This window comes from Myxococcus sp. AM010 (assembly GCF_013372585.1).
Taxonomy (GTDB): Bacteria; Myxococcota; Myxococcia; order Myxococcales; family Myxococcaceae; genus Myxococcus; species Myxococcus vastator.
The window spans coordinates 1-43329 of sequence record NZ_JABXEO010000078.1; the positions used below are offsets into that span (position 1 = coordinate 1).

A 43329-nucleotide genomic window follows, 5' to 3' on the forward strand; every position below is an offset into this window, starting at 1 on the left:
GGGCCGGGGCCGTCCCCACGCCCGCCCGGAGAAGCCCGCCCCGGACCGCAGCTCGCCCGAGCTGGGCCCGGACGGCCTCCCCCAGGTGTCGCTGCTGCGCCGCGGCGTGGAGCGCTGGCAGGCCGGCCACCCGTGGATCTACCGCGCGGACCTCAATGGAGACCCCGGGCTGCCCGGCGGCGAGGTGGTGCGCGTGACGGACACCCGGGGGTGGTTCCTGGGCAAGGCCTTCTATTCGAAGCACTCGAAGATTTCCCTGCGCTGGCTCTCCTTCGACGACGTCGCGGTGGACGCGGACTTCTTCCGTGAGCGGCTCCTGGCCGCGGACCGGCTGCGCCAGCTGGCACTCCCGGGGGAGCGGACGTACCGGCTGGTGCATGGCGAGGCGGACGGCCTGCCCGGGCTCGTGGTGGACCGCTACGGCGACTACCTCAGCGCGCAGTTCCTGGTCCCCGCCATGGAGCAGCGCAAGGCGCTCATCGCCGACCTGCTCCAGGCGCAGTTCAACCCGCGCGGCATCATCAACCGCTCCGACGTCGGCGTGCGCAACCTGGAGGGCCTCACCCCGGAGAAGGGCGTGCTGCGCGGCGAACACCCCGGCCCGGTGTCCTTCGACGAGGGCCTGGTGAAGATGCGCGCGGACCTGCTGGAGGGCCAGAAGACGGGCGCCTTCCTGGACCAGCGCGAGAATCACGTCATGGCCGCGCACTACGCCCACGGCGAGGCGCTGGACTGCTTCTCCTACGTCGGCGGCTTCGCGCTCCAGCTCGCCACGCGGGCCCGGCACGTCACGGCGATTGAAATCTCCGAGGCGGCCTCGGCGCAGCTGCGGGAGAACGCGGCGGCCAACAAGCTGAGCAACCTGGACGTGGTGGTGGCCAACGCCTTCGACTACCTCCGCGACGCGGTGGACGACGGCAAGCACTTCGACACCATCGTCCTGGACCCGCCCTCCTTCGCGAAGAACAAGGACGCCATCCCCGCCGCGGTGCGCGGGTACAAGGAAATCAACCTCCGCGCCATCCAGCTGTTGCGGCCCGGCGGCATCCTCATCACCGCCAGCTGCACGTACCACGTGGACGAACAGGCCTTCGAGGACATGCTCGCCTCCGCCGCCGCGGACGCCCGCCGCCGCGTGCAAATCATCGAGCGCCGCGGCGCCAGCCGGGACCACCCCGTGCTGCTCAACCTGCGCGAGACGCGCTACCTGAAGTGCTTCGTGCTCCGGGTGCTTTGAGGCCACGCCCATGCGGACGCGGGACTGGGACGACGAGGAGGACGACGCGCCCCTGGGGGGCACCCGCGAACGGGAGCGCGCGCTGAAGGAAGTGCGCGCCGTCTACCGCCAGGCGGACGCGGCCTACGCCCCCTACTCCTGCCCGGCCAGCGGCGAGTGCTGCCAGTTGGCCGTCACGAAGCGCCAGCCCTGGCTGTGGCAGCCCGAATGGGAGCTGCTGTCCCGAGGCCGCCCGCTGCCCCCGCCCCGCGCGGACGGCGGCTGCCCCTACCTGGACGCCACGGGCCTGCGCTGCTCGGTGTACGCGGACCGGCCCTTCGGCTGCCGGACCTTCTTCTGCCAGCGCATCCAAGGCCCCTCACGCCAACCGGCGGAGACGGTGGCCACCCTGCTGGAGCGGCTGGAGCGTGTGTCCCAGCGCGTGGCCCCTTCGCTGAAGGCTCCGCGCCCCCTGTTGGACTGGCATGCGGAGGCCTGGCGTGCGACCACGAAAGCTTGAATTGCATCTTTTCAATTCAAGCCTAGGCAGGAATTCAAGGCGCGAACGCCCCGTTGATACATAGAAGTGTTGAAACACGCATGACCCCAGGAGTGGGAATGGCGCGGGGAGTGGTATGCCAGGGGTGGGGGCTCTCGCAGGTGAAGGACGCGGTACGGGTCCCCTGGCCTTCTGGAGTTCCCTGGACACCTCGGAAAGCGCCGAACCTTTCATCGTGATTGCTCCTCGCTGGCTCGTCGCACCGCAAGAATTCAAGGGAACGCTGTCCGCCGCGGAGGCGGCCGAAGCCATGGCTCGCGGCCTCCGCGAGTCCTCGCCGGAAGTGGTGCTGGACGTGGCGCCGCTCGCGGATGGCGGGCCGGGCACCGTGGAGGCGCTGCTGGCGGGCCTGCGTGGCGAGCGTCGTCAACAGGTGGTGCGTGGGCCGCTGGGCGCGCCCGTGGAAGCGCACTGGGCCCTGGTGGAGGACGGACGCACCGCGGTGGTGGAGATGGCCGCCGCGTCCGGCCTGTCGCTGCTGGCGCCCGAGGCTCGCGACGCCCTGAAGGCGTCCACCTACGGCACGGGCGAGCTGATGCACGCGGCGCTGGAGTCGGGCTGCGAGCGCCTCATCGTCTGCCTGGGCGGCAGCGCCACCACGGACGCGGGCACGGGGGCCCTCAACGCCCTGGGCTTCCGCTTCCTGGACGCGCGGGGACAGCCGCTTGCCCCGGGAGGCGCGGCGCTGGCCCAGCTCGCCCGCGTGGACGCGAGTGGCCGTCATCCCCGCCTGGGCGCCGTGGAGCTGCTGGGTGCCACGGACGTCACGTCTCCCCTGTTGGGGCCAGTCGGAGCCGCGCGACTCTTCGGTCCGCAGAAGGGCGCGGACGCGGCCGGCGTGGAAGCCCTGGAGACGGCACTGGCACACGCTGCCTCGGTGCTGGGGGAGACGTCCGCGGGCTGGCCCGGCGCGGGCGCGGCGGGCGGCTTCGGCTTTGGCCTGCAGGCGCTCGCGGGCGCGCGACTGGTGCCCGGCTACGAGTTGGTGTCACGCGCGCTGGGCCTGGAGCGGCGCGTGTTGATGGCGGACGTGGTGCTCACCGGCGAGGGCCGCTTCGACCGTCAGACGGCGCTGGGCAAGGGCCCGGGCGGCCTCGCGCGGATGGCCCGCGAGCAAGGCACGCCGGTGGTGCTCTTCGCCGGACAGGTGCGGCGGGATGAGGGCCTGGCGCTGGACCTCTTCCACGAGGTGGTGGAGCTGAGCGCCCACGCCCAGCCGGGCGAAGCGGCCTCGAAGGTGCTGTGCGAGGCCGCCGCACGGTGGGCCGCCCAGCGCCTCAAGGGACGCTGAGCTGGGCCGTCACTTCGAGCCGGGCTTCGCCGGTGCCGCGCCCGCCAGCTTCCAGTGCACCAGCGCGTCCTTCGTCCCGTCATACATGACGAGCGACGGCGCCCCGCCCGTCCACAGCAGCGCCGCGCCCTTCTCCGGGACGGCGCCCAGCGCCAGGGGCGGCTTGAAGGCCGCGCCCACCTGCTGCACGTACAGGTGCGGGTCGCGGCCCGCGCTGTTCAGCACGCGGTAGTAGAGCCAGTCGCCCTCGGGTGACAGCGAGCCCAGCGTCACCGATTCGCCCGACGCATAACGCGCCAGCCGCACCGTCACCGCGGGCGCGCCTTCCCACGACACGCGCCAGATGCCGGGGTCCTCGGGCTTCTCCTTGCCCTCCTCCCGCTTCGGCGCCACGTCACGGCCCAGGGCCACGAGCGCCACCGGCAACGAGGGATGCAGACGCAGCGACTGCACCGTGAGGCCATCCACCGCCAGCTTGCGCAGCGCGAGCGCCAGCGGGTGCTCCGGCTGGGGTTTGGCCAAATCCGGCCCGTAGAGCTCCAGCGGCGCGCCGGGCTTCTGCACCGCCACCAGCCCCGCGCCCGCGTCCCACTTCACCGCGCCGACGACGGAGCCCAGCTCCAGCGAGCCCTGCTGCACGCGCTTGTCGCCGTCCAGCCGCCAGGTGCGCAGCCGGAAGTCGATGCGGTCCTCGGTGACGTAGTGCGTGGTGTCCTCCAGCTCCACCGCCACCACCTGCGGTGTGTGGGAGACCCAGGCGCCGCGGCTGGCCACCTCTTCCAGGCGCCCGGCCATGGACCACGTCTTGGCCAACTGCCACTTGAGGTCGTACAGCACCAGCCGCCGCGTCTGGAGGTACGCCAGGTGCGTGGGTGACGGCGGCAGCATCGCGTGCAGCTCGCCCCCGGACACCTGCTCCAGGTACTCGTCGTCCACCTCGACGCGGCGCACCTCGGGGCCGGACAGCTCCAGCCGCCAGAGCTTGTCATTCAGCGTGAGCACCGCCACCGAATCCGGCACGGGCGCCGGAAACACGAGCGCCACCTCGTTCCAGGGGAACGGCGAGGCCTGACGCACGGGCGCCGCGGGCGCGGGCAGCCCGGGCGTCAGCAGGAAGGGGTCCTTGTTGGGCTCCATGGGCGGGCGCTCCTACTTCGCCTTCGTGGTCGCGGAGAACAGCATGGGGCCGCTGGCCAGCCCGCCCGCCTTGTCAATCTGCTCCAGCGGGTGCTGCAGGCGCATCAGCGTCGTGAAGTTGTCCTCGAGCTTGTCCACCGGAGCGCCCGTCACCTTGAGCTTCTCCTGGAGCGCCTTGAGGCCCTCCTTCATCTTCGGGGCGACCTCCATCATGCGGTAGTAGCGCATGGGATTGACGATGGCGAACTGGGTGAAGAGGTTCACCTGCGTCGGCAGCTCCTTCTGGATGAACTCCAGCCCGCGAATCGTCCGGCTGTACCAGGCCGCGTACTCCACGGGCTCGGCGGTAATCATGTACCAGTCGGTGCCGAACATGACCTTCTTCAGCATCCACGGACTGGACTTGAGGATTTCCGCGAGCAGCTTCCACTTCTGCTTCTCCATCAAGTCCAGATAGGAGATGTCCGTGTAGAAGTTGGGGAACTCGTCGCACAGCTCGACGATGGAGCCAATCCAGCTCTTGTCGTATTGGACCTTCTGGCTGTCCTGCTTGACGGTGAGCCCCTTGCGGAAGTCCCAGAAGGTGCCGTCGCTGGCGAAGTGCGCCAGACACAAGCGCAGCTTCGGGTTGTCATTGAGCACCGGGCGCCACGCCTCCGGGTGCACGTAGTTCTCGTAGAAGTAGCGCATCCGGCCCGGATTCAGCAGCTTCTCCTTGGCCTCGATGGCGTCCTCCACGCCGTTGCGCGCGCGGCGGAGCACCAGCGGGATGTGGCTCCTCCAGCTCGCCTCCAGCTCCGTCACGTAGTCGCGCGCCTTGGTGATGTTCGCGTCCGCGGCGGCGATGGCCTCCTGCGAGGGCCAGTACTTCGGGTCCTTCCGGATGGCCTCGTCCGGCTCATGGTCCAGGTAGAAGCGCCGCTCGTGCGTGTAGAAGCCCGACGGCGTGCAGTGGGTCATCAGCGGGATGTCCTTCGACGCGCACTCCGAGAAGAACCAGCTCAGGATGTCCTTCGCCGGCGCGTGGCGCTCCTTCGGCATGTAGCCCTGCGGGCTGTACATCTTGAAGCCGATGTAGGGCGCGGCCTGGGAGGCCGTCACCACCTTCTTGAAGGGCGCGGCCTTGTCGCCGTTCTTGATGAAGCGGCGCGGCTCGAAGTGATACATCGGCAGCAGCCGGAAGGGGTGCTCCGCCGTCACCTGCTCGGTGTGCCGGAGCTGCCGGCTCCACGTCTCGTGGAGGTCCGCCTCGTCGGACTTCGCGACAATCTTCTCACCCAGGTCGTCGGACTTCGTGCGCCAGCGGTAGGTGATGCCGGGCCCGGACTCCGTCTCCTCCTCGCTGTAGATGGGGTCGCCCTGGTAGCCAGCCAGGTGGCAGTAGTCCATGTCCATGGTGAGGACGATGGACATGCCCATGTAGGAAGCGCTGGCCTCCGCGTGGCCCTGCGTGGACGCATAGGCCCGCAGGGGCGCGGGGATGGTGTACTCCTCCACGTTGCCCATGCCATCCGCGGCGTAGCCCGTCCGGTCCTGGGCGAGGCTGTCATTGGAGCGCACGGCCTCTTCGCCAATGCGGTGCGTGTCGCGGTGGGACACATCCCCGATGTCGGGCGCGAACGGGATTTTCGCCGCCCAGAAGCCCAGGCGGTTGATCTTGGTGCGGCTGGTGCCCGTGCCGATGAGGAAGCCCAGGCCCTTGTCCTTCATCATCTGCACCAGCGCGGGCATGGGCGTGCAGTTGCCGCTCATGATGTGCATGTGCGCGTCGAAGTGGACGGGCGGCAGCGTGAGCGGCGTCCCCGACGTGGCGATGAGGTTCTGCGGCCCGCCGGCGGACACCTGGTTCTCCGGCATGTCCGGGATGATGACCCGGTCCTCCGCCTTCACCTCATTGGCGCCGCGCGTGGCGCGCAGGCCCCCGTTGTCCGGATGCTCGTAGATGAGCTTCCAGTCCTTGAACCCGTACTTCTGCGCGATTGAGTCGGGGGAGTCCCCGTCCTTGACGACGTACGTTTCCATCGCTGGCCTATCCGAAATGGCGCGTGTGCCCGCGCGGGCAGGTACGGCTCAGGAACCCTTGTTGATGCGGCCTGACATCTCTGGGAAGACGATGCGGTAGTCGCCGGGCGGCACCTTCTCCACCACGCCCTTCCCGCTCCCGTCCACGCGGCCCTTCTTGATGCTTCCGTCGGGCATGTGCAGCTCGAAGGGCTGATCCTTGATGGGCTTGCCGTCCACGCCCTTGAGGTTGAACTCGACGTTGACGGGGTCCGGGTCCTTGAGGTGCTCCAGCTCCTTCGCCTCACGCGAGTCGCTCTTGAGCGAACCGGCCGCCTCCATCTTCACCTTGCCACCCTTGATCTTCACTTCCTTGCCGTCGACGGTGAGCGTCTTGAGGGCGAAGGTCACCTTGCCGGACTTCTCCATCTTCAAGATGAGGTTGTCACCGACGAGCAGCGAGAAGGTGTCCGCCTTCAGCTCGAACTTCTTGGCCAGGCCCGCCATGGCCTCGGTGACGTAGATGCCGGTGGTCTTCCCGATGTCCTCTTCCCAGTCCTTGCCGATGGTCAGCGTGAGCTGGCCCTTGGTGCGCAAGTCCCAGTCCTGGCCGACGTCCACCGTCTTGTCCTTGGCGACCGTCTCCTGCCGCGAGCCCAGCACGTGCTCGGTGTGCGCGGCGGCGACCTCCAGACCGCGCGCGCCGCCGGTGGCCTCGTTGTAGGCCAGCGCCACGTTGACGCTGTAGACGCCGCCAATGGTGGTGGCCTTCGCGGCGCCCACGTTCTCCATGGCGCCCTGGAGCACCAGCGCGGTGAGGTTGCCCCCCACCGTCATCGTCTGGTTCCCCTCCACCTCCTCGTCGTGGGACAGCGTCGTCCGGGTGGCGCGGTTGCCCTGCACCAGCAACGTCTGGTTCTGCTCCACGACGCCCACGTCGTCCAACCCCACGCGCAGCTCCTGGTTGCCCTCCACCGTGCGCTCACGGTCCTTCTTCACCAGCAGGTCCTCGAAGCCCGTCACCTGCTGGTCCTTGTCGTTCTCCGTGAGCAGGTCCTCGTCCTTCTGCGCGTGGGTGAAGACCTCCTCCTGGCCCGCCGCGTCCTCGACTCGGACCTCGTTGAAGCCGTCGCTGCCCAGGCTGGACGCGCTCTTGCGCGTGGACTTCGTCTTCTCCCCAGGCAGGCCATACGGCACCGTGTTGGTCCCGTTGTAGACGGCCCCCGCCACCAGCGGCCGGTCCGGGTCGCCTTCCAGGAAGCGCACCACCACCTCCTGGCCAATGCGCGGCAGCCACACGTCACCCCAGGCCGGCCCGCCCCACGGCTGGCCCACCCGCACCCAGCACGAGGACTTCTCGTCCCGCTTGCCCTCGCGGTCCCAGTGGAACTGCACCTTGATGCGCCCGTGCTCGTCGGTGTGAATCTCCTCGCCCGCGGGGCCCACCACCGTGGCCGTCTGCGGGCCCGCCAGCTGCGGCAGGGGCGTCAGGCGCCGGGGCCGGAAGGGCACCGCCTTGGGCAACAACTGGTACTGGTTGCGGTACAGGCCCTGAATCGCCTCGCTGCCCGCGCTGACGTCCGGCTGCGTGCCCGAATGCACCACCTCCGTCACCAGGTACTCGCCCGCGAAGGTGCCGTCCTCCGGCGACTGCACCTCCAGCAGGTACCCGGGCGTCAGGCGCGGCGCCACGCCCTGTCCCATCAGCGTGCGCCCGCCCATGCTGGCAGCCTCCGTGCGCACGTTCGTCGCCGCCTTGCCCACGCCCGGCGCCACGTAGCCCGCCGGGTAGTCGTAGAGCTCCAGCTCCGTGACACCTTCGGGCGCCTGCGCCTTGCCGGAGATGTCCAGGCTGGGCTTCTCGAAGTCGAAGTCCTTCAGGTGCACGGCGCCGGGACGCAGCCGGTGCACCACCTCCAGCGCGGAGAGGTATTCACCTTCCACCACCTCCTTGCCCAGGCTGGGGCGCAGCGGCAGTTGCAGGCCCTGCGGCAGGGGCGCGTGCGCGCTGGGCTTGTCTCCCAGCACCAGCGTGTGCCCGTCCTCGGCGTGCTCGAAGAAGTAGAAGATGCCTTCCCACTCCATGAGGCGGCTGAGGAAGGCGAAGTCGCTCTCCCGGTACTGCACGCAGTACTCGCGGGGGGCGTAGCTGCCGGACAAGGCCAGCCGCGTCTTCACGCCCGCCTCGCCCAGGACGGCATTGAGGATGTCCGGCACGGACTTCTGCTGGAAGATGCGGCTGCGGTGGTGCTGGGTGAGCCGCCACAGCCGGGGCACCACGTGCGCCCGGTAGCGGCGGCGGCCCGTCTTCATTCCCAGCGACTCCACCTCGCGCACCCAGCCATGCACGTAGCGCGGCGCGCTGTCGCGGATGGCCAGCGTCAGCAGCGCGTCCTGCTCCAGCAGCTCGCTGGTGGCGATGGGCTCGCCATCCTTCGCGAAGAAGTCCACCCGGAAGTCGAACAGGTGGCTCAACGCCTCGGTGCCCGAAATGCCCGAGACGCTCAGCGCCTCGGCGCCATGCGCGCCGAGCTGCACCGTGAACGCAGGCGGATTGAACTGAGCGGCCATGACTCCCCCTTCACCGACGCGGAGGTCCCCAGCCTCGCCGGGAACGAACGGGAGATTCTACCACACGCGGGGTACGTGGGCGCACTCGCTCGGAATGCCGCCCCGGCTACCCCTCCAGCGGGTCCGAGGTCCGGACCACCCGCATCCCCGCCGCCTGGAAGTCCCGGAGGGCCTCCTTCGCCAGCCGGGGGAAGTCCAGCGAGGCGGGCAGCGGCGCCAGGGGGGGCGCCGGCACCGGACTCATGGCGTCCTCCAGGATGTGGATGCGGCCCATCTTCGACGGGTCCGTCCGTTCAATGTGACGCCGCAGGTCCAGCAGCGTGTTCAGCACGCAGTGGGAGCTGGCCTGGCCGAACACGTAGACGCGGTCGAAGGACATCAGGTGCTCGAAGAGGCGCGTATTGAAGGCCCCGACCTGCTGCCCCTTCACCTCCGTCACCTCGGGCGACAGCACGGAGTAGTTCTCCGTGAGCGGGTGCTCCCCCTTCAGCTCGAAGTGCGTGGGCACGTCGCGCACCAGGGCGTGGAAGAGGCTCGCCTCGAAGACGGACGGCACCAGCGCGTGGCTCAGGCCGCCCAGCATCGCGTGGAAGGGCCAGACGGTGAGCACGTACCGGCCGCTGGCCTCCAGTTGCTCGCAGTAGGCCAGGCTCTCCTCGTGGGAGCGCGTGGCCCGCCACCGGCCGGAGCGCACGTCTGACGCGGTGATGGCCGTGAGCGGCGGCGGCGGCCGGCCCTCCGCGTCCCGCCACCAGGACGGATGGAACACGTGGAACGCCCGGTGGGTGTCTAGCGAGAACACCAGCTCCGTCACCCGGTCCAGGTTCGCGTAGAGCCAGCGCAGCGTGCGCTGGGTGTCCTCCACCGCGCCGGGCACGAAGAGACTGGCGCCCGGCGTGCAGAAGGCCACCTGCACGTCGATACCGAACGCGGCGATGCGCGTCGCGTCCTCGCGCGCGGGGCGGAGGCGGTGCTCCGCCACGTAGCGGAGGGCCTCCTCCGCCACTTCCGCGCCACGCTCCAGGAAGAGCTGGCTGACGCGGGCGTCCTCGTGGAAGCGGGGAATGGGTAAGGGCATCTCGGCCTCAGCGCTGCTGCTGGGGGAAGTGGCGGCGGTGCAGCGCATCCACCAGCGCCTGCGTCGCGGCGGTGTAGGCCACGCGCGCCTCGGCCGCCGGCTCCCGCGCCCCCACCAGCGACGGAGTCTCCGGCGCGCTCTCCATGAGTGGGATGTAGCCGTCCGGGACGGGCTCGCCCACCTGGCCCACCAGCCCGATGGGCCCCGAGCCATGGCGGCGGCGGAAGAGGACGGGCTCGCCGGGGATGCTCTTCTTGCCCTCGGCCAGCTCGTTGCCGAACTTCATCACCGGCGTGTTGCCCGTGCGCGACAGCTTGTAGATGGCGGCGACCTTGTCCCGGGTGAGCGGGCAGTCCATGGTCCGCGCGACGATGTGACCGCCGTAGCCGTAGAACTGGGCCGACGGCTCCCAGCCCACCTGCCGCCGCAGCTCCTCGAACTCCCGCGTGGCCTCCGCGTCCAGTCCGTCCTCCAGGATGTTGACGGGGCGAATCCCCAGGTCCCGCGCCCGCGTCACCGCGTAGAGGTACTGGAGCTTCTTGTTGCCGGAGTCGAAGCGGATGGAGTCGTTGTTGCCGGGCTCCTCCTGGATGAGCTGGAAGGCCGCGGGGATTCCGGACGTGAGCGTGTCGAAGGTGTCCAGCAGGTAGCTGGAGCGCTGCGGCCGGCGCTCGCGCATGGCCCGGAACGCGGCCTCATCCGAGCCATAGCGCTGGATGTGCTCGTGCCCCATGGTGCCCACTGGGGCCATGCCCAGCTTCGCGGCCCCGTCCACGTTGGAGGTGCGCGTGACGCCAGCGTCCTTGCAGCTTCGCAGCGCCAACTCGTGCTGCTCCAGACAGGTGGCCGCGCGCAGGCCCACCTCGAAGATGCGGGACGGGTCCTCGACGATGTCCACCAACTCCTTGACGGTGGCGAAGACGCGCTTGGCGTAGCCCTCAGCGTCCACGGTGATGGGCACCGCCTTCACGCCCACCGCGTCGAGCGTCTCCAGCGCGATGGCCTTCTGCGCGTCGCACGTCACGGTGGCCAGCGCGCGGGCCAGCGCGTCCCGGTCCGACAGCGCCAGGGTGGCGACCTGGATGCGGAAGTTGAGCTGGAGCAGCAGCGGCTCCACCCAGGACACCAGCGCCGACGGGCCCGTCAGCGTGAGGATGGGCTCGCGCGGGTAGAAGAGCGCGCCCTTGGGGATGGCGCGGATGCTGAGCTTCTCACGGCGGAGGATGGCCGCCTTGAACCCCACGCCCATCTCATAGTCGTACCGGCCCAGGTAGTCGTAGTCCTCCGCCCTGGGCTCCGGGATGAGCGACTGGACGAAGGCCGCCACGTCGAGCGGCATCACCTGGAGCCCCCCCCGCCGGTGCGAGTAGTAGAACGTTTCCCGACGAAGCGGCCAGCCAGCCTCCGCCATGCTGAACTTGTAGCCATCCGTCGCGAGCAGCGAGGTCGACATCCTGGGGTCCTTCCTCCGATGTCGTGAAGAGTAAACGCGTCAGGGTTGCGTTTCCTAATCACCCCTCGTGGATTCCCCGGGCATGACTTGAAAGCGGGGTTAAATGGAGGCGCATGCCCCGTGAGCCCACCAGACGCCTGCTGCCAGCGCTCGTCGCGAGCCTGGGCGTGCATGGGCTCCTGTGGCTGGCCCTGGAGGGCAGGGGGGAGCCCGTCACGCGGCCACCTCCGCCTGACGTGCCACCGGCCCTTGAATGGGTCGACGTGGAGGTGGCGGAGGCACCACCCGCGCGGGCCGCGGAGCCTCCTCCGGAACCCACCTCGCCGCCCAGGGCCACCGGCACTCCGCCGCTGGAGCGCGACCCAGCGCCTGCCCACGAGAGTCCCCAGTTCGCGCACGACACGCCCGTCGCCCAGGCGGACGCGCAGCCTGCACGTGACGCGGAGGTTCCCGACACGGCGCCGGCAAGCCCCCGCTTCGCGGACGCGCCCCTGGCGGGCACACCTCCCACGGACATTCCCCGCGCCAACGCCGCCCCGGGCTCGCGGCTGTTGCTCGCGGCCCGTCAGGTCACCGCGCTTCCAGGAGCGCACCACGGCGTGGCGGCGGAGCTCGACGGCGGCGTCGTGGACCCGCGGGCGCCGCCGTCGGCCCAGGCCCTGGTGGAGGAGCTGGTGTCCGAAAGCGTGGGCCGAGGCCGGGTGGAGCGCGGGCTGGTGCACCCGTACTACGGACAGCTCGGCAAGGCGCTGATGAAGGCGTGGGACGCCGACCGCGCCGTGAAGGAGCACGGCCTCCAGGGCTACTTCGACATGGGCATGGAGCGCGGCCGCGCGTACTCGCGCATCTGGATGGAGCGCGCGTCGGACTACGGCGCGTCGGGCTCGTTCGCCGCGAAGAATGGCCCGGGCGAGGACCGGCGCAGGCCGCTCAGCACGGCCGGAGACCCCACGCTCAATGCCCGCCGCGAGCTGCGCCAGCAGATGCGCCAGGAGTTCCGCACCACGCGCCGTGCCCTCATCCGCGTCATCCAGGACACGAAGGGGAACCTCGTGGACGTGCACCTCCTGGAGCCCAGCCACGAGCCCCAGGTCGACAAGGAGGCCCTCAAGGACGTGCGCGCCATGGCGGAGAAGCTGCCCCCGCCGCCGGACGAGGCCGTGGGCGGCCGCTCGCGGCTCACCAGTGTCTGGGAGTTCGAGCTGCTCATCTCCATCAGCCCGCCCGTCCCCACCTTCAGCTTCGAGTTCGACGAAGCGCTCGGCTTCATCGACGCCCGCCTTCCGCTGGACCGCCGCATCTACAAGCGCGTGCGGCTGGTCGAGGTCCGCTGAGCCGGCTCAGGACGCGCGGGACTTGCGCGCCGCCTTCGCCTTGGGCTTCGCGGGCCTGGCGATCTTCGCCTCCACCGCCGCGCCACGCGCGCGGCCGGAGCGCGCCGTCGTGGTGACCTGCGGGCCATAGAGGCGCGCATAGTCCTTCATGCTGCGCTTGATGACCTCGAGCGCCTCCGGCTGGTCGTAGACCTCGGCGATCTCCACGCTGCGCTTCCCCTCACCGGGAATCTGCTTGTAGGTGAGGAAGTAGTGCTTGAGGCGGTCGAGCAGCGCGCGCGGGAGCTGCGCGATGTGCTGCAGCTCGCCGTACACCAGGTCGGACTCCAGCACCGCGATGATCTTGTCGTCGGCCTCGTCGCCGTCGACCATGCGGAAGCCGCCGATGGGAATCGCGCGCACCAGCAGGTTGCCGCTGGAGATGACCTTCTCCGTCAGCACGCAGATGTCGATGGGGTCCCCGTCGCCCTTGATGTCCTTCAGGCCCGTGCGCTCGGCGCAGCGCTTCGCCACCAGCTCGTCGCAGTACGTCTGCGGGATGAAGCCGTAGAGCGTGGGGCACTGGCTGCTGAAGCGCTGCGGCCGGTCCAGCTTGAGGATGCCGGACTCCTTGTCCAGCTCGTACTTCACCGCGTCCGTGGGGACGATTTCGATGTACGCGGTGACGATTTCGGGGGCGTCCTCACCCGGGGTGATGCCGTGCCACGGGTGCGCCTGGGAGGTGGTCTGGATTGGCTTCTTCATGGCGTGTCTCCCGAGCGCTTGCAGGCCTCGGCATAGAGTTCTGCGACCGCGTCCTCCAACTGGCGCGTGAGCGCGTCGCGGTCCTGCATCGTCAGTCCCTGGGTGGAAATGGGCTTGCCCACCATCAGCGCCACCCGCTGGCCCCACCGCACGGCCCGGCCCCCCTTGGGAAGGATGAGCCGCGTTCCCGACACGGCCAGGGGCACCACCGGAACGCCCGCCTGGATGGCCAGCGCCGCGGCGCCCTTCTTGAACGGCCGCAGCCGCCCATCCGTGCTGCGCGTGCCCTCCGCGAAGAAGAGCACGCTCACCCGCTCCCGCAGCGCCGTGACGGCTTCCGACAGACGGGCCCTGTCTCCCCCGCCGCCGGTGCGCTCCACCGGGATGTTGCCCGCGCGCCGGAGCGCCGGCCCGAAGACGGGGATGCGGAACAGCTCCGCCTTGGCCACGTAACGCGTGTGCTTGCGGATGTGGGCGAAGTTCACCAGCGCGTCGTAGTGCGACTGGTGGTTGCTCGCGAAGACGACGTGGGTGTCAGTGGGGAGGTTCTCGAGCCCCACCACCTCATGCCGCACGCCCGCGGACGCCAGCACCGAGCGCGCCCACAGCACCAGCAAGCCGTCCGCGTCCTTGGCGTCCCGCAGCGACAGCGCCGACACCACGGGAGACAGCACACCGGTGATGCCCACCGCCGCCGTTCCAGCAAAGGCCGTCTGCAGGAGCTTGCGAATCAAACGAACTCGTGGGCGGGGAAGAGGAGCACGTCCGAGATGCGCTGGACCCCGAGCAGCAGCATCAGGATTCTATCGAGCCCGACGGCGATGCCCGCCGAGGGTGGCATTCGCCCTACCGCGTCAAGGAACCGCTCGTCCAGAGGATACACGGCCCGGCCCAGCTGGCGCCTGAGCGCCTGTTCTTCTGTCAATCGTGCGCGCTGTTCCTCGGGGTCCGTCAGCTCGGAGAACCCGTTCGCCAGCTCAAGGCCCTTGGCGTACAGCTCCACCCGCTCCGCCACCGTGGTGTCACCGGGCTTCAGCCGGGACAGCGCCGCCATGGAGGCCGGGTACTCAATCAAGAAGGTGGGCCGCTCGTGGCCCAGGCCGGTCTCCACCTTCTGGAGGAAGAGGTGGAAGAAGACGTCGTCGAACGTCTCCGCGTCCCCGGTGCGCACCCCGGCCGCCTCCGCCGCCCGCTTCAACGACGGGCCGTCCGCGTGCTGGCGGAGGTCCACCCCGGTGGCGCGCAGCACCGCGTCACGCACCGTCAGGCGCTCATAGGGGGTGCGCGTGAAGAAGGCCGGGTCCGCCCCGGGCTCCCCTTCCGTCGCGCCGCGGCCGGCCTCCGCCAGCGCCCCTTCCAGGTCCTCCATGATGGCGTGGTAGTCCGCGTGGGGCCGGTAGAACTCCAGCATCGTGAATTCCGGATTGTGGGTCGGGGAGACCTCCCCATTCCGGAACACCTTGCAGAGCTGGAACAACGGCCCGGCCCCGTCCGCGAGCAGCCGCTTCATGGCGTACTCGGGGCTGGTGTGCAGGTAGAGCGTCCGCGCGGAGCCCACGTCCGTTTCCGGGATGAAGCCGGCCTCGAACGCGTTGATATGCGGCTCCATCCCCGGGGTGGGGATGAGCAGCGGCGTCTCCACCTCCAGGTAGCCATGGGCGGCGAAGAAACGTCGCAGGGCGGAGTAGAGGGACTGGCGTCCCCGGGCGGCCCGCCATTGAGAAAGATTGGGCATGGGCAGCGCGCAAGTAACATGAGGAGCCACATGCACCCAAGGATTCCCCTGCTGCTGGCCTTCGCCTGCTGCCTCACTGCCTGCCCCAAGGGCCCGCCCGCCGATGGCCGGCAGGTCCTCTCCGAGCAGCAGCAGCTCGAGGCGGACGTCAGCGCCATGTCCTCGAAGGCTGAAACCCTCCTCGAAGCCCAGAGCCGCCTGGTGTGGGGCTTCTGGACGGAGGGCCGCCACGTGGACGTCGCCGCCACCTACGCCGGACAGGAGGCGCTCTTCACCATCGAGAACATCCGAAGAATCGACCGGCTGCGCCAGCTCACGGACGACGCCCGCGAGGTGCGCGCCCTCACCGCGCTGCACTCGCACTTCGCCGGCGAGTACCTGTCCCACGCGCTGGCCGAGTTCAACGACGCGGCCGCCAACCTGGAGGCGTCCCTCACCTTCCCCGTGGACGGCAAGGACGTGCGCTACCGGGACCTGGAGCGGCTGCTCGCCAACGAGCGCACGGTGGCGCGGCGCCGGGCCCTGTACGCCGCGGCCACGCCCGCGATTGAGCGGCTCAACCAGACGCTGCGCCGCCGCGAGGAGCGCGCGGACGCGCTGGTGCGCGAGCTGGGCTTCGCGTCCTACGAGGCCTTCGGCAGCGAGCTGCGGCAGGCGGACCTGGGGCGGCTGAGCGTGCTGGCGGAGGAAATCCTCCAGGCCACGCAGGCCCCCTACCGCGTGGTGATGGAGCGGCTGAGCCAGCGCGAGCTGGGCATGCCGTTCAAGGACATCACCCGCGCGGACATCCCCCGCCTGTTCCGCTCGCGCGAGGTGGAGGACGCCTTCCCCAGGGGCGAATCCCTGCTCAAGGCCCACGGGACGCTGTCGGGCATGGGCCTGGACCTGGGGGAGCTGCCCAACGTCACCATCGACGCGCGGGACGTGAAGGCCAAGAGCCCGCGCCCGCTGGCGCTGGCGGTCCGCGTGCCCTCCGACGTGCGCATCTCCTTCAAGCCGGGCTCGGGCGTGCTGCACCAGGCGCGCGTGCTCCACGAGTTCGGCCACGCGCTGCACGCGGCCTTCACCACGGAGACGCGCTTCGAGCTGGCGCGCCTGGGCAACCCCACCGTGGGCGAGGCCTACTCCGCCCTCTTCGAGGACCTGGCCGAGGACCCGGTGTGGCTGGAGGAGCACGCGGGCGTCAGCGGCGAGCAGCGCGCGCAGTACCTGGCCGCGTCCAGCGCGCACAAGCTGTACCTCATCCGCCACGCCGCGGGCCGGCTGCTCTACCAGTTGGAGCTGCACCGCCGCGTCGAAGCGGACCCGAAGGCGCTGTACCGCGAGGTCATGTCGCGCACCGACGACATCCCGATGACGGACGAGGACACCGAGCGCTACCTCGTGGACCAGGAGGACTTCTTCCAGTCCGCGGACAGCTTCCGCGCGTGGTTCCTGGCGGGCCAGCTCCAGGCGCAGCTCAAGGCGCGCTTCGGCCCCGCGTGGTGGCGCACGTCGCAGGCGGGCGAGTTCCTCAAGGCGCTGTGGGCCAAGGGCAACGGCCTGTCCGCGCGCGAGGTGGCCCAGGCCATTGGGGAGAAGGGCATCGAGCCGGACGTGCTGCTGCTGCGGCTGGGCACCACGCTCCAGGTGCCCATGAAGCTCAACCTCGAAGGCGTGGAGGACGCCATCCTCCCCGCCGCGCCCGGGCTGGAGGACTTCACCCAGCCCCCGCCCGCGCCGGGGCTGGAGGACTTCAGCGCCCCCCCCGCCCCGCCCGCGCCGGCGCCCTAGAAAGGACCGAACGCCGCTTCCAGGTGCTGGCGCACGGACGTGGGCCGCTGCGTGGCGTAGTCACGCATCGCGTCCACGTAGTAGCGCCATGACTCCATGGACACCGGATAGCCCCAACGCTCGATGTGCGCGGGCATCTCCGCGGCGACCAGGTCGGTCAGCGACGCCAGGTGCGCCGTCACGCGCTCCTCGCGGAAGGTGTTGTCCAGGTGCCACTGGAAGCGCGACACGAAGCGGCTCTTGAAGTCCGCGTTCGTCATCAGCTTGCGGATGAGCACCACGGACCACTCCGGGAGCGTCTCATCCGTCAGCACCCGGGCCAGCGCGTCGTAATCCGCGTCGCCCAGGAAGGCCCCGTCCAAATCGTAGAGCAGCCAGCGCCAGCGGCCGTCCTTCGCGGCGGGCCCCTGGGCATCTGGCTCCACGTAGCGCCAGAACTTGACGTTGTTGTGGGGCCAGTCGGGGTTCGCGAAGAAGATCTCCGCGATTTGATAGTCGATGAAGTCGTCCACATCCATCATCGACTCCACGTGGGCCAGGTTCTCCGGCAGCGAGAGGTCGTTGTTCCGGACGAAGTCCAGCAGCGCCAGGTAGTGCGACTCGTCGCCCTCCTCGCCCGTGTCGAGCACCCCGTTCAGCTCCAGGATGGCCACCTTCTTGCGGTCGATGCCGTGGCGCGACGCGAGGTAGTACTCGTCATACCGCTCGCGCAGCTCGTGCAGGCCCCAGTACTCGCCGTTGAGGTACAGGACGGTGGGGCGGCAGGCCTGCAGGTGCAGCGCCGTCTCCCGCAGCAGCCCCTGGAGCGCACAGTCGCGAATCTTGGAGTACAGCAGGTCCTGGCCCGACGTGCGGACGATGAGCCGCGTGTACTCGTCCAGCGTCTCGTCGGGGAACACCGCCGCGCGGAACGACTTCGGCCCGTAGTCCTCCTTCGCGTACAGGCGCAGGCTCTTGTGCGGCAGCGCCGCGCTGCCCGAGCCGTGGATGCGCACGCCCGCCCCCTGCGAAATCACCGGCTGGCCGTCCACCTCGAACCACTCCACGTGGAGGGGGCGCTCCCAGTCCTTGCCGCCTTGGTGATAGTTGCCGTTGCCCCATATCCAGTCCGGCATGGGGTCCTCCGCGTGAATCCTCCCGGGGACGTAGATGCCGTGCTCGAAGCCGAAGAAGTGCTCCGCGTCCACCGTCAGGGACATCACCGGCAACGGGCCATGAGCGCTGTCGATGAGATAGCTCCGCGTGCCGGAGGCGCCCACGGGCGTGGCGTCCTGGAACTGCTGGAACCGCACCACGGCGGCGCGGCTCACCGGCCCGCGGGGCGGCAGCCACCGCCAGTCCACCGGCGTCTCCGGAGGATTCGTGGGAATGAGTGACAGGGGCGCGGGCTCGCCCTGTGAGCGCATCAGGACCAGCGGAGAGGTGTAGCGAGGCGAGTCGGCCGTCGGCGTCGACCCATCCAGCGTGTAGCGCGTCGTCGCGGACTCGCTCGTGGGCAGCGTCAGCAGGGACGGGGACTGATAGAGCGCGTGCGGCGTGTCGAAGTCCAACGGCTGGAGCGCCAGCGACACGCGGGCCGGCGTGCCCGAACCGTCATGCGCCACCACTTCGATGGTGTGCATCCTCGCGCCGGGCAGCCATTGGATGCGCCACTGGTCACCGTGCACCTCGGCCCAGCCGAGCAGCACGCCGTCCACGTGGACTTCCACGGCCTTGATGTCACCCTGCCCCTGGATGGTGCCCCGCAGGAAGCCGGTCGCGTTGTCCATGCCGTCAATGGACACGTACGGAACGGACTGCTCTTCCCTCGGACCGTCAATGGACGGAGCCGGCGGAACATCCTCACGGCAGGCGGACAGTGAAACCGTGAGCGCCAACAGCGCCGAGCGGGACCTGTAACGAAACGTCCTCAATGCCTTGTCTCCCTGGAAACCCACGGCCAGCCTGGCTGGCACGGGGACGTCCGGCCCGCGGGGATACACCCCTCCCGCGACACGTCCCACACGCGCCCATGCACGGCGCACGCCTTCTGAGCCCTCAGGTGAGGCGCCCTGAAACGCACACCGCACGACGACCGCGGCGCCCCCTGTGTAGCGCAGGGGACGTTTGCGGTCCATCCAGCCCCGGTGCACGTCGGGGAAAGTACGAGAGCCCCCGCCCGGTGTCGGACGGAGGCTCTGGGTCCCGCGGGGAACACGAAGGGCACTACAGGAGCTTCATCAGCTCCGCGCGCTTCGCGTTGTACTCCTCATCACTGAGGACGCCCGCATCCTTCAACTCCTTGATTTCCTTCAGGCGCTGCGCGGGGCTGCGCGTGTCCGCCGGGGGCGCCGCGGGCGCGGGCTCCGGGGGCCGCTGCTGGTGCGGCTGCTGGTTCATGAACTGCTGGGCCATGCCGAAGCCCATGCCCATGCCCATGCCGCCCAGCGCGTTGCCCGCGCCGCCGCCGCCGTCACCGCCCTTGGCCATGCCCTCGGCCGCGCCGAGCATCGCCTGGCCCTGCGCGTACTGCTGGAAGCCACCGGCCAGACGCGAGTACGCCACGTCCTTGCCCAGCTTCTTCAGCGTCGCCTCGTCCTCCTCCTTGATGGAGACGTGGAGGTTGCCCATCCGCACCACGGTGAGGCCGTAGCCGTCCACGTGGGGCTTGAGCCCGGAGATGACCTCCGTCTCAATCTCCTCGGTGTACGCGCCGCTCGTCACGTCGAGCAGCGGCCAGCGCTTCTTGACGAGCAGCTCCGCGATGCGGTCGCGCGTCACCTTCAGCACCTGGTTCTTGAACCAGCCGAGCAGCTCTTCGTTGCCGGTGCGGCCCATGCCCACCAGGCCCACCACCAGGCGCTCCGGGTCCGTCACGCGGATGGAGAAGTCGCCGTACACCATGGTGCCGATGCCCAGGCCCGTCTCCGGGTCGCGCACGTCACCGATGGGACCGCCGAACTTCACGCCGGCGAACTCCCGCGTGGAGACGAAGAAGATTTCGGAGATGAAGAGGTTGCCGCCCGTGAAGCCTTCCATGAGGCGGGACAGGAACGGGATGTTGTTCGTGTCCAGCGAGTGACGGCCGGGCCCCAGCTTGCCCTCCACCTTGCCGTCCTTCACGAAGAGGGCGACCTCGTCCGCATCGACGGTGAGCTGGGTCAGCATCCGGACGTTGTTCTCCGGATACTTGTAGATGATGTCGCCCTTCGATGAATCCGCCCGGGCGATGAAGTTGCGCTTCGCCTCACCCTTGATGCTGTCGAAGATACCCATTGCCGTCAGCGCCTCCGTGGCCGCGTTGGCAGCCGGTCAACCCGCGCCGCCACCTCAACCCCATTTAAGAGCATGGCATCCAGGACGAAAGCGCGCGCGCTCGCGTACCGGCACCTGCTCGCAACATGCCAGTTTCACTGGCGAAAGCCTAGCCGCTCGGCGGGCTGGATGCTTTGGAAAGCGGGGGCCGGCGTCCGCTAGCCCCAGCGGCTCACCAACCGCTCGCGGTCCAACAGGCGGATACTGGCCCACAGCAGGAGGGCGTCCAGCACCAGCACCACGGCGCCCTGGAGCAGGTAGTAGCCAAAGCCCGCCTTGAGCACGCCCGCCACCTGTCCGCCCACCATGCCCACGAGGGGCAGCACCACCAGCGCGGACAGCTGCTGGGCCATGCGCGCCTCGCTCACCCGGGCGGAGATGAGCACCGCCACCCCGTTGCCGAAGAAGGCGAACAGCGGCGCGATGACGAACACGCCGAAGGTCCACAGCGCGTTGGGCATCAGCGGCATCTTCACCAGCGGCCACGCGACGATGTCCACGCCCACGCAGAACAGGACGAAGGCCGTCCATGTGATCGCCACGGACGGCACCAGCGCCGCCAGGCTCTTGCCCGTCACCAGCTCCGCCGCCGTCACGGGCGAGGCCAGGAGCGGCTCCAGCGTGCGCCGCTCCTTCTCCCCCGCCACGCTCTGCGACGCGATGAGGATGGGCACGAACACCGGCATCACCAGGAACATGCCGAACCAGTCGGTGAGCGTCTTGTCGATGAGGAAGCGCGCGGCGCTGGCCCCCAGCGGCAGCGTGGGGTCATAGAAGAGCGCCACGCTGCGCAGGTCCGCGTGGTCCGGCGCGCGCACGTACGTCCACACCACGCCAATGGGCACCAGCACCATGACGGCCGGGAGCACCATCATGGACACCAGCAGGCCCACGTTCTTTCGCAGGTCCAGGAAGTCCTTCCAGAACACCGCCAGGGCCCGCTTCGGACGGAACGCCATCGGCTACCCCCTCCCCTCGCGCAGCAGCTCCAGATAGACCTCTTCCAGGGGACGCTGCGTGGGCACCGCGCTGTGCACCCGCGCGCCCGCCCCCACCAGGCAGGCCACCACGTCGGGCGCCTGCGCATCATCCGCCAGCATCACCCGCAGCTTCGGCCCTTCGGCCAGCACGTTGGGCGCGAAGGCCAGCCGGGCCAGCGCTCCGCGAAAGCGCTCCGCCTCCCCCTCCACGCGCACCTCCAGCGCCTGCCCCGCGTGCCGCAGCTCCCGCACCGGGCCCATGGCCAGCAGGCGGCGCTTCACCACCGCCACGCGCTCACACAGGCGCTCCACCTCCGCCAGGTTGTGCGAGCACAGGACGATGGTGCGCCCCTCCGACGCCAGCTCCGCCACGGCGTCGCGCACGGTGCGCGCGGACTCCGGATCCAGGCCGCTGGTGGGCTCGTCCAGGAAGATGACCTTCGGGTCGTGCACCAGCGTCCGGACGATGGCCAGCTTCTGCCGCATGCCCTTGGAGAAGCCGCCCACCGGCTCCTGTTCACGCCCGCCCAACCCGAAGCGCTCCAGGTAGTGCCGGGCCCGAGGCCAGGCCGCGGCTTCATCCAGCTCATGCAGCTTCATGAAGAAGCGCAGGTTCTCCCGCGCGGTGAGCCTGTCGTAGAGGCCAGGCTGCTCGGTGAGCAGGCCCACCACCTTGCGCAGCGGCTCGCCGTCGCGGTCCACCCGGTGGCCCCACACGGTGGCCTCGCCCTCGGTGGGCCGCAGCAGCCCCGTGAGCATGCGCACCGTGGTCGTCTTCCCCGCGCCGTTGGGACCCAGCAGGCCGAACACCTCGCCGGGCCGCACGTGGAAGGACAACGCCTCCACGGCCACCCGGTCTCCGAAGCGCTTGCCCAGCTCCTGGACGTGGATGCCGCTCAATCGATGGTCACCAGGAGGAACTTGTTGTTGATGTCGCGGTCCACCGGCGTGACGACCTTGTCCGAGCCCACCGCGGTGCGCAACAGGTTGAGCCGGTTATGCTCCACCAGGGCCCACTCGCGGCCCGGGCGCTGCGCCAGGGCGCGCATGCGCGCGTTGGCGTCCGAAGCGCGGTACTGCTCCACCGTGTTCTGCGAGTAGAGCGTCTCGCCGCGCCAGTTCATCATGTACGCGACGATGGGCTCGCCTACCTGACGCTGCGCGTAGTAGCGCCAGAAGAGGTCACGCTGCGTCCAGTGGTGGGACAGGTCCACCCAGTGGCTCCAGTTGAACCAGAGGGCCATGCCCGCCGCGAGCACCCAGAAGGTGCCGAACAGCATCGCCCGGGCCCGCATCAGCGCCGCCACCACCGCCATGCCGCCCGCCACCGCGAAGGTGAAGCCCAGCGACTTCTTGATGTTGACGGGCTCCGACAGCGCCTTGAGCAGCGAGTCCGCCGCCGCCGGCTGACGGAAGCCCCGCACCGCGAACGCGATGCCCACCACCGCCAGCACGCCGGCCAGGGTCTGGAGCGCCACGCGGCCCTCCGCGCCCGGCCGCATGGACTCCCACGCCAGGTAGCCGGCCACCACCAGCACCGCCACGCCCACCAGCGCCTTGGCGGACACCTGCGCCTGGGCGCTCACCGCGCCCAGCGTCGCCACGCCGCCCAGCAGCAACATCAGCGCCACGGCGCGCGCGCTCGGCGTCGTCCGGGCCCGCCCCTTCGCGGAGAAGGCGTCGAAGGACAGGTAGACGCCGAAGGCCAGCAGCACCAGCGTCACCAGATCCCCTGTCCACAGCGGGCGCGAGGTGAAGAACGCGATGGGCTTGGTCACCAGGTCCTGCGGATAGGGCCGGTCGTAGTTGTAGACGAACAAGTCGGTGAAGATCTTCGGGTTCTCCGCGATGTTCTTCCCCACCAGGACGAAGAGCATGAAGCCGAAGATGAGGCTCACCGCGTGCGCGGAGATGCCCTCCTCCCACAGCCGGTCGATGAAGAGCGCCAGGAGGACGGCCACGCCCGGCAGCACCGGGAAGACGTAGTGGTGGAACTTGGTGGCGCTGGACGACAGCAGCCAGAAGGAGAAGGCCACCCACAGCACCGCGATGATGGCCAGGTGGTCCGCCGCCTTCTCCGAGCGCAGCTTCAGCCGCGCCACCACCGAGAAGGCGCCGGGCAGCAGCGCTACCCAGGGGAAGATGGCGAAGCCGCCCTGCTCGACGAAGTAGATGAACGTGCCGCCCGGCGTGGTGGTGTGCACGCCCGCCGTGAGGCGGTTGAGGTGGTCATGGACGAAGAAGCGGTACCAGAAGAGCTTGCCCTCATCATCCACGGAGCCGAAGAGGGACAGCGTCAGGTACCAGGGGCCCGCCACCGCGAAGAACACCAGGATGCCCGTGCCCAGGTGCATCTTGAACATCTGCCCCCACAGCACGGGCATGGGCTGACGGCCCTCGCGCACGTCCTTGCGGAAGCTGGACTGGGTGAGCCACTTCAGGTGCGCGTCCAGGCTGTCGCTGTCCCAGGGGATGACGGACAGGGCCGCGTACAGCATCAGGATGACGGCGGGCAGGCCCACGCCCAGCAGGCCCTTGGCCAGCGCGGACAGGCCGGCGAAGAAATAGAAGCCGTACCACCAGGCGGCGCGGTGCTTCGTGGTCGCATCCAACTGGCCGATGAGCGCGCACGCCATGGCGCAGATGAACGTCGTGACGAAGGGCGTGTCCGTCACCGTCTGCCGCGTGAGCAGGAAGTACAGCGGCATGGTGGCCAGCACGAAGCCGGTGGCCAGGCCCGCGCGCCGGGACACCACGCGCGACACCGCCAGCGACAGCAGCGCCACCGCGGTGATGCTCAGGAGCGCGAAGGGCACCCGCATGCCCCACTCCATGTAGCGGCCCAGCACCCCGCCGGGGTTCACCGCGCCCGCGGCGTACATGCCCAGCGCCTGCATCCACATGGTGAGCGGCGGCTTGGAGAAGAACCACGAGCCTTCCCAGAAGGGGTACACGTAGTCCTGGCGGACAATCATCATCCGCGCCACTTCGCCGTAGTGCGTCTCCCAGCAGTCCCAGAGGCCCACCGCGCCCAGGTAGGGGAGGAAGAGCAGGGCCGCGAAGCCCGCCGTGGCCGTCACGACGCGCAGGCTGAAGGACAGCTCCAGCCACCGCTTCGCCCACTTCGCCTGGAAGAAGTCCTTGCCGAGGATGGCCTCGGCGAAGGTCTGCTCCCGCTGCTGTTCGACTTCGCTCTCCACGGACTGAAGCTCCTTGAGTCGTTCCGGACGGTGGGCGGCCCACCCTCGGCGGGACGCGGCGTTATATCCCCGCGGCCCCCTCCGGTCGACCACCGCCAACCGCCTCTGCCGTGAGCCTGACTGCGCGCCGCTGTGCAAGTGGATGTACACGGCAGGGGCGCCAACCCCGCGAAAGCACGGCTCCCTGGCTGGGGCACGGCGCTTGAAACGCCTGGGCCCGGCGGTGCTTCCCGAGGCCGATGGAAGTGGCCGCCGAGGAGACATCATGCTCGCCCCCGCGGTGCCCCTGGTCTGCGCCCTCTTGCTCGCGCAGCCAGGGAACGAGGCCCCCGTCCTTCAGTCGCCCGCCACACCGCTCCCTTCCCAGACCTGGCACGCCCCCACGGTGTGCTTGCGGCTGCCACCGACGCAGGCCGTCCCCTCCGGTGAGTGGCGAGCCCAGTGTGACGACACCGCCCAGGTGTGCCGGGTGTCTCCACGGCGGGAGCTGGACGCCGAGGGCCAGGAGACGGACCGGCGACAAGCGAGGGTGACGCCCTGCTCCATCGCGCTCGACGACGAGGCGGCGGCGCGGGTGAAGGGTTATCGAATGGAGCCGGCCCGCGCGGCGGCCCCACCCGGCTGGTACCGGGACGAGCGCGGGCGGGTGATGCAGTTCAACTTCGACCTGAACCGGCGCGTCTGGCTTGGAGGCGCCTGGGCTCCGCTGTGGCATGACGGCCAGGCGCAGGGCCGCATGCGCGCCGACTTCGGCATCGCGGTGGAGGCGCCGTCCCACCAAGGGAAGCGGCTGCACCGGCTCCGCGTCCTGGAGACGGAGCTGCACCTGGGCGTGCCCTCGCTCGACCTGACGGCGGCGCGTTACGACTTCAGCGTCGAGCGCGACGACCCGCTCTTCCGCGTGACGACCTTCTTCGGCAAGCCGCGGCGGCATGACCTCCACCTCAACCTGGGCTTGTGGATGGAGACGCTCCGCGTGGAGGAGCTCGAACGCGGCGGCGAAGTGGGGCGCTTCCTCACCTGGGGCGCGCTCCACGCCACGGTGGACCTGTGGCACTCGAAGGACCTGGTGTCCTACGTGCGCGTGCGCGCCGGTCCCTCCTTCGAGCGGGACGCTGCGAATGGCTTCAACACCTTCGTCCCGGGCGCGGCGCTCGAAGCCGACCTGACGCTGGACCGCAACGGCTTCCACCACCTGCGGCTGGGGGTGGAAGCGGAGAAGGTGTTGCTGGCCCCGGCCGTCGCGGGCCGCCCGCCGAGGCCGGAGCGGCTGCGGCTCCAGGCCGGCTACGAGGTCATCCTCCTGGCCATCAACGACCAGCCGGTGACCCTGCTCGTGGATGGCCGCGGCGTGAAGCGTGGCGACCTCGCGGGCGTCCCCGAGCAGTGGGAGTGGTCCACGTCCGCGGGCCTGCGCTTCTCCCTCTGGGCGCCCGCGCGGCGCTCCGCGCCCAGGGGCGCGTCCGTGAAGGGGTAGGCCCCCATGCTGATGCTCGGATTGGCGCTGCTGCTGGCCACCGCCGCGGACGTGCCGCGGGGCGTGCCCACCGACGACGCCTGCGTGGCCCTGGACGAACGCGGGGAGCCCTACCCCATCTGCTTCGACCCGGGCGACGGCTTCGTGGTGGGCACGCGCATGCGGCTCAGCCGCTCGGTGATGACTCAGGCGGTGCGCACGGGCGTGCACCTCCGAAGCGGACGCAGCAGCCGGAGCAAGGGGTCGCCCTGGTTCAACAACCACCGGCTGCTCGGGCTGGAGGCGTGGGATGGGGAGCAGCGTGGGCTCACCTTCACCGCGTATGACGGGACGCTGCGCCGGCACCTGGAGGAAGGCTTCATCCTGGTGCCCACGGCGCGACCAGCGCGCATCCCCTTCCCCTTCGACGTGACGGTGGCGCTGCGGCTGGGGCACCTGGAGCGCCGCGTCTGGGAGGGCCCCGGGTGGACCTTGGAGACGGGACGGCTGGGCCTGCTGTTGGACCCGGTGCGCGCGGAGACGGAGCGGGCGTGGTTCGGCGTGGGGCCCGCGGCCGGGCACTCCGTGCGGCGCTCCAGGGAGGGCGCCTCGCACACGGTGGCGCCCTTCACCGAGCTGATGTTCGACGCGGGACTGGAGTCACGGGACGGACTGTGGGCCCTGCGCGCGTCGGGGCTCGCGGGCTGGAGCGTTGGCATCGAGCGTGGGCTGTACTTCCGCGCCAGGACGGACGTGGGCCTGGAGCGCGTCGTGCTGGCGGTGGCGGACCAGCCCGTGGTGCTCCAGGTGAGCGGGGCCTATGTCCACCGGGACGCGGGGCTGGCCCGGCGCAGTGAGTGGACCGCGAACGCGGGGCTCGCGGTCCGCGTCTTCGGCGCCCGGTGATGCGCGGCAAGAGAGGTCCGGGCGCTCCCCCAAGGAGCGCCCGGGACCGGCTCACTGCGACGAAGAGGGCGTGAAGAGGCTGTTCACCGTGTTCACGACGGCAGCGCCCTGCGCGAGACCGGGAATGGGCAGCGCTGACACGACCGCGCTCGCCGAGTCGATGACCGCGTGCGTCTTCTGCGACGGTGTCGACGACGCGTTGGTGAACACGTCCCGCGTGTTCGACAACGAGGACATCGCACCGACGACGTTCAGGCCCGGGACGAACTTGCCCAGCGTCTTCCCAACGAACGTCGGGGGCAGCGCCGTGGGCACGGTGCCTCGCGACATCTGGCCGATGGCGCGGGCGCCCGTCTCGAAGGTGTCCGCCACGTTGATGGCGTTGTTCAGCGTGCCCGAGGTGCTGCCAATCGTGCTCACCGCCTGCTGCGGTGTCCTCACCGGCTCCGACGAGCCGCCCTTGCTCCCCACGCGCTTGGCGACGTTCGCCTCGAGCGCCACCGCGTTCATGGTCCGGTCCGCGACCTCCGCCACCACGGGCCCGGGCTTGAAAGACGAAACGGTCGACTTGACTCCAGGAATCTGCGGCATGGTGTTCCCCCTCTGCGTGTGACCGTGGCCTGCATTGGGGTTATCTGCGGTGACTCTCGGCAGTTTCACCTACATTTTCCGACCTGTTTTTCAGCGGTGTGGCGCCGCCTCCAGCACGGTCCGAAGCGTGAGCTCCGCCGCGCGCAGCCGGGCATCCTGAGGGTCCACCTGGCGCGCTTCCACCAGGCGCTCCAAGGCCCGCGCGACGTTGCCGCGTGACAGCTCGCAGCGCACGCCCGCCTCCAACGCGCCGGTGTCCCAGGGCCCGTACACCCGCGCCTCCGCGGCCGCGTGACACCCTTCCTCCACGCGCGACGCCTGCAGGAGCGCACGCGCCAGCTCCACGCGCGTCTCCACATGAGCGGGCGCCAGCCGCACGGACTCGCTCAACGGCGCCACCGCTTCCTTGGGGAGGCCCAGGCGGCGCAGCACCCCGCCCAGTTCGCGCAGCGGTCCCGGCGCGCCCGGGACGAGCAGCGCGTGAGCCCGCGCCTCGCGCAGGACGGATGGCTCGTCGAAGCGCAGCTCCGCCACCATCCGGTCCACCACCTCTCGGTAGGCGGGGTACGCCGCGGGCCAGGTGAACACCAACCGGTACACCCACTCCCCCCGCGGCACGAAGAGCGCCATCAGATGGGTGGGCCCCCCTGGCCCCTCCAGCTCCGCATGCAGCCGCTGCGCGCTCCGCCCACCCACGCGCGCCGCCACCGGCCCCGTCACCTTCAGCGTCCGCCCCTCCGGGCCCTGAGCGCCCTGCACCAACACGTCCTGCTGGAACTGCCGTGCCTGGACCGAGCCGTCTCCCGGCTCTCCCGTCTCGATGGCCTCCGCCGAGAAGGTCGCGCGGCCACGCCCGGGCAAGCCGTTGGAGAAGGCCCGCCGGCCCTGCCCGTCCACGTCGCCCCGCCAGTCGCGCGGCAGCGCCACGGAGATGCCAAAGCCGTCATCCCGCTCCGTGCGCCAGATGGAGCGCTCCGCCACCACCCCTCCCGCGAGCACCACCGCCACCGTCACCATCCCCACCGGGCGCAGCCAGCCTGGGGCCGGACGCCAGCGCGGCTCCAGGAAGACGCCGGCCAGCAGTCCCGCGAGCAGGCCCCCCAGGTGCCCCGCGTTGTCCACGCCCACCGACGTCCACCCCATCCAGAGGAAGACCAGCACCGTGGGCACCGCGGCCTCGCCGGACATCCACCGCGCCGGCAGCTTCGCCCGGTGACGCCGGCCCAGGACGAGCAGCGCCCCTACACAGGCGTACACGAGCCCGGAGGCCCCCACGCTCACCGCCCCGGAGTTGCCGAGCGAGCCGGCCATGGTGCCCAGCCCCGCCGCCACCAGCAGCGCCGCGTAGTCCCGGCGCCGGCAAAGGCGCTCCAGGCCGCTTCCCGCCGCCAGCAGCACCAGGACATTGAGGGACAGGTGGAGGAAGTCCCGGTGCAGGAAGTTGGCGGTGACGAGCCGCCAGACCTGGCCCGCGTCCACCACCAGGGGCCCCGCCTTGGCGCCCCACCGCAGCAGGGAGTCCAGCCCCACGGGCCCCGTCGCGCGCGCCGCGCCGTGGATGGCCACCAGCACGGTGGCCAGGATCAAGGTGAGCCAGGGCGCCCCCCCAAGTCGCGCTCCACCGGCCGATTGACCGATGGACAACAGCCTCGCCTGCCCCTCTTCCTCGGGAGAAAGTCCTGTCTTTTGAGGGGGATACATGGCTTGTACAGGGAAAGGCCGTTCTGCTATGACTGTACGCGGATCGGACCCGTGCTGAAGCTCATCATCGAAGACGACGAGGGGCGCAAGACCGTTGTTCCCTTCGTGCGTGACGAGATCACCATCGGCCGTCAGGAGGGAAACACCATCCGCCTGACGGAACGAAATGTGTCTCGCCGTCACGCACGATTGGTGCGACTCAATGGCCACGTCGTAGTGGAAGACCTGGGGAGCTATAACGGCACCCGGATCAACGGCGAGCGAATCGCGGGTCAGTCGCCCCTGAAAGAGGGCGACCTGGTCCAGATTGGCGACTACGACCTCGCGCTCCAAGCCGAGGGCGCGGCCAACGCCGTAGGCCCCATCACCACCAAGGTGCCCGCCCGCCGGCCGGAGCCCGAGCCGGAGGAGGACGACTCCGACAACGAGCCCGAGGAGAGCGACCACACCCCGCCCTCCCTCAGCGCCGCGGAGGCCCGCCGTCACTCCACCTCCATCATCCGGTTGGATCAGGTGGAGGCGGAGCGGCCGCGCAAGGTGGTGGACGTGCCCGCCGAGGACGCTCCCCGCCTGCTCGTGTTGTCCCCGGACGAGCTCAAGGGCCAGGAGTTCGCCTGCATCCGCACGGAGCTGCGGATCGGCCGCACCGACGACAACGACATCACGTTGGATCATCGGTCGCTGTCGCGCACCCACGCCAAGCTCGTCCGCGAGGACGCTGGCGAGTGGCGCGTCATCGACATGCAGTCCGCCAACGGGATGACGGTCAACGGTGAGAGCTACGCGCAGGCCACGCTCGGCACCGGAGACATCATCGAGCTGGGACACGTGAAGCTGCGCTTCGTCAACGCCGGTGACGCGTCAGACGACGCGGCCGCCGGCGGCGGCTCGCGCTCGAAGCTGCCCCTGGTGGCGGGCCTCGCGGCCCTGCTGCTCGGCGGCGGCGGCGGCGCCTTCTGGTACCTGAACCAGCAGGGCGCCCAGCCGGTAGCGGCCCCCGTCATCGCGCAGACGCCCACGCCGCTCCCGGACGAGGAGCCGCGGCCGACCATCGAGGACCAGGCCGCGGCCAACGACACCCCGCTCGCGACGGCGGCGGCGCAGACGCCCAAGACGCCTCCCCCCCCACGTGGCCCCTCCATGGAGGAGCAGCGCGCGGTCGCCGACAAGGCGATCGCGGCGCGTGACTTCGACGCGGCCGTGGAGGCGCTGGAGGTCATCAAGGATGCCAACGGCCAGCGCCCCCGTGACGTGGAGACCCGGCTCGACGAGGCGCGCGCCGAGCAGCTGATGAAGCGGCGGCTCGACGACGTCCGCAAGGCCCTGGGCGACGGCAAGCTGCCGGAGGCCGAGGAGGCCCTGCGCGAAAGCGCCGCCACCAAGGCGTTCGCCAAGGAGTACGCGGCGCTGAAGACGCAGGTCGCCGAGGCCAAGAAGAAGGCGGCTCCGCCCGCCGCGGTTCCCACCTCCGGCACGGACAAGGCGCCGTCCGCCGCGCAGTCCGCGGCGGCCAAGGCCCAGGCGGACGGCTTCGAGCACATCAAGGGCCTGCGCTACCGGCAGGCCATCGAGCAGCTCAACAAGTGCCTCGACCTGGAACCTGGCCGCGCCGAGTGCCACCTCTACCTCGGGTCCGCCTACGCGAATGACAACCAGCCCGAGAAGGGCGCGGTTCACTACAAGCGATTCCTGGAACTTGCGCCCAATCACGCGTACTACGAGCGCGTGAAGGGTTTGGTCGAGAGTTACGAGAATCCCAAGAAGTAGTGGTCTGCCGGAATCACCCTCGCCCCCCGAGGGTATTCCGGTCCCATGGCACTGAACTGCAGCGAGGAGACGCTGTGCAGATTCGCATCCTGGTAGTTGATGATGAGCAGGACAACTGCGACTACCTCAAGCTGGTCCTGACCCGTGAAGGCTACGAGGTGGTGACCACGACGGACCCCACCCAGACGGTGGAAATCCTCCGGGGCTCCGACTTCCACCTCGTCATCCTCGACATGATGATGCCGCAGATGTCGGGCACCGAGGTGCTGGAGCTGATTCGCAAGTACGACACGGACGTGGCCGTCATCGTCGCCACCGCGTACCCCACGGTGGACACGGCGGTGGCCTCGCTCAAGGCGCAGGCCTCCGACTACGTCAAGAAGCCCATGGAGCCGGAGCAGTTCATCACCGCGGTCCGCAACGCCCTCCAGAAGAAGGGCTTGTCCCAGGACCCGGAGGCGGACCTGCACCGCGCCATTGGCCGCACCATCCGCGACGCACGCAAGACGCAGGAGCTCACGCTCAAGCAGCTGGCGCGGCGCACGGGCCTGTCGGTGTCGCTGCTGTCGCAGATTGAGCGCGCGGAGTCCTCCGCCTCCATCTCCTCGCTGTACAAGATTGCCTCGGCGCTGCAGCTGCGCATGGGCGAGCTCTTCGGCGACACCTGATGTCGCCGTGGCAGTACCCCGCCGGCCGCCCTGACTAGCGGCCGGAGAAGCGGGGCGGGCGCTTTTCGAGGAAGGCCGCCCGCCCCTCCTTCGCGTCCTCGCTCCCGAAGGCCGCCGCGCGCAAGCCGCGCAGCCGCGCCCGGTCCGCCGCCTCCAACGGGGCCCGAGCCAGGCGCCCGAAGGACTCCTTCATCCCCGACACCGCCAGCGGCGCATGGCTGGCCAGGGTGGCGCACAGCGCCAGCGCGCGCGGCTCCGCGTCCGCCAGGCAGTCGTCCAGCAGCCCCCACTCCAACGCCTCCCGCGCGCTCAGCTTCCGCGCCGCGAGGAAGAGCTGCTTGGCGCGCGCCACGCCCACCAGCCGCGCGGCCCGGGCCAGCCCCTCCGGGGAGTAGACGATGCCCAGCTTCGCGGGGGGCATGAGGAAGACGGCGTTGGGCGCGCCGACGCGGAAGTCGCACGAGGCCGCCAGGTCGAAGCCCGCGCCCACCGCCGGGCCCTCCACCAGCGCCACGCTGGGCGCGGGGTGGGACTCCAGCTTCAGCAGGCACTCCACCAGCAGGTCATCCGGCAGCCGCCCGTCCGCGCCCGGGGGGCCCAGGTGCGTCAAGTCATAGCCGGAACAGAACGCCCCACCCGCGCCGCGCACCAGCAAGGCGCGCACGTGCGGGGCGGGCTCCAGCGCCGCGTCCAGCCGAGCCAGGAGGCCGTCATCCAGCGCGTTGCGGCGGGCCGGGTTGGACAGCGTCAACACCCGGACCCCGTCGTCGCGGTCCTCGACGTTCAGCGAAGCGCCTGTCGCGACGACGGGCTCCACTGCTAGCCGAGCACCACGAGGACGTCGCCCTCGTTGACCGACTGCGCCTCCTTCACCCGAATCTCCTTCACCGTCCCGCCCTCCTCTGCCTCCACGGGCATCTCCATCTTCATGGACTCGAGGATGACGAGCGTGTCGCCCGCGTTGACCTGCTGGCCGACCTGAACCTCAATCTTCCACACCGTGCCGGTGATGTGCGCCGCTACGTCCGCCATGAATCCGTGCCTCCTCAGGGGTGGGTGGGGCTGGAGCGGGCCCCGCTACGCCGGCTTGGCGTGGTGCTCCAGGAAGTGCGTGTCCAGCTCGCCGGCCTGGAAGGCCGCATCCTGCACGATGCGCAGGTGGAGCGGGATGTTCGTCTTGATGCCTTCGATGCGGAACGACTGGAGCGCCGCCACGGAGCGCGCAATCGCCTGCGCCCGCGTCTCACCGGTGACGATGAGCTTGGCAATCATCGGGTCGTAGTTGGGCGTGACGGTGTTGCCCTCGCCGTAGCCCGCGTCCAGCCGGACGCCCTCGCCCGTGGGCGGCTGGAACACCTTCAGCGGCCCAGGGGACGGGAAGAACTTCACCGGGTCCTCTGCGTAGATGCGGAACTCCAGCGCCGCCCCGCGTCGCTTCACGTCCTCCTGCGTCACCGTGAGGCGCTCACCCGCGGCGATGCGCAGCTGCCATCCGATGAGGTCCAGCCCCGTGGTCAGCTCCGTCACCGGGTGCTCCACCTGGAGGCGGGCGTTCATCTCAATGAAGTAGACCTCACCGTCCGAGTACAGGAACTCCACCGTGCCGGCGTTGGCGTAGCCGAAGGCCTTCGCCGCGGCCACCGCGGCCGTGAAGAGCTTCCGCGCCAGCTCCGGGTTGCGCCCGTCCGCGAACAGCACGGAGGGGGCCTCCTCCACCACCTTCTGGTGCCGCCGCTGGATGGAGCACTCCCGCTCCAGGCAGTGGATGAGGTGGCCGTGCTGGTCCCCCAGAATCTGGACCTCGATGTGCCGCGGCGCCGGAAAGTAGCGCTCCACGTACACGCCTTCCTTGCCGAAGGCGGCCTTCGCCCGGTCCGTGCACTGGCGGTAGACCTTCTCCATCTCCGCCGGGCTCCTGGCCACCGCCATGCCAATGCCCCCGCCGCCGCTGGCCGCCTTGACGAGCACCGGGTAGCCGATGCGCTCGGCCTCCGCCAGCGCGCTGGCCACGTCGGGCACCACGTCCTCGCTGCCGGGCACCACGGGCACCCCCGCGGCGGACACCAGCCTGCGGGCCTGGCTCTTGTCCTTCATCCGCGCCATGGCCTCCGGCGGCGGTCCCACGAAGATGAGCCCCGCGTCCGCGCAGGCCTGGGCGAACTCGCCGTTCTCCGACAGGAAGCCGTACCCCGGGTGGATGGCCTGCGCGCCCGTCTGCTTCGCGGCCTGCAGGATGGCGGCGGCGTCAAGGTAGCTGTCCTTGGCCGGCGCGGGGCCGATGCGTACCGCCTCGTCCGCCTCCTTCACGAAGGGCAGCTCGGCGTCCGCGTCCGAATAGACGGCGACCGTCTTGAGCCCCATTCCCCGGGCCACCACGCCGATGCGGCGGGCGATTTCTCCCCGGTTGGCGATGAGCAGCTTCTGGAACATGGCGAAACCCCTGGGGTGCGGGTGCGAAAGGGCGGCGAACCTAACCCTCGCTCCCTCCCAAGACAAGGGTGCGGGCGGACGTGCAACAGGTCCCTACAGTCCAGTAAATTTGCGGGTCTACAAGGCGGTGTCGTACCTTGTTCTCCGTGACGCCCCCCTCCTCTTCAAGCCCTGGCGGCGTGGTCAATCTGCACCACGCGCGGCGCGCCAAGCGCCTGGACCTCTACCGTGGCCGGCACACGGACCGCGTGCGCTTCGTGCGCACCACGCTGGAGGCGCTGACGCAGAGCGGAACCCTCTTCACCGAGGAGGGCACGCGCCGCGGCCTCTCCCTGCTGAAGGCGCTCCAGCTGCTGCAGCGGGCCCACGCGCGCCTGGAGGAAGTGTCCGGCGACGGCGTGCTGCCCGCGGCCCGGCTCCCGGAGCGCGTGGACGCGCTCTATTCGGAAGTCGACGCCCTCTTCGCCCGCGCGGACACCCTGTCCGCCCGCGACGAAGCCAGCGTGGCCCAGCTTCCCGCTCGCTGAGCCCCGCTTCTCCCCTGCCGCTTACGGCAGCTCCGTCTGGCCCTGCCGCCGCAGGAAGGTGGGGATGTCGAACTGGTCCTCGTCCAGCGGCAGCGGCGCGTCCTTCACCACCGCGGTGCGGGCGCTCACGGCCTTGCTGCTCTCCACGGTGAGCTGGCGCGAGCCGCTGCCCTTGGTGGGCACCAGGCTGGCGACTTCCTCACGCGCGTTGGCGAGCACGGACTGCGCCGGACGCGACAGCGGCACCTGCACCACGGGCGTCACCGTGCGGACCTTGGGCGCGTCCCGGTGCACGAAGCCCGTGGCGATGATGGTGATCTTCACCTCGTCCGAGATGTTCTCGTCGATGAGCGAGCCGAAGATGATCTCCGCCTCGCTGTCGGCGGCGTCGTGCACCAGCGTCAGGGCCTCGTTGACCTCCTGCAGGGTCATGTCGCGGCCACCGGTGATGTTGATGAGCAGGCCCGTGGCGCCGTCGATGGTGACGTCCTCCAGCAGCGGACTGGCGATGGCCTGCTGCATGGCAATCAACGCGCGCTTGTCGCCGGTCGAGTGGCCCGTGCCCATGAGCGCGATGCCCTTGTCGCTCATGATGGTCTTCACGTCTGCGAAGTCGACGTTGATGTAGCCGTGGTACTGGATGAGGTCGCTGATGCCCTGCACGGCGTTCAGCAGGACCTCGTCCGCGCGCTTGAACGTCTCCAGCAGCGGCATCGGCTCGTTGGAGAGCGACAGCAGGCGCTGGTTCGGAATGGTGATGAGCGTGTCCACCGCGGCCTTGAGCTCCACGATGCCCTGCTCGGCCTGCTTGCGGCGCTTGTTGCCTTCGAAGAGGAAGGGCTTGGTGACGACGCCCACCGTGAGGCAGCCCAGGCTCTTGGCGATGTCCGCGATGATGGGCGCGGCGCCCGTGCCGGTGCCGCCGCCCATGCCGGCGGTGACGAACACCATGTCGGCGCCCTCGAGCACCGCGGCAATCTGGTCGCGTGACTCCAGGGCGGCCTCGCGGCCCATCTCCGGGTTGGCGCCCGCGCCCAGGCCCTTCGTCAGCGTCTGGCCCAACTGAAGCCGGGTGGGCGCCTTGCTCGCGGCGAGCGCCTGGACATCGGTGTTGGCGGCGATGAAGTCCACCCGGTCCAACTTGGACAGGATCATCGTATTGACGGCGTTGCAGCCGGCGCCACCCGCCCCGACGACCCGAATCTTGGCGGCCTGCTTGTTCTGATCGAACTGGTCCATGGTGGTCCTCTCGCCCGGAGTTGCGCGATGCAGCGCGCGTGCTCCCAACCTCCTCAATCATCAGCAAGTCCCACGCTTTGGCAAGTATTCCGCTACGAGCCTGTAGCGGGATGCTGCGCGTCCGAGTCCTGACGCGCACTTACGCCAACGCAAGGACGTGCAGGCGTGCGACGCGGTGGGTGAACTTCGCCCCTTGACTCGCGCGCCACGGCACTGCGTAGCGGGTGGGACGCAGCATGCCCCAAAAAACGACGGGTGGCCCCGAAATCTCTTTCGGAGCCACCCGTGGATGAGCGCACCCGGTGTGCTTCACCGGGTATTCAGGGCCCGTGTGTCACCGCGCCTCGCGCTCCACTTCCACCTTCCCCACGCGGAGGATGGTGAAGCCCACGCGGCGGTTGTTCTCGCGGCCCTTCGCCGTCTTGTTGGTGTCCACCGGCTTCGCCTCGCCGTAGCCCACCGCCTCCATGCGGCCCTCGGCGATGCCGGCGTTCACCAGGAAGGCGCGCACGTTGTTCGCGCGGCGCTGGGACAGGTCCAGGTTCTTCGCGTCGTTGCCCTGGGCATCCGTGTGGCCCTCGATGCGGACCAGTTCCACCTGCGGGTTGGCGCGCAGCACCGCGGCCACCTGCTTCAGCAGCGGGAACGAGCGGGCCAGGATGACGTCCTTTCCAGTGGCGAAGTAGACCTTCTCCAGGATGACGATGCGCTCGCCGTCCACGAGCACCTTGACCTTGCCCTTGTCGGGGCAGCCGTCCTCGTCCTGAAAGCCGTTGATGGTCTCCGGCTCGTTCGGGCACTTGTCCTCGGCGTCGGGGATGCCGTCCCGGTCGTTGTCCGGATCCGGGCAGCCGTCCTCGTCCTGGAAGCCGTCCTTGTCCTCCGGGGCGTTGGGGCAGCGGTCCTCCGGGTCCATGAGGCCGTCGCCATCCATGTCCACTGGCGGCGGGGGCGGCGCCACGTCCGGGCAGCCCTCCGTGTCCTCGAAGCCATTGACCGTCTCCGGCTCGTTCGGGCACGCGTCCGCCGTGTCGGGGATGCCGTCCGCGTCGTTGTCCGGGTCGGGGCAGCCGTCCTCGTCCTGGAAGCCGTCCTTGTCCTCGGGCTCCGTCGGGCAGGCGTCATTGATGTCGAGGATGCCGTCGCCGTCCGTGTCCACCGGCGCCGCCAGCTGCGGCTCGCGGGACGGCTCCGGGCTGTAGCTGAAGCCCGCGAGCAGCCGGAAGCCCGGCGTGCCGTAGCCGCGGGTGAGCCCCGGCCCACCGCCCACGTGCGCGGAGAAGCCGCCCAGCGCGCGGTACTTCAGCGCCGCCAGCAGCTCCAGCGGGCGCTCCTCGGTGTCCTGCTGCTCCAGGTTCACCGCGCCCACCACCGTGGCCGCGAGCGCCAGCGGCACCTCGCGCACCGTGAAGGGCAGCTCGGCGCCCACGCCGTAGGACACCGCGTTGCCCACGTTCAGGTTGCGCAGCTGCTGCATCTGCCGGAAGTCCACGCCCACGTTGGCGGCCACGCGGAAGCGCTCGCCGTATTCGGCCACCAGGCGCGGCTGCACGCCCACGCCCGAGCTCCCGAGGAAGTCAGAGCCGCCGCCCGTGGGCAGCACGACCGGCACCGTCAGGGCCAGGCCGAAGGAGCCCTCCTCCAGGAGGCGGGCCTTGGGCACCAGGCGCAGGTCACCGATGCCGCCCGAGCCCACGCCCTGGGCGAAGGACGGGTCCACCATGGGCGCCGCCTGCGAACGCTGGAGCGTCACCGGCAGCAGCACGCCGAGCTCGAAGCGGTCGAAGAGGCCCACCGAGCCCATCAGGTCCATCCCCACCTGGCTGCGCACCAGCGCGGTGATGTACCGGCCCGAGCGCGGGTCCATGAAGTTGAGCGGCTTGTCCGCGTAGTTGACGGACACGCCCACGTTCCAACCCAGGTGGGAATGCACCTGGGCGCTCTGGACGCCCAGGATGTCCTGCGAGCTCGGCCCCGGCTTGTACTGCTGCACGTCGATGGACTGGGAGGCGGACAGCGTGGGCACCTGCGCCACGGCCGGCCGCGACACCAGCAGCACCGCCAGCGCCAGCACGGCGGCGGCCACAGGGGCCCCACCGGCCCGCCCCGCCGAGCGGCGGAAGCGGCCCAGCAGCGGCAGCCCGAGCAGGAGCAGCGCCAGCGGAGCGAAGGTGCCCGCGCCGCTCGTGCTGCACCCACGGCCGGAGATGACGAAGTCGTCGTTGCCATCCAGCGGGTTCGTCCCGCCCGTGACTTCCTCGCCGTCGTTCACGCCGCCGCCGTCCGTGTCGGCGTTGTTCGGGTCCGTCTCCCCGTTGTCGAAGGAGCCGTTGTGGTTGGCGTCCTCCGCGCCGTCCGTCAGGCCGTCGCCGTCCGTGTCCGGGTCGAGCGGGTGGGTGGGGTTGGAGCCGCGCACCTCCACGCCGTCCGTCAGGCCGTCGTCGTCCGTGTCCGGGTTGTTCGGGTCCGTCTCCGTGGTGTCGACTCGGCCGTCATGGTTGGCGTCTTCCTCGCCGTCCATCAGGCCATCGCCGTCCGCGTCCGGGTTCTTCGGGTCGGTGGTGGTGCTCGGGTCCGCGTCCGGACGGAAGTTGGGCGAGCCTCGGTCCGTGTCCGCCGGAGCGCTCTCCAGCGTCACGCCCAGCTCCGTGCCGTCCAGGATGCCGTCGTTGTCGCTGTCCGGGTCCAACGCGTCGATGAGGCCGTCACCATCCGTGTCGGTGACGCCGTCGATGCCGTCCGGCACGCCGTCGTCGTCGCTGTCCGCGTCGTTGGGGTCCAGGCCCAGCGAGATTTCGGTCGCATCGTCGATGCCGTCGCCGTCGGAGTCGACGTCGTCCGCGGGGTTGAGCGGATCCGTCTCTCCCGGGTCCACCCGGCCGTTGCGGTTGGCGTCCTCGATGCCGTCACGCACGCTGCCGCCGTCCGTGTCGGGGTTGAGCGGGTCCGTCGTCGTGGTCGGGTCGGAGTCCGCCACGAAGCCCGTCATGTCCGTGTCGGTGCCCTGGGGCTCGGTGAGGCCCAGCTCCAGGCCGTCCGACAGCAGGTCGCCATCCGTGTCCCCGTTGTTCGGGTCCGTCTCGCCGTCGTCGACGATGCCGTTGTGGTTGGCGTCCTCGTTGCCATCCAGGATGCCGTCGTCATCCGAGTCGTCGTCGAGCGGATCCGTCCCCGCGACATTCACCTCGATGCCGTCCGGCAGGCCGTCACCGTCCGTGTCGGGGTTGTTCGGGTCGGTGCCCAGCGCAATCTCCTCGGCGTCCGTCAGGCCGTCGTCGTCCGAGTCGACCGCCACCGCCCAGGTGTAGGTCGCCGGCGTGTCGTCCACGTTGCCCGCCTCATCCACCGCGCGGACGCTCAGCGTGTGGCTGCCTTCCGCCAGGCCCGTGAAGGTGACCGGGTCCGTGCACGGCACGTACGCCGCGCCGTCCAGGCTGCACTCGTACGTCACCGGCGACTCGTCCGAGTCGAAGTCGAACGTCGCCGCGCTGGGCGCGTCCGTCAGCGGCGGGCCCGTGACGATGAGGGTATCCGGCGCGGTGGTGTCCACCGTCCAGGTGTAGCTGGCCGGCGTCGGGTCCACGTCGCCGTCGGCATCCACCGCGCGCACCTCCAGCGTGTGCTCGCCGTCATCCAGGCCCGTGAAGGTGACCGGGTCCGGGCACGCAGTGAAGGCCGCGCCGTCCAAGCTGCACTCGTAGGTGACCGGGGACTCGTCCGAGTCGAAGTCGAACGTCGCCGAGTCGCTGTTGGTGAGCGTGGGCGGCGTCGAGGTGAACGTCGTCTCCGGCGGCTCCGCGTCCACGATGAACGTGTGCGTCACCGTCGTGCTGGTGTTGCCCGCCTCGTCCTCCGCCGTGACGGACACCGTGTGGGGGCCCTCCGACAGCGTGTCGCCCACGGGGAGCGACCAGTTGCCGACCCCGTCGGCTTCCACCGTGCCCACCGTGACGCCATCCACCACCACCGTCACGGTGCTGCCTGGCTCCGACGTACCGGAGTACGTCACCACCGGCACGTCGAGCACCGCGCCGTCCGCGGGCGTGGTGATGACCACCACCGGCGCCGCCGTATCCACCGTCCAGGTGTGCTCGGCGGGGGTCGGGTCCACGTTGCCCGCCGCATCCACCGCGCGCACGAGCAGCGTCTGGTCGCCGTCCGGCAGCGGGCCGAACTGCGCCTGGGCCGGGCACGCCGTGAAGGGCGCGCCGTTCAGCGAGCACTCGTACGTCACCGGAGACTCGTTCGAGGAGAAGACGAAGTCCGCGGTGGCCACGTTCGTCAGCACCGCCGGGCCACTGTCAATGGCGGTGTCCGGCGCCGCCGTGTCCACCGTGAAGGTGGAGCTCGTCGGAGCGCTGGTGTTGCCCGCCTCATCCGTCGCCGTGACGGTGATGGTGTACGTGTCGTCCGGCAACGTCACCGGCGGCGTGAAGGTCCAGTTGCCACCCGCGTCGACCGGGATGGGGCCGTAGGTCGTCCCATCCAGCGTCAGCGTCACGAACTCGGCGCCATCCGCCGTGCCGGTGATGGTCACCACCCCGTCATCCAGCACCGCGCCATTCGCGGGCGAGGTGATGAGCGGCGCCACCGGCGGCGTGAGATCCACCGTCCAGGTGTGCTCGGCGGGCGTCGGGTCCACATTCCCCGCGGTGTCCACCGCGCGAACCAGGAGCGTGTGCTCCCCTTCCGCGAAGCCGTTGAACGTCGCCGTCTCCGTGCACGGCACGTAGGCCGCGCCGTCCAGGCTGCACTCGTAGGTGGAGCCCGGCTCGGAGGCCGCGAACTCGAACGAGGCTGACGTCTCCGAGGTCACCGTCGGCGGGCCGCTCACCACGAGCGTGTCCGGCGGCGTCGTGTCCACCGTCCACGCGTACTGCGCGGGCGTCGGGTCCGCGTTGCCCGCCGCATCCACCGCGCGCACCAGGAGCAGGTGGTCCCCATCCGACAGGCCCGTGAAGGCCGCGGGGTCGGTGCAGGCCACATACATGCCCCCGTCCAGGCTGCACTCGTAGGCCACGCCGCCGCCCTCCGAGCGGAGATCAAAAGTAGCGGACGTGTCCTGCGTCAGCAGCGCCGGACCAGAGTCGATGAACGTGTCGGGCGCCGACAGGTCGACGATGAACGTGCTCGTCACCGGCCCCGCCGAGTTGCCCGCCGGGTCGACGCTGGTGATGCTCACCGTGTGCGGGCCCTCGTCGAGCGGCTCCGGCACGATGAAGGTCCAGTTGCCGTCCTCATCGACGACGATGGGACCGTGCGTCGCACCACCGACCTCCAGGTAGATGCTGCTGCCCGGCTCTCCCGTTCCCGTCAGCGTCGGCGTCGCGGTGGCGACCTCCTCCTGGTCCGCGGGCGAGTCGATGGTCGGCAGCGTCGGGGGCGTGAGGTCCACCGTCCACGCGTACTGAGCAGGCGTCGGGTCCACGTTGCCCGCCTCATCCACCGCACGCACCGCCAGCGTCTGGTCGCCCTCGACCAGGCCCGTGAACGACTGCGGGTCCGCGCAGGCGGTGAAGGGCGCGCCGTTCAGCGCGCACTGGTACGTCACCGGGCTCTCGTTCGAATCGAAGTCGAACGTTGCGCTGGTGGCGTTCGTCACCGCCGGAGGCCCGCTCACGATGGTGGTGTCCGGCGCGGTGGCATCCACCGTCCACGTCCGGGTGGCGGGCGTCGCGTCCACGTTGCCCGCCGCGTCCACCGCGCGCACCGCCAACGTGTGCGCACCATCCGCCAGCCCCGTGTAGGTGACGGGGTCGGTGCAGGGCACGAACGGCCCACCATCCAGCGAGCACTGGTACGTCACCGGGCTCTCGTCCGAGCTGAAGTCGAACGTCGCGCTGCTGGACGTCGTCGTCGCCGGAGGGCCGCTGACAATCGTCGTATCCGGCGCCGTCGTGTCCACCGTCCACGCGTACGTCGCGGGCGTCGGGTCCACGTTGCCCACCGCGTCCACCGCGCGCACCGCCAGCGTGTGGTTGCCCTGGCTCTGCCCATTGACCGTCAGCGGGTCCGTGCAGGGCACGAACGGCCCACCGTCCAGCGAGCACTGGTACGTCACCGGGCTCTCGTTCGAGCTGAAGTCGAACGTCGCGCTGGTGGCGCTCGTCACCGCCGGAGGCCCACTCACGATGGTGGTGTCCGGCGCGGTGGCGTCCACCGTCCACGTGTATTCCGCGGGCGTCACGTCCGCGTTGCCCGCCGCGTCCACCGCGCGCACCGCCAACGTGTGCGCACCATCCGCCAGCCCCGTGTAGGTGACGGGGTCGGTGCAGGGCACGAACGGCCCACCGTCCAGCGAGCACTGGTACGTCACCGGGCTCTCGTCCGAGCTGAAGTCGAACGTCGCGCTGCTGGACGTCGTCGTCGCCGGAGGCCCACTCACGATGGTCGTATCCGGCGCCGTCGTGTCCACCGTCCACGCGTACGTCGCGGGCGTCGGGTCCACGTTGCCCGCCCCGTCCACCGCGCGCACCGCCAGCGTGTGGTTGCCTTCCGCCAGGCCCGTGAACGTGCGCGGGTCGGTGCAGGCCACGAACGGGCCGCCGTCCAGCGCGCACTGGTACGTCACCGGGCTCTCATTGGAGCTGAAGTCGAACGTAGCGCTGGTGGAATTCGTCACCGCCGGAGGCCCACTCACGATGGTGGTGTCCGGAGGCGTGGTGTCGGAGACCACGGTGAAGGTGTTGGTGTTGCTCAGCACGGACGACACGCCCTGGAACTGGGCGTAGGCATTCACCGTATGCGCGCCGACAGGCAGGTCCACGGTCGGCGTGAAGCTGAAGTTCCCCACGGCGTCCGCCGTCGCGCGGCCCACTTCGACGCCATCCACGAAGATGACCACCGTGGAGTTCGCGGGGGCCGAGCCGGTGATGGCCGGACGAACGCCCGTGGTGGAGCCGTTGGCCGGCGTCACCACCACGGGGGCCGGCAGGTTCGCCGGGAAGGCGCCCGGCAGGACGGTGATGACACCCGGGGTTCCTGCAGCGGCGCCATACGTGAGACCGTCCGGAGCGCTGGCCGTCGGCTGCGTGCCCGCGGCGCCGCCGGTGACCACCGGAGGGCACGTTCCCGTCGCGGACTGCGTCAGCACCCGGCCGCCACCACCGCCGCCGCCCGTGCCGTGCTCGGCGAAAATCGTGCTACCGCCATTGCCACCGCGGGCCGACACCTGGTTGGCCGAGCAGCTCAGGGCTCCGGTGACGCGCAGGTACACGGTGCCGCCAGCGCCCGCTCCGCCCGCGGCGTCATTTCCATCCCCCAGGGCGTTGCCGCCCGCCAGCCCGTTCGCCGAAACACGACCGGCCCCCGACAGCGAGGCAGCGCGGATGAACACGAACCCGCCTCCCGCGCTCCCCGCGCCGGCCACGTCATCATTGCCATGTCCAGCGCCACCGCCACCGCCGAACAGCCCCTGGCTCACCGCATCGAAGTTCAGACCGGCGCCACCGAGCCCACCCACCGTCCGAGAAACCGTAGGACCGTCCTCCCCACTCCAAGTGCGCCCACCGATGCCACCTGCGCCCGCGTTGCTGCCGCCACCACCGCCGGAGTTGTGGCAGACGCCGCCGCCACCCGCGTTGGCGATGTTGCCCCGGCCCGTCGTCACCTGCGGGAGGTCGAGCGGGAAGTCCTCGCCGCCAAACCGGGAGGAAACCAGGCCCTCCCCCTTTGACGC

The 43329-nt window shown here is 70.2% G+C and carries 30 protein-coding genes; 10 read left to right on the forward strand and 20 right to left on the reverse strand.

Annotated features, from left to right (window positions below; genetic code table 11):
- The 3 genes from HV826_RS28415 to HV826_RS28425 all read left to right on the forward strand — a co-directional run.
- Positions 1 to 1237: class I SAM-dependent rRNA methyltransferase (locus HV826_RS28415; protein WP_255217459.1), on the forward strand; the 1237-nt coding region annotated here is incomplete at its 5' end.
- A 10-nt stretch (positions 1238 to 1247) separates the two neighbouring features.
- Positions 1248 to 1736, forward strand: coding sequence for a YkgJ family cysteine cluster protein (locus tag HV826_RS28420; protein WP_176420105.1), 489 nt, complete (start codon positions 1248 to 1250; stop codon positions 1734 to 1736).
- A 214-nt stretch (positions 1737 to 1950) separates the two neighbouring features.
- Entirely contained in the window at positions 1951 to 3066 is a 1116-nt protein-coding gene (locus HV826_RS28425; RefSeq protein ID WP_176420106.1) for a glycerate kinase, read from the forward strand.
- 9 nt (positions 3067 to 3075) lie between these two features.
- Here the strand turns inward: HV826_RS28425 and HV826_RS28430 are convergent, their stop codons facing one another.
- The 5 genes from HV826_RS28430 to HV826_RS28450 form a co-directional block, all read right to left on the reverse strand.
- Positions 3076 to 4203 (reverse strand): hypothetical protein, encoded by a 1128-nt coding sequence (locus HV826_RS28430; RefSeq protein ID WP_176420107.1) that lies wholly within the window; start codon positions 4201 to 4203, stop codon positions 3076 to 3078.
- A 12-nt stretch (positions 4204 to 4215) separates the two neighbouring features.
- The gene (locus HV826_RS28435; protein ID WP_176420108.1) at positions 4216 to 6225 is read right to left on the reverse strand and encodes a hypothetical protein; all 2010 of its coding nucleotides are present in this window, start codon (positions 6223 to 6225) and stop codon (positions 4216 to 4218) included.
- A gap of 48 nt (positions 6226 to 6273) precedes the next feature.
- Positions 6274 to 8775 carry a type VI secretion system tip protein VgrG gene (tssI, locus tag HV826_RS28440; RefSeq protein ID WP_176420109.1) on the reverse strand — a complete coding sequence of 834 codons (2502 nt, stop codon included), beginning with the start codon at positions 8773 to 8775 and terminating at the stop codon, positions 6274 to 6276.
- Positions 8776 to 8881: 106 nt separating this feature from the next.
- Complete coding sequence (locus tag HV826_RS28445; RefSeq protein WP_176420110.1) at positions 8882 to 9853, reverse strand: nicotinamidase; 972 nt, start codon at positions 9851 to 9853, stop codon at positions 8882 to 8884.
- A 7-nt stretch (positions 9854 to 9860) separates the two neighbouring features.
- Positions 9861 to 11306, reverse strand: a complete 1446-nt coding sequence (locus HV826_RS28450; RefSeq protein WP_176420111.1) for a nicotinate phosphoribosyltransferase — start codon at positions 11304 to 11306, stop codon at positions 9861 to 9863.
- A 113-nt stretch (positions 11307 to 11419) separates the two neighbouring features.
- On the opposite strand from HV826_RS28450, the gene HV826_RS28455 reads away from it, so the two are divergent.
- Complete coding sequence (locus HV826_RS28455) at positions 11420 to 12640, forward strand: energy transducer TonB (RefSeq protein WP_176420112.1); 1221 nt, start codon at positions 11420 to 11422, stop codon at positions 12638 to 12640.
- Between the two features lie 6 nt (positions 12641 to 12646).
- Here the strand turns inward: HV826_RS28455 and HV826_RS28460 are convergent, their stop codons facing one another.
- Genes HV826_RS28460 through epmA form a run of 3 tightly spaced genes read right to left on the reverse strand, consistent with a single transcriptional unit; the run spans position 12647 to position 15119 of the window.
- Positions 12647 to 13384: an inorganic pyrophosphatase gene (locus HV826_RS28460; protein WP_176420113.1), complete on the reverse strand. Its 738-nt coding sequence runs from the start codon at positions 13382 to 13384 to the stop codon at positions 12647 to 12649.
- The gene (locus HV826_RS28465) at positions 13381 to 14118 is read right to left on the reverse strand and encodes a 1-acyl-sn-glycerol-3-phosphate acyltransferase (protein ID WP_176420114.1); all 738 of its coding nucleotides are present in this window, start codon (positions 14116 to 14118) and stop codon (positions 13381 to 13383) included. Before HV826_RS28465 ends, HV826_RS28460 begins: the two co-directional genes overlap by 4 nt.
- Positions 14115 to 15119, reverse strand: a complete 1005-nt coding sequence (gene epmA, locus HV826_RS28470; protein WP_176420115.1) for an EF-P lysine aminoacylase EpmA — start codon at positions 15117 to 15119, stop codon at positions 14115 to 14117. The genes HV826_RS28465 and epmA overlap by 4 nt, the downstream gene beginning before the upstream one ends.
- Positions 15120 to 15149: 30 nt before the next feature.
- Here epmA and HV826_RS28475 point away from each other — a divergent pair, with 30 nt between their 5' ends.
- Positions 15150 to 16892: a chromosome segregation protein SMC gene (locus tag HV826_RS28475; protein ID WP_176420116.1), complete on the forward strand. Its 1743-nt coding sequence runs from the start codon at positions 15150 to 15152 to the stop codon at positions 16890 to 16892.
- On the opposite strand, the gene HV826_RS28480 is transcribed toward HV826_RS28475, so the two are convergent.
- From HV826_RS28480 to HV826_RS28500, 5 genes are all read right to left on the reverse strand, one after another.
- On the reverse strand, positions 16889 to 18661 hold the full coding sequence (locus HV826_RS28480; RefSeq protein ID WP_255217461.1) for a CotH kinase family protein: 1773 nt from the start codon (positions 18659 to 18661) through the stop codon (positions 16889 to 16891). The two genes, HV826_RS28475 and HV826_RS28480, sit on opposite strands and share 4 nt — an antisense overlap.
- A gap of 436 nt (positions 18662 to 19097) precedes the next feature.
- Entirely contained in the window at positions 19098 to 20147 is a 1050-nt protein-coding gene (locus HV826_RS28485; RefSeq protein WP_176420118.1) for an SPFH domain-containing protein, read from the reverse strand.
- Between the two features lie 197 nt (positions 20148 to 20344).
- Entirely contained in the window at positions 20345 to 21145 is an 801-nt protein-coding gene (locus HV826_RS28490; RefSeq protein ID WP_163786303.1) for an ABC transporter permease subunit, read from the reverse strand.
- A gap of 3 nt (positions 21146 to 21148) precedes the next feature.
- Complete coding sequence (locus HV826_RS28495; protein ID WP_176420119.1) at positions 21149 to 22066, reverse strand: ABC transporter ATP-binding protein; 918 nt, start codon at positions 22064 to 22066, stop codon at positions 21149 to 21151.
- Positions 22063 to 24366, reverse strand: coding sequence for a glycosyltransferase family 39 protein (locus HV826_RS28500; protein WP_176420120.1), 2304 nt, complete (start codon positions 24364 to 24366; stop codon positions 22063 to 22065). The genes HV826_RS28495 and HV826_RS28500 overlap by 4 nt, the downstream gene beginning before the upstream one ends.
- A 265-nt stretch (positions 24367 to 24631) precedes the next feature.
- Here HV826_RS28500 and HV826_RS28505 point away from each other — a divergent pair, with 265 nt between their 5' ends.
- A complete protein-coding gene (locus tag HV826_RS28505) occupies positions 24632 to 25843 on the forward strand; it encodes a hypothetical protein (RefSeq protein WP_176420121.1) in 1212 nt (403 codons plus the stop codon).
- A gap of 6 nt (positions 25844 to 25849) precedes the next feature.
- Positions 25850 to 26728, forward strand: coding sequence for a hypothetical protein (locus tag HV826_RS28510; RefSeq protein WP_176420122.1), 879 nt, complete (start codon positions 25850 to 25852; stop codon positions 26726 to 26728).
- 51 nt (positions 26729 to 26779) lie between these two features.
- Here the strand turns inward: HV826_RS28510 and HV826_RS28515 are convergent, their stop codons facing one another.
- Positions 26780 to 27319 carry a hypothetical protein gene (locus HV826_RS28515; protein ID WP_176420123.1) on the reverse strand — a complete coding sequence of 180 codons (540 nt, stop codon included), beginning with the start codon at positions 27317 to 27319 and terminating at the stop codon, positions 26780 to 26782.
- 90 nt (positions 27320 to 27409) lie between these two features.
- Positions 27410 to 28906 carry a rhomboid family intramembrane serine protease gene (locus HV826_RS28520; protein ID WP_176420124.1) on the reverse strand — a complete coding sequence of 499 codons (1497 nt, stop codon included), beginning with the start codon at positions 28904 to 28906 and terminating at the stop codon, positions 27410 to 27412.
- A 165-nt stretch (positions 28907 to 29071) separates the two neighbouring features.
- Between HV826_RS28520 and HV826_RS28525 the strand changes: the two genes are divergently transcribed.
- Positions 29072 to 30787 carry an FHA domain-containing protein gene (locus tag HV826_RS28525; RefSeq protein ID WP_176420125.1) on the forward strand — a complete coding sequence of 572 codons (1716 nt, stop codon included), beginning with the start codon at positions 29072 to 29074 and terminating at the stop codon, positions 30785 to 30787.
- A gap of 74 nt (positions 30788 to 30861) precedes the next feature.
- A complete protein-coding gene (locus tag HV826_RS28530) occupies positions 30862 to 31455 on the forward strand; it encodes a response regulator (protein ID WP_141648350.1) in 594 nt (197 codons plus the stop codon).
- Between the two features lie 34 nt (positions 31456 to 31489).
- On the opposite strand, the gene HV826_RS28535 is transcribed toward HV826_RS28530, so the two are convergent.
- From HV826_RS28535 to HV826_RS28545, 3 genes are read right to left on the reverse strand one after another with little or no spacing between them, the layout of a single operon-like run.
- On the reverse strand, positions 31490 to 32272 hold the full coding sequence (locus HV826_RS28535) for an enoyl-CoA hydratase-related protein (protein ID WP_176420126.1): 783 nt from the start codon (positions 32270 to 32272) through the stop codon (positions 31490 to 31492).
- A gap of 2 nt (positions 32273 to 32274) precedes the next feature.
- Entirely contained in the window at positions 32275 to 32487 is a 213-nt protein-coding gene (locus tag HV826_RS37515; protein WP_176420127.1) for a biotin/lipoyl-binding carrier protein, read from the reverse strand.
- Between the two features lie 45 nt (positions 32488 to 32532).
- The gene (locus HV826_RS28545) at positions 32533 to 33885 is read right to left on the reverse strand and encodes an acetyl/propionyl/methylcrotonyl-CoA carboxylase subunit alpha (RefSeq protein WP_176420128.1); all 1353 of its coding nucleotides are present in this window, start codon (positions 33883 to 33885) and stop codon (positions 32533 to 32535) included.
- A gap of 137 nt (positions 33886 to 34022) precedes the next feature.
- Here HV826_RS28545 and HV826_RS28550 point away from each other — a divergent pair, with 137 nt between their 5' ends.
- Positions 34023 to 34412, forward strand: coding sequence for a hypothetical protein (locus HV826_RS28550; RefSeq protein WP_176420129.1), 390 nt, complete (start codon positions 34023 to 34025; stop codon positions 34410 to 34412).
- A gap of 21 nt (positions 34413 to 34433) precedes the next feature.
- Here the strand turns inward: HV826_RS28550 and ftsZ are convergent, their stop codons facing one another.
- Both ftsZ and HV826_RS28560 read right to left on the reverse strand, forming a co-directional pair.
- Positions 34434 to 35651, reverse strand: coding sequence for a cell division protein FtsZ (ftsZ, locus tag HV826_RS28555; RefSeq protein WP_176420130.1), 1218 nt, complete (start codon positions 35649 to 35651; stop codon positions 34434 to 34436).
- Between the two features lie 334 nt (positions 35652 to 35985).
- On the reverse strand, positions 35986 to 43329 hold a 7344-nt coding region (locus HV826_RS28560), incomplete at its 5' end, for an Ig-like domain-containing protein (protein ID WP_176420131.1).

What these genes read in the sequence shown, in the direction of transcription:
- HV826_RS28510 (WP_176420122.1), top strand. Translation starts at nt 25,850, where the DNA reads ATGCTGATGCTCGGATTGGCGCTGCTGCTGGCCACCGCCGCGGACGTG.
- tssI (WP_176420109.1), bottom strand. Translation starts at nt 8,775, where the DNA reads ATGGCCGCTCAGTTCAATCCGCCTGCGTTCACGGTGCAGCTCGGCGCG.
- HV826_RS28435 (WP_176420108.1), bottom strand. Translation starts at nt 6,225, where the DNA reads ATGGAAACGTACGTCGTCAAGGACGGGGACTCCCCCGACTCAATCGCG.
- HV826_RS28490 (WP_163786303.1), bottom strand. Translation starts at nt 21,145, where the DNA reads ATGGCGTTCCGTCCGAAGCGGGCCCTGGCGGTGTTCTGGAAGGACTTC.
- HV826_RS28445 (WP_176420110.1), bottom strand. Translation starts at nt 9,853, where the DNA reads ATGCCCTTACCCATTCCCCGCTTCCACGAGGACGCCCGCGTCAGCCAG.
- HV826_RS37515 (WP_176420127.1), bottom strand. Translation starts at nt 32,487, where the DNA reads ATGGCGGACGTAGCGGCGCACATCACCGGCACGGTGTGGAAGATTGAG.
- HV826_RS28515 (WP_176420123.1), bottom strand. Translation starts at nt 27,319, where the DNA reads ATGCCGCAGATTCCTGGAGTCAAGTCGACCGTTTCGTCTTTCAAGCCC.
- HV826_RS28420 (WP_176420105.1), top strand. Translation starts at nt 1,248, where the DNA reads ATGCGGACGCGGGACTGGGACGACGAGGAGGACGACGCGCCCCTGGGG.
- HV826_RS28475 (WP_176420116.1), top strand. Translation starts at nt 15,150, where the DNA reads ATGCACCCAAGGATTCCCCTGCTGCTGGCCTTCGCCTGCTGCCTCACT.
- HV826_RS28485 (WP_176420118.1), bottom strand. Translation starts at nt 20,147, where the DNA reads ATGGGTATCTTCGACAGCATCAAGGGTGAGGCGAAGCGCAACTTCATC.
- HV826_RS28450 (WP_176420111.1), bottom strand. Translation starts at nt 11,306, where the DNA reads ATGTCGACCTCGCTGCTCGCGACGGATGGCTACAAGTTCAGCATGGCG.
- HV826_RS28455 (WP_176420112.1), top strand. Translation starts at nt 11,420, where the DNA reads ATGCCCCGTGAGCCCACCAGACGCCTGCTGCCAGCGCTCGTCGCGAGC.
- ftsZ (WP_176420130.1), bottom strand. Translation starts at nt 35,651, where the DNA reads ATGGACCAGTTCGATCAGAACAAGCAGGCCGCCAAGATTCGGGTCGTC.
- HV826_RS28430 (WP_176420107.1), bottom strand. Translation starts at nt 4,203, where the DNA reads ATGGAGCCCAACAAGGACCCCTTCCTGCTGACGCCCGGGCTGCCCGCG.
- HV826_RS28545 (WP_176420128.1), bottom strand. Translation starts at nt 33,885, where the DNA reads ATGTTCCAGAAGCTGCTCATCGCCAACCGGGGAGAAATCGCCCGCCGC.
- HV826_RS28480 (WP_255217461.1), bottom strand. Translation starts at nt 18,661, where the DNA reads ATGGACAACGCGACCGGCTTCCTGCGGGGCACCATCCAGGGGCAGGGT.
- HV826_RS28460 (WP_176420113.1), bottom strand. Translation starts at nt 13,384, where the DNA reads ATGAAGAAGCCAATCCAGACCACCTCCCAGGCGCACCCGTGGCACGGC.
- epmA (WP_176420115.1), bottom strand. Translation starts at nt 15,119, where the DNA reads ATGCCCAATCTTTCTCAATGGCGGGCCGCCCGGGGACGCCAGTCCCTC.
- HV826_RS28505 (WP_176420121.1), top strand. Translation starts at nt 24,632, where the DNA reads ATGCTCGCCCCCGCGGTGCCCCTGGTCTGCGCCCTCTTGCTCGCGCAG.